Origin of the sequence: Salinicoccus carnicancri Crm (genome assembly GCF_000330705.1) — a bacterium.
Classification (GTDB): domain Bacteria; phylum Bacillota; class Bacilli; order Staphylococcales; family Salinicoccaceae; genus Salinicoccus; species Salinicoccus carnicancri.
Window position 1 is genome coordinate 115,344 of record NZ_ANAM01000003.1, and the last position, 57,671, is coordinate 173,014.

The 57,671-nt window shown below is 47.8% G+C and carries 50 protein-coding genes and 1 tRNA gene (2 of these 51 cut by a window edge); 35 read left to right on the top strand and 16 right to left on the bottom strand.

From position 1 onward, the window contains the following. The 15 genes from C792_RS0103995 to C792_RS0104075 form a co-directional block, all read left to right on the top strand. Positions 1-1,141, top strand: the 3' portion of a protein-coding gene (locus C792_RS0103995) for a DegT/DnrJ/EryC1/StrS family aminotransferase (protein ID WP_017548157.1). The gene continues 2 nt to the left of window position 1, outside the view; only the last 1,141 of its 1,143 coding nucleotides appear in the window; the start codon is cut by the window's left edge — 1 of its three bases falls inside, at position 1; it ends in the stop codon at positions 1,139-1,141. Positions 1,142-1,394: 253 nt separating this feature from the next. Beyond that, positions 1,395-2,069 (top strand): YveK family protein, encoded by a 675-nt coding sequence (locus C792_RS0104000; RefSeq protein WP_017548158.1) that lies wholly within the window; start codon positions 1,395-1,397, stop codon positions 2,067-2,069. Positions 2,070-2,084: 15 nt separating this feature from the next. Next, positions 2,085-2,798: a CpsD/CapB family tyrosine-protein kinase gene (locus tag C792_RS0104005; RefSeq protein ID WP_017548159.1), complete on the top strand. Its 714-nt coding sequence runs from the start codon at positions 2,085-2,087 to the stop codon at positions 2,796-2,798. 402 nt (positions 2,799-3,200) lie between these two features. After that, positions 3,201-5,048: a polysaccharide biosynthesis protein gene (locus C792_RS0104010; protein ID WP_017548160.1), complete on the top strand. Its 1,848-nt coding sequence runs from the start codon at positions 3,201-3,203 to the stop codon at positions 5,046-5,048. Between the two features lie 177 nt (positions 5,049-5,225). After that, on the top strand, positions 5,226-6,341 hold the full coding sequence (locus C792_RS0104015) for a sugar-transfer associated ATP-grasp domain-containing protein (RefSeq protein WP_017548161.1): 1,116 nt from the start codon (positions 5,226-5,228) through the stop codon (positions 6,339-6,341). A gap of 29 nt (positions 6,342-6,370) precedes the next feature. Further along, a complete protein-coding gene (locus tag C792_RS0104020) occupies positions 6,371-7,405 on the top strand; it encodes an NAD-dependent epimerase (RefSeq protein WP_017548162.1) in 1,035 nt (344 codons plus the stop codon). Between the two features lie 41 nt (positions 7,406-7,446). Further along, complete coding sequence (locus tag C792_RS0104025) at positions 7,447-8,721, top strand: nucleotide sugar dehydrogenase (RefSeq protein ID WP_026090213.1); 1,275 nt, start codon at positions 7,447-7,449, stop codon at positions 8,719-8,721. 11 nt (positions 8,722-8,732) lie between these two features. After that, the gene (locus C792_RS0104030; protein WP_017548164.1) at positions 8,733-9,929 is read left to right on the top strand and encodes a lipopolysaccharide biosynthesis protein; all 1,197 of its coding nucleotides are present in this window, start codon (positions 8,733-8,735) and stop codon (positions 9,927-9,929) included. Positions 9,930-9,951: 22 nt separating this feature from the next. Beyond that, entirely contained in the window at positions 9,952-11,223 is a 1,272-nt protein-coding gene (locus C792_RS0104035; RefSeq protein ID WP_017548165.1) for a hypothetical protein, read from the top strand. Between the two features lie 61 nt (positions 11,224-11,284). Then, on the top strand, positions 11,285-12,466 hold the full coding sequence (locus C792_RS0104040; protein ID WP_017548166.1) for a glycosyltransferase family 4 protein: 1,182 nt from the start codon (positions 11,285-11,287) through the stop codon (positions 12,464-12,466). Then, complete coding sequence (locus C792_RS0104045) at positions 12,432-13,814, top strand: phenylacetate--CoA ligase family protein (RefSeq protein WP_017548167.1); 1,383 nt, start codon at positions 12,432-12,434, stop codon at positions 13,812-13,814. The genes C792_RS0104040 and C792_RS0104045 overlap by 35 nt, the downstream gene beginning before the upstream one ends. A 112-nt stretch (positions 13,815-13,926) precedes the next feature. Further along, positions 13,927-15,279: a phenylacetate--CoA ligase family protein gene (locus C792_RS0104050; protein ID WP_017548168.1), complete on the top strand. Its 1,353-nt coding sequence runs from the start codon at positions 13,927-13,929 to the stop codon at positions 15,277-15,279. 23 nt (positions 15,280-15,302) lie between these two features. Next, complete coding sequence (locus tag C792_RS0104055; RefSeq protein ID WP_017548169.1) at positions 15,303-15,902, top strand: sugar transferase; 600 nt, start codon at positions 15,303-15,305, stop codon at positions 15,900-15,902. Positions 15,903-16,218: 316 nt separating this feature from the next. Next, positions 16,219-17,229, top strand: a complete 1,011-nt coding sequence (locus C792_RS0104065; protein ID WP_017548171.1) for a GNAT family N-acetyltransferase — start codon at positions 16,219-16,221, stop codon at positions 17,227-17,229. Between the two features lie 85 nt (positions 17,230-17,314). Then, positions 17,315-17,881: a YdcF family protein gene (locus C792_RS0104075; RefSeq protein ID WP_017548173.1), complete on the top strand. Its 567-nt coding sequence runs from the start codon at positions 17,315-17,317 to the stop codon at positions 17,879-17,881. A 63-nt stretch (positions 17,882-17,944) separates the two neighbouring features. On the opposite strand, the gene C792_RS0104080 is transcribed toward C792_RS0104075, so the two are convergent. Beyond that, on the bottom strand, positions 17,945-19,366 hold the full coding sequence (locus C792_RS0104080; protein WP_017548174.1) for a YfcC family protein: 1,422 nt from the start codon (positions 19,364-19,366) through the stop codon (positions 17,945-17,947). Between the two features lie 24 nt (positions 19,367-19,390). Beyond that, positions 19,391-20,569, bottom strand: coding sequence for a M24 family metallopeptidase (locus tag C792_RS0104085; protein WP_017548175.1), 1,179 nt, complete (start codon positions 20,567-20,569; stop codon positions 19,391-19,393). Positions 20,570-20,677: 108 nt separating this feature from the next. Here C792_RS0104085 and C792_RS0104090 point away from each other — a divergent pair, with 108 nt between their 5' ends. From C792_RS0104090 to C792_RS0104120, 7 genes are all read left to right on the top strand, one after another. Beyond that, positions 20,678-21,574, top strand: a complete 897-nt coding sequence (locus C792_RS0104090; RefSeq protein ID WP_017548176.1) for a LysR substrate-binding domain-containing protein — start codon at positions 20,678-20,680, stop codon at positions 21,572-21,574. Between the two features lie 414 nt (positions 21,575-21,988). Next, positions 21,989-22,693, top strand: coding sequence for a GntR family transcriptional regulator (locus C792_RS0104095; RefSeq protein WP_017548177.1), 705 nt, complete (start codon positions 21,989-21,991; stop codon positions 22,691-22,693). After that, positions 22,677-23,177 (top strand): TRAP transporter small permease, encoded by a 501-nt coding sequence (locus tag C792_RS0104100; protein ID WP_017548178.1) that lies wholly within the window; start codon positions 22,677-22,679, stop codon positions 23,175-23,177. Before C792_RS0104095 ends, C792_RS0104100 begins: the two co-directional genes overlap by 17 nt. Beyond that, complete coding sequence (locus tag C792_RS0104105; RefSeq protein WP_017548179.1) at positions 23,178-24,455, top strand: TRAP transporter large permease; 1,278 nt, start codon at positions 23,178-23,180, stop codon at positions 24,453-24,455. It begins immediately after the preceding gene. A 20-nt stretch (positions 24,456-24,475) separates the two neighbouring features. Further along, complete coding sequence (locus C792_RS0104110; protein ID WP_017548180.1) at positions 24,476-25,255, top strand: creatininase family protein; 780 nt, start codon at positions 24,476-24,478, stop codon at positions 25,253-25,255. Positions 25,256-25,258: 3 nt separating this feature from the next. Continuing rightward, entirely contained in the window at positions 25,259-26,272 is a 1,014-nt protein-coding gene (locus C792_RS0104115) for a TRAP transporter substrate-binding protein (protein WP_017548181.1), read from the top strand. After that, positions 26,265-27,422 (top strand): M20 metallopeptidase family protein, encoded by a 1,158-nt coding sequence (locus C792_RS0104120; RefSeq protein ID WP_017548182.1) that lies wholly within the window; start codon positions 26,265-26,267, stop codon positions 27,420-27,422. The genes C792_RS0104115 and C792_RS0104120 overlap by 8 nt, the downstream gene beginning before the upstream one ends. 707 nt (positions 27,423-28,129) lie before the next feature. Here the strand turns inward: C792_RS0104120 and C792_RS0104130 are convergent. Next, positions 28,130-29,050 carry a sulfotransferase domain-containing protein gene (locus C792_RS0104130; protein WP_017548184.1) on the bottom strand — a complete coding sequence of 307 codons (921 nt, stop codon included), beginning with the start codon at positions 29,048-29,050 and terminating at the stop codon, positions 28,130-28,132. A gap of 165 nt (positions 29,051-29,215) precedes the next feature. Between C792_RS0104130 and cysD the strand changes: the two genes are divergently transcribed. Genes cysD through C792_RS0104145 form a run of 3 tightly spaced genes read left to right on the top strand, consistent with a single transcriptional unit; the run spans position 29,216 to position 32,298 of the window. Continuing rightward, positions 29,216-30,115, top strand: coding sequence for a sulfate adenylyltransferase subunit CysD (gene cysD, locus C792_RS0104135; RefSeq protein ID WP_017548185.1), 900 nt, complete (start codon positions 29,216-29,218; stop codon positions 30,113-30,115). A 1-nt stretch (position 30,116) separates the two neighbouring features. Continuing rightward, positions 30,117-31,943, top strand: coding sequence for an adenylyl-sulfate kinase (cysC, locus tag C792_RS14255; RefSeq protein ID WP_017548186.1), 1,827 nt, complete (start codon positions 30,117-30,119; stop codon positions 31,941-31,943). A gap of 34 nt (positions 31,944-31,977) precedes the next feature. After that, complete coding sequence (locus tag C792_RS0104145) at positions 31,978-32,298, top strand: MazG nucleotide pyrophosphohydrolase domain-containing protein (RefSeq protein WP_017548187.1); 321 nt, start codon at positions 31,978-31,980, stop codon at positions 32,296-32,298. 214 nt (positions 32,299-32,512) lie between these two features. Here C792_RS0104145 and C792_RS0104150 read toward each other — a convergent pair whose 3' ends face one another. Beyond that, positions 32,513-33,277 carry a GntR family transcriptional regulator gene (locus tag C792_RS0104150; RefSeq protein WP_245537515.1) on the bottom strand — a complete coding sequence of 255 codons (765 nt, stop codon included), beginning with the start codon at positions 33,275-33,277 and terminating at the stop codon, positions 32,513-32,515. A 99-nt stretch (positions 33,278-33,376) separates the two neighbouring features. On the opposite strand from C792_RS0104150, the gene C792_RS0104155 reads away from it, so the two are divergent. Genes C792_RS0104155 through C792_RS0104165 form a run of 3 tightly spaced genes read left to right on the top strand, consistent with a single transcriptional unit; the run spans position 33,377 to position 36,870 of the window. Beyond that, on the top strand, positions 33,377-34,702 hold the full coding sequence (locus C792_RS0104155) for a 6-phospho-alpha-glucosidase (RefSeq protein WP_017548189.1): 1,326 nt from the start codon (positions 33,377-33,379) through the stop codon (positions 34,700-34,702). Positions 34,703-34,722: 20 nt separating this feature from the next. Beyond that, positions 34,723-35,463 (top strand): chitin disaccharide deacetylase, encoded by a 741-nt coding sequence (gene chbG, locus C792_RS0104160; protein WP_017548190.1) that lies wholly within the window; start codon positions 34,723-34,725, stop codon positions 35,461-35,463. 3 nt (positions 35,464-35,466) lie between these two features. Continuing rightward, positions 35,467-36,870, top strand: a complete 1,404-nt coding sequence (locus C792_RS0104165) for a PTS transporter subunit EIIC (RefSeq protein ID WP_017548191.1) — start codon at positions 35,467-35,469, stop codon at positions 36,868-36,870. A gap of 81 nt (positions 36,871-36,951) precedes the next feature. On the opposite strand, the gene alsE is transcribed toward C792_RS0104165, so the two are convergent. From alsE to C792_RS0104195, 6 genes are all read right to left on the bottom strand, one after another. Then, entirely contained in the window at positions 36,952-37,647 is a 696-nt protein-coding gene (alsE, locus tag C792_RS0104170) for a D-allulose 6-phosphate 3-epimerase (RefSeq protein WP_017548192.1), read from the bottom strand. 68 nt (positions 37,648-37,715) lie between these two features. After that, positions 37,716-38,816 (bottom strand): PTS fructose transporter subunit IIC, encoded by a 1,101-nt coding sequence (locus C792_RS0104175; RefSeq protein WP_017548193.1) that lies wholly within the window; start codon positions 38,814-38,816, stop codon positions 37,716-37,718. A 23-nt stretch (positions 38,817-38,839) separates the two neighbouring features. Next, positions 38,840-39,292 (bottom strand): PTS sugar transporter subunit IIA, encoded by a 453-nt coding sequence (locus tag C792_RS0104180; RefSeq protein WP_017548194.1) that lies wholly within the window; start codon positions 39,290-39,292, stop codon positions 38,840-38,842. A 25-nt stretch (positions 39,293-39,317) separates the two neighbouring features. Continuing rightward, positions 39,318-39,635 carry a PTS fructose transporter subunit IIB gene (locus tag C792_RS0104185; RefSeq protein ID WP_017548195.1) on the bottom strand — a complete coding sequence of 106 codons (318 nt, stop codon included), beginning with the start codon at positions 39,633-39,635 and terminating at the stop codon, positions 39,318-39,320. Continuing rightward, positions 39,632-40,084, bottom strand: a complete 453-nt coding sequence (locus tag C792_RS0104190; RefSeq protein ID WP_017548196.1) for a PTS sugar transporter subunit IIA — start codon at positions 40,082-40,084, stop codon at positions 39,632-39,634. The genes C792_RS0104185 and C792_RS0104190 overlap by 4 nt, the downstream gene beginning before the upstream one ends. After that, positions 40,074-41,567, bottom strand: coding sequence for a BglG family transcription antiterminator (locus tag C792_RS0104195; RefSeq protein WP_017548197.1), 1,494 nt, complete (start codon positions 41,565-41,567; stop codon positions 40,074-40,076). Before C792_RS0104195 ends, C792_RS0104190 begins: the two co-directional genes overlap by 11 nt. Before the next feature lie 413 nt (positions 41,568-41,980). Here C792_RS0104195 and C792_RS0104200 point away from each other — a divergent pair, with 413 nt between their 5' ends. Then, positions 41,981-42,493 (top strand): hypothetical protein, encoded by a 513-nt coding sequence (locus C792_RS0104200; protein ID WP_026090215.1) that lies wholly within the window; start codon positions 41,981-41,983, stop codon positions 42,491-42,493. A 115-nt stretch (positions 42,494-42,608) separates the two neighbouring features. Then, positions 42,609-43,994, top strand: a complete 1,386-nt coding sequence (locus tag C792_RS0104205; protein WP_017548199.1) for a sigma-54 interaction domain-containing protein — start codon at positions 42,609-42,611, stop codon at positions 43,992-43,994. Positions 43,995-44,032: 38 nt separating this feature from the next. Here the strand turns inward: C792_RS0104205 and C792_RS0104210 are convergent, their stop codons facing one another. Beyond that, positions 44,033-45,433 carry a YjiH family protein gene (locus C792_RS0104210; protein ID WP_017548200.1) on the bottom strand — a complete coding sequence of 467 codons (1,401 nt, stop codon included), beginning with the start codon at positions 45,431-45,433 and terminating at the stop codon, positions 44,033-44,035. 397 nt (positions 45,434-45,830) lie between these two features. On the opposite strand from C792_RS0104210, the gene speB reads away from it, so the two are divergent. Continuing rightward, a complete protein-coding gene (speB, locus tag C792_RS0104215) occupies positions 45,831-46,832 on the top strand; it encodes an agmatinase (RefSeq protein ID WP_017548201.1) in 1,002 nt (333 codons plus the stop codon). A gap of 79 nt (positions 46,833-46,911) precedes the next feature. Here speB and C792_RS0104220 read toward each other — a convergent pair whose 3' ends face one another. Continuing rightward, entirely contained in the window at positions 46,912-50,130 is a 3,219-nt protein-coding gene (locus tag C792_RS0104220; RefSeq protein WP_245537518.1) for a DEAD/DEAH box helicase, read from the bottom strand. Positions 50,131-50,348: 218 nt separating this feature from the next. Here C792_RS0104220 and C792_RS0104225 point away from each other — a divergent pair, with 218 nt between their 5' ends. Continuing rightward, on the top strand, positions 50,349-52,283 hold the full coding sequence (locus C792_RS0104225; RefSeq protein ID WP_017548203.1) for an aconitate hydratase: 1,935 nt from the start codon (positions 50,349-50,351) through the stop codon (positions 52,281-52,283). 44 nt (positions 52,284-52,327) lie between these two features. Here the strand turns inward: C792_RS0104225 and C792_RS14630 are convergent, their stop codons facing one another. Continuing rightward, entirely contained in the window at positions 52,328-53,149 is an 822-nt protein-coding gene (locus tag C792_RS14630; RefSeq protein WP_017548204.1) for a toll/interleukin-1 receptor domain-containing protein, read from the bottom strand. Between the two features lie 159 nt (positions 53,150-53,308). Between C792_RS14630 and C792_RS0104235 the strand changes: the two genes are divergently transcribed. Together C792_RS0104235 and C792_RS0104240 are read left to right on the top strand one after the other, a co-directional pair. After that, positions 53,309-53,779, top strand: a complete 471-nt coding sequence (locus C792_RS0104235) for a peptide-methionine (S)-S-oxide reductase (protein ID WP_017548205.1) — start codon at positions 53,309-53,311, stop codon at positions 53,777-53,779. Positions 53,780-53,898: 119 nt separating this feature from the next. Then, positions 53,899-53,969: transfer RNA gene (locus C792_RS0104240), tRNA-Thr, on the top strand. Between the two features lie 45 nt (positions 53,970-54,014). Here the strand turns inward: C792_RS0104240 and C792_RS0104245 are convergent. Next, positions 54,015-54,788, bottom strand: a complete 774-nt coding sequence (locus C792_RS0104245; protein WP_017548206.1) for a YsnF/AvaK domain-containing protein — start codon at positions 54,786-54,788, stop codon at positions 54,015-54,017. Between the two features lie 227 nt (positions 54,789-55,015). Between C792_RS0104245 and C792_RS0104250 the strand changes: the two genes are divergently transcribed. Further along, complete coding sequence (locus C792_RS0104250; RefSeq protein ID WP_017548207.1) at positions 55,016-55,588, top strand: YdcF family protein; 573 nt, start codon at positions 55,016-55,018, stop codon at positions 55,586-55,588. A gap of 62 nt (positions 55,589-55,650) precedes the next feature. Here the strand turns inward: C792_RS0104250 and C792_RS14265 are convergent, their stop codons facing one another. Continuing rightward, entirely contained in the window at positions 55,651-57,030 is a 1,380-nt protein-coding gene (locus tag C792_RS14265; RefSeq protein ID WP_017548208.1) for a glycosyltransferase family 2 protein, read from the bottom strand. Positions 57,031-57,205: 175 nt separating this feature from the next. Further along, positions 57,206-57,671: the end of a hypothetical protein gene (locus C792_RS0104260; RefSeq protein ID WP_017548209.1), read on the bottom strand. 815 nt of this gene lie beyond the right edge of the window; the window shows 466 of its 1,281 coding nt (coding positions 816-1,281); its start codon lies off the right edge, out of view — the gene reads right to left on this strand; its stop codon occupies positions 57,206-57,208.

A 57,671-nucleotide genomic window follows, 5' to 3' on the forward strand; every position in this document is an offset into this window, starting at 1 on the left:
GGAAAATCAAAGAATCTTTTTGTCATCCCCTCACATGGGTGGAACTGAAGAGAAATATGTAAAAGAGGCATTTGATACTAACTGGATTGCTCCTTTGGGTAATAATGTGAATGAATTTGAGAATCAGGTGAAAGAGTTCACTGGTACTAAAGCTGCCTGTGCATTATCAAGTGGGACAGGCGGTATACATATTGCGTTGGATCTTTTAGGTGTCGGGCAGGCTGATTTCGTATTCTGTTCTTCTCTAACATTCATAGCCAGTGCGAATCCGATCCTTTACCTTGGTGCTGAACCAGTTTTCATAGATTCTGATCTGGATAGCTGGAATATGTCGCCCGTTGCTTTGAAAAAGGCATTTGAAGATTATACGTCCAAGGGCCAACTGCCGAAGGCTGTCGTTATTGTGAATCTCTACGGCCAATCTGCCAAAATGGATGAGCTGATGGCCATTTGTGATGAATACGGTGTAGCTGTGGTCGAAGATGCTGCAGAATCTCTTGGATCCAGATACAAAGGAAAGATGAGTGGCACTTTCGGCAAATTTGGAATTTATTCGTTTAATGGTAACAAGATCATCACTACATCCGGCGGTGGGATGATTGTCTCCGACGATGAAGAAATGATTCAAAAGGCTTTGAAGAAGGCAACTCAGTCCAGGGACCAGGCTGTTCATTACCAGCACAGTGAAGTTGGCTATAACTACCGTCTGAGCAATATCAGTGCCGGCATAGGAAGAGGTCAGATGGAAGTGCTTGCGCAGAGAGTGGAGCAGAAGCGCGCAATATTCGATCGATACGTTGAAGCCCTGGATGATATTGCCGGAATCGGATTTATGCCTGAGATGAAAGACACATTCCATAACCGTTGGTTATCTACGCTGACGGTTGATTCAGAAAAATTTGGAGTAACAGCAGCTGAAATCGTCGATCATCTTGCAAAGTTCAATATCGAAGCAAGGCCGGTGTGGAAACCGATGCACATGCAGCCGTTGTTTGCGGACTGTGATTACTACAGTGAAGATAGGGATAATTCCGGATATTTGTTTGAAACAGGTGTTTGTCTGCCGTCGGATACGAAAATGACAGAACAAGAACAGAGGTATGTGACCAAGAAAATAGAAGAGCTATGCAAAACCGTATAGTTACTCGAATATGAGTGTCGGAAATGAATCCTTTAGCAACACATCAGCCTTATTATGGGACTGATGTGTTTTTATTTGATGAGAAATTCCGATAATGGTAAAGTATATAATTCACATTAAAAATATTTGAATATTCAAAAATCTATTGCATATTTATGAACTCTTGTTATAATGATATAAACACAACTCAAATGTAATAATATACCTTAAATTACTAAAGTAACTATGATGGAAAATTGAAGGGGGCGCGGCCATGCGGGAGTCTGTCAATCTTGAGAAAGCATTGGAGATTTTAAAGAAGAACATGACTTCGATCATCGTTTGGGCTCTTGCGGTAGGTATTATCGCTGCTCTGATCACGTTTTTCCTCATTCCTCCACGCTATCAGGCACAGACTCAGATCCTGGTGAGTGAATCGGAAGAAACGGAGAACATGAACGACCGGGACATTGAAACGAGTCTGCAACTGATTGGAACATACAGTGACATACTTCAGAGTCCGATTGTTTTGGAAAATGTGATCAGCAACCTTGAATTGGACAGTTCTTTTTCAAGTCTTTCCGAACAGGTGGCTGTCACCAATCAGGAGCAGTCCCAGGTGCTGAGTGTTACGGTTACGGATGAGAGTATGGAAGAGGCTCAGCGTATTGTTGATGAGATTGTGCGTGTGTTCCAGGAGCAGGTGACGACTATCATGAATGTCGACAATGTTTCCATCCTTTCACCTTCGAATTTGGAAGCGGATACAAAACCTATTTCCCCGAATCCTCTGATAAACATTACAGTGGGGATTGCGGTTGGGCTGATACTGGGACTGGTTCTGGCCTTTTCGATGGATTACTTTGATAAGTCCGTAAGGGACGAAGAGGATGTGGAAAGATACCTTGATATGCCTGTGGTCGGGTCCATAGCAAGGATGGATGAATAAGGGGAGGTCATGGATATGAAGGGCAGGAAGATGAACACCGGAGCTAGCGGGCCGAGGAATACCATTGTTGCAACGAAGCCGCAGTCTCCTGTCAGCGAGCAGTTCCGGACGATCCGGACCAACATCATGTACTCGAGCGTCGATAAGCCGATACGGTCGGTACTTTTCACATCCGCTGTGGCAGGTGCGGGAAAATCGACAATCGCATCGAATGTGGCCATCGCCTATGCCCAGGCGGGTAAAAAGACACTGCTGTTGGACGGGGATCTGAGACGTCCGACGTGTCACTATACATTTAGATCAGGCAATCAGACGGGCCTTTCGACTGCGGCTGTGAAAGATATGCCTGTTGAGGAACTGGTGGAAGAGACGGAATTCGACATGCTCGATCTGATCACTTCAGGACCCATTCCGCCGAATCCGTCGGAACTGCTGTCGTCGAGGAAACTGTCGCAGTTCATAGAAACGCTCAAGTTCCAATATGAAATGATCATCATGGATTCACCGCCTTTATTATCAGTGACGGATGCGCAGATTCTGAGCAAAAGTGCGGACGGTGTCATACTTATAACGGATGTTGAGAACAACAACCGGAATCATCTGCTGGAGGCGAAGGATCTCCTGAACAAGGCAGATGCGAACATCATCGGTCTCGTCCTCAACAACCGGGATGCAAAATACCGGTCGAAAGACGATTACTATTACCATCAGGCGTCACATGACGGCTGATTAATATACAGGAAGAAGTTTCAACTTCCAAAATCATGTGCATACGAAGGGCTCAATCATGACAGCATGCAGGGATTGAGGGTGAACAGTGCATGTGGAATTATGCAGATCCATATAAAAAGAGAAGCATCTGTATGATTTTATAAAATTTCTCATTTCTATCACGACAGGGGTGCCGTGACGGGGGTGACAGAGGGGAGATGACGACCGAGAAAACAACCGGACCAGCTGCATACGCGTAAGGGTGTTTCAGGAAGTGTAAGTAAAACATGAATTTACTGGAAGTGTGCGGAGGGCGGCTCTGTCTGGAGAGGTCAAGGCGGAATCGTCCGGGAAAACCAGGAAGAAGCTTTACGGGTGCATTTAAAACCAAATAAGGGTCATCGGAAAGAAGAGGATAATATGGGTGCGAGGAAACGCTATTTTTTCTTTCTCTTAGTCGATTCATTAATCGTCACTTTCTCGGTGTTCATCGGCTACTACATTCTCATGCCGTTCTTTGCAGAGTATCCGCTCACTGTACTCGGGGTCACAGCGGCGGTGCTGCTCATCAACCATCATCTGTTTGCCTATATTTTCAACCTGTATCACCGGGCGTGGGAATATGCGAGTGTCAGGGAACTGATTTCAATTACGCAGGCTGTTTCGGCATCTATGCTCACGACCACCATACTGACCTATCTGCTGTTCAATATGACATTCATGCGTCTGATGCTCGTTACATGGATGATGCATATGATATTCATCGGCGGCTCACGGCTGTTCTGGAAGCTGCTCTACCATCAGCTGAACGGCAGGCGGTCGCACAGCCCGAAGATGATACGGACATTGATCTTCGGCGCAGGCAAAGGCGGTTCGATCCTGATCAAGCAGATGCTGGATAATCCGGCAATGGGGATGAACCCGGTAGTTGTCATCGATGACAATCCGGCCAAGCAGAACATGGAAATTGCAGGCGGAGTGAAAGTCGAGGGACAGCGCGAAGACGTGGAACGGATGGTCAACAAGTACGGCATCAAAAAGATTGTCATCGCGATTCCATCTTTGAGCAAGAAAGAACTTAAGAAGATCCATGCCGTCGCCAACATGGACGGAGTGGACGTTCTGATCATGCCGAATATCGAAGACATACTGTCCGGACGGCTGGAAGTCAATATGCTCAAACGGGTCGAAGTCGAGGATCTGCTCGGCCGTGAGCCGGTGGAACTCGATATTGAAGGCATTGAAGAACAGGTTGCTGACAAGACGATACTCGTCACCGGAGCCGGCGGCAGCATAGGTTCCGAAATCGTCCGGCAGATTGCGAAATTCCAGCCGAGGAAGATACTGCTGCTCGGACATGGGGAAAACAGCATCTACACGATTTTGGAAGAGGTGCTGGACAATAAGAATGACAACATCAGCTATGTGCCGATCATCGCCGATGTGCAGAACAGGAAGCGCATGTTCAAAGTATTCGAGAAGTACCGCCCGGATATCGTCTACCATGCAGCGGCGCATAAACATGTACCGATGATGGAGTACAATCCGCAGGAAGCAGTGAAGAATAACGTGATCGGTACAAAGAACACTGCAGAAGCTGCGTGTCACTTCAAAGCGAAGAAATTCGTCATGATATCAACGGACAAGGCGGTCAATCCACCGAATGTCATGGGCGCCACGAAACGGATGGCTGAAATGATCGTGCAGGCACTGGATAAGGGGTGCGAAGAGACGACACTCGTCGCAGTAAGATTCGGCAACGTTCTGGGAAGCCGGGGATCGGTTGTGCCCAAGTTCAAAAAACAGATACAGCTGGGCGGGCCGGTCACAGTAACAGATCCGAGGATGACAAGATACTTCATGACGATTCCGGAAGCCTCACGGCTTGTCATACAGGCGGGCACACTGGCAGAAGGCGGGGAAGTGTTCGTCCTTGATATGGGGGAACCGGTGAAGATCGTCGATCTGGCCAAAAATATGATCCGTCTGTGCGGATTCAGTGAGGAAGACATCGGCATAGAATTCGTCGGCATACGCCCCGGGGAAAAACTTTACGAAGAGTTGTTGAAAAAAGAGGAAATACACCCGGAACAAGTTTACGAAAAAATATACCGGGGCAGGGTATCTGAATCATCACTCAGCATCATCGAGTCTCATATCAGAACATTCCTGTCGATTGACGAGAACGAATTGAAAGAGAGCATACTCAGATTCATCGGTCAGGAAAATGTGAAACAGCCGGAACTGTTAAAAGAGAAAGTGGGCTGATCAAAGGCGTGCAGTGCTGTAGAACTCTTGGTCGGGTGCATTACAGCAACTGTTCATGAATATTGTCCAATTAAGGGAGTACGATACAAGCTGCAAATTGTGAAAGATATTTCCACGCAACAGAATGAGCGACTGTTTACAGGTCTGTGTGTCCTGGAATATCAAGGAGGAGATGGTGTGAGGTCTGACAGTTACAGAAAGACAGTGACAGCAGGGGTGTTGAAGGCTGTGAATTCCGTGTATCTGGTCAAGATACTGGCCGGTGAATACTACAATATCTTCCGCAAAAGGCATCTGTACAGGAATGTCAGGATCAGCGAAAGTGAGGAAGCGGAGATACAGGATATGTGGGCGAAACACTACGGCAGGCGGATTTCTACGCGTTGGCATCGTCTGTATCAGAGCTATTCGGGGAGGTTCAATGTGAAGTACTTTCCGGAGATGCTATTCACCACGAAACTTGAGAGGAAGCTGAACAACAGGGAAATCGGCCGGATGATCAGCGACAAGAGTTTTCTCGCGATGTACTACAGGGACATCGAGGGTGTCAGGCTGCCTGACACGTATCTCATCAACAACAGCGGGGTCTTCTATACGAGCGACAGGAAGATCATCTCGAAGGAAAAAGCGCATGCGGCGCTTGAAAACATCGGGGCGGCCGTCTTCAAGCCGACGCTCGATTCGAGCTCGGGGGATTCGGTGGCGCTGTATGATCTGCGGCATGGTGCCGACCGGCGCACGGGCCGTACCCTTGCTGAAGTGCTTGATTCCTACGGCGGGGATTTCATCGTACAGGAGAAGATCATTCCGAGTGGGAGCCTGAAGGCGCTTTACGACGGATCGGTCAATACTCTCAGGGTGATCACCTATCTTGTCGGGGACAGGGTGTTCCATGCCCCGATCACGCTCAGCATGGGCCGTGGCGGCAGCCATGTCGATAATATACAGGCCGGCGGCATATCGGTCGCTGTGTCAGACGACGGGGAGCTCGGCAGCGAGGGGCTGACGTTTTTCGGGGAAGCACACAGATTTCATCCGGATACAGGGACTTTATTTGCGAACCACACGCTTCCCAATATTGGCAAGTTGATCCGGGTGGCATGCGAGATGCATGAGAAGACACCGCATATGAGGATGGTTTCGTGGGATTTCACGCTGGATGAGAATGATGATATTGTTCTTCTGGAGTTCAACATCTTCGGACAGTCTGTCTGGTTTCCGCAGATGGTCAGTGGAAGGGCGGTATTCGGAGAACATACGGAACAGATGATCAGGATGATGCGGCAGGGCTGAATTTTCGGGGGAAGGGCAGGGTGCATTGGATGAAGAAGATACTTGTTACAGGAAGTGCCGGTTTCATCGGTTCCCATCTATCGGGAAGACTGCTGGATGCAGGGGACACGGTCACCGGCATCGATAATCTGAACGACTATTATGATGTGGGTCTGAAAAGGGACCGGCTGGAGAAGATGCTTCAGAACAGGGTGGAGAATCATGAAGTGGATATGGCGGATACGGACAGGGTCATGGCAATCTTCCGCGACGCCCGTCCGGATATCGTCATCAATCTGGCGGCCCAGGCGGGGGTCAGGTACAGCCTGGATAACCCGCATGCCTATATCACAAGCAACATCAACGGTTTCACCAACATACTGGAAGGGTGCAGGCATTACGGTGTGGAGCAGCTCATCTATGCGTCATCGAGTTCGGTATACGGGGCGAATACGGTCAAGCCTTTCTCGACAACGGACAACATCGACCATCCGCTCAGCCTGTATGCTGCGACCAAAAAGGCGAATGAGCTGATGGCACACACTTACAGCCACCTGTACGGGCTGCCGACGACGGGACTCAGATTCTTCACCGTTTACGGGCCGTGGGGCAGGCCGGACATGGCGCTGTTCAAATTTACAAAGGCGATACTTGCGGATATGCCGATCGATGTGTACAACAACGGCAATATGCTCAGGGATTTCACGTATGTGGATGATATCGTGGAGTCGATTGTGCGGCTCGTGAAAATTATGCCGCAGCCGGATCCCGCTTGGTCGGGGGACAGGCCCAATCCCGCAACGAGCAGTGCGCCGTACAGGATATACAACATCGGCAACAACGCACCGGTCAGGCTGATGGCGTTCATCGAGGCGATAGAGAACAGGCTTGGCAAGACGGCTCAAAAGAACTACATGCCGCTTCAGCCGGGGGATGTGCCGGAAACATATGCCGATGTCGGGGACCTGCATGCCGCCACCGGTTTCAGGCCGGCGACAGATATACAGGACGGGATCGACCGCTTCATCGACTGGTACATGGACTACTATCAGAAAGGGATAACCGCCCGCGAACGGGCCATATGAGTGCCGGGCGTACCGGCATATCCATGAAATGGGTGATGCACATGAACAGGAAAGTTGGAGTTGTCGGCCTCGGTTACGTCGGGCTTCCTGTTGCGGTCGCTTTCGGCAGGATCGGCAGGGTCATCGCATTTGATATCAATGACCGCCGCATTGAAGAGCTGAAGGGCGGCCATGACCGGACCAATGAAGTGGATGGGACGGATCTGGGGCAGTCGGACATCGAATTCACTACTGACAGGGAGGCGCTGCGCGCAGCGGATTTCATCATCGTTTCGGTGCCGACGCCGATCAATGAACACAACCAGCCGGACCTCGCGCCGCTGACGGGGGCGAGTGAGACTGTCGGCTCTGTGCTCAGGGAAGGGGGGATCGTCGTCTTCGAATCGACGGTCTATCCGGGGGCTACAGAAGAGGTCTGCATACCGGTACTGGAGAAGTTTTCGGGGCTTGATGCGGGTGTTGATTTCCATGTCGGCTATTCACCGGAGCGCATCAACCCCGGGGACAGGGAGCATACGTTTGAAAAGATCACGAAAGTTGTCAGCGGGCAGACGCAGGAAGTGACGGACATCATCGCGGAAGTATACGGGGCGGTCGTCAAGGCCGGTGTGTACAAAGCGGAGAGCATACAGGTCGCAGAAGCTGCGAAGGTCATCGAAAACATACAGAGGGATGTCAATATCGCGCTGATGAACGAACTGGCTGTCATTTTCAACAAGGTGGGGATCAGTACACGGGACGTGCTGGCGGCAGCCGGGACGAAATGGAATTTCCTGAAGTTTTCACCGGGTCTCGTCGGCGGACACTGCATCGGCGTCGATCCGTATTACCTGACCCATAAGGCACAGGCGGTGGGGCACCATCCGGAAGTGATCCTTGCCGGCAGGCGCATCAATGACAACATATGCAGACATATCATTTCATCGATGGTAAAAACGATGCTCTGCAAGGGACTTGCGGTCCAGGGGGCCACCATCAACATGCTGGGACTGACATTCAAGGAGAATACCCCGGACCTCAGGAACACCAAAGTCATCAATCTCATCGAAGAACTCCGGGAGTTCGGCTTCGGCATTGCGGTGCATGATCCGGTGGCGGATCCCGGGGAAGCGGAACGTCTCTACGGAATCGCCCTGAAAGAGAAAGAGGGGCTTGTGGAGACGAACGTCATGATGTTTGCGGTGTGCCATGATGAATACCGGGAAAACAGGCGGGAATATCTGGAATATTTGAGTGATGACGGCCTGGTGATTGACATCAAGGGCATCATCGGCGAGGAAGACCTGAGGGCCAGACAGACAGTGTGGCGCCTCTAGGGGGACGGGATATGAAGAACAAGATACTGCATGTCGCTTCGACCCTGCTGTTTTCATTCAACCAGTGGATACAGGTCATTCTCATCACAAGACTGATCGGACTGTATGAAATGGGGCTGTTCTCCTATTTCCTGGCGATTGTGGCACCGCTTGTACTGTTCAGCAGGTTCTCGTTTTCCGATCTCGTACCGACACAGCGGAAGTACAGTTACGGATATACGATATTTGCAAGGTTCAGGGGCATTTTGAACTATGTCTTCCTGCTGTCAATGGCGGGATTTGCCCTCGTGATGGATTTCAAGCCGTACGAGATGGCCTGCCTGATGCTGTTCAGCCTGTTCAAATTTTACGAGACGAAAGAGGAGTTCATCTACACGGAGAATATCGCGGAGGCGAACATCCGCTTCCTGGCGCATTCGAAGATCATCAAGAGCGTCGTGACAATCGTCTGCTTCACACTAGCTGTGGTATTCACCCGTTCCCTGATGGCGGCGATCATCAGCCTTCTGGCGGCACAGGTGCTCGTCTATTATTCATATGACAGGCGGTTCACCTCCTATGACCATCATATGGCGAAGCTGTTCGGAAGGATGCATTTCAAGCACATCTTCTGGCTGGGGATCGGCCTGTCGCTCGTCGGCCTGCTGTCGTCGCTGAATGCGAACGTGCCGCGGTATTTCATCGAACATTACCACAGTGTCGAGGACCTCGGCATATACGCGACGATCATGTATTTTGCAGCGATCGCCTCTAACATCGTCATCACAGTCAACCAGAGCTACATCGCCGAACTGGCTCAGGCTGCGCGGCAGAGTTTCAGGAAATTCTATGGCGAATTCTTCAGAATGATGGGCATCTACCTGGCGGCGATCGTGCTCGGGAACGCCGTTTTGATACTGTACGGCAATGACATCCTCGTGTTCGTCTACGGGGAGGCATTTCACGGGCATCAGACGGACATGGTCCTGCTCGGGGTTTTCATCAGCCTGATCGTGTTCGAGAAATCATTCGAAATGGCACTCAATGTTTTCAACCTGTACAACATACAGGTGACGCTGCAGACGGTGAACCTGATACTCACAGTGGCCCTGTCCGCGCTGCTGATTGTACCTTACGGCATCAGGGGCGGTTTCATCGTCGCTGTCATCACCGCGGCAGCCATCGTCCTGTCGCAGGTTTCAACGCTTCTGCTCACAAGGAAATACTAAGTCCGAATTCTGGAGGTGGCCAATGCTGCTCATTTGGGGTGTTACTCTAATCTACCTGTTCCTCGGTTTTGTGATGAACCATTACTACATCCCGGACAGTACGTATCTGACAGTGACATTCATATGCATCACGTCCATCCTGCTGCTGTTGGTCCTCCTTGTGGACTGCCCGGAATTTTTCCTTGTCATATTCATGAGTTTCACCGTGCGGGTCATCCTGATGCTCGTTGATCTGTACGGGAGGGATATATTCGAAATCCCGCACAGCGGGGATGATACGGAGAACTTCTACCGGACGGGCATCATGGTATCCGAGAACCTGTCCATGCTGGGCGAATCGGTCTACGGGGGAGTGTATTCCCATCTGCTCGGCATACTGTTCAACATTTACGGGGATGACAGGCTGTTTGCGCAATACCTCAACATCCTGATCGCGATGACGGCCATCCTGATCGTCATAAGGATATTCCGGATGCTGGATATTCCGCACCGCGTCCAGCTGATACTCGTGCTCGCAATGGGGTTCTTCCCGCATTCACTGATCTTCTCAGGGATTCTGCTCCGGGAATCGATCATTTCACTGATGGTGGTCATGTCGCTCTACTGCTTCATCAGATGGTTCAGGGATAAAGAGCGGGCCGGTGCAGTCCTGAGTGTCGTACTGGTGCTGCTCGGGGCATCGTTCCATTCGGCGATCATCGGCATGCTGCTCGGCTATCTGTTCGGATTCATATTCTACCGGCATGACGAGAGAGCATTCCGGTTCACCCTGGAATCGGTCGTGCCCTTCAGCATTTTCGCACTGATACTGACCTATATCCTGGTGTTCCCGAGCATCGTGTCCGGGCTGCCGATATTCAACAAGGTGGATCAGGTGCTGAACAACAACGACAACATCTATGAAGCGTTCACATCAGCGCGGGGGGACACGGCCTACCTGAGCGGGCTCGAGGTCGACAACCTCTTCCAGGTGATCCTGTTCGCACCGGTCAAGGTCGTCTATTTCATCGCATCACCGATGCCGTGGAGCATCAGGAATTTCAATGATCTGATCAGCTTCTTCCTGGACGGGGTGTTCTACCTGTTCTCCCTCACCATATTCATCAGGAACATCGACGTCATCAGGAAGCGTCCGATACTCGCCATACTGCTGATCAGCATCCTCGCCGGCTGGCTGATATTCGGACTCGGCATATCGAATGCCGGAACGGCGCTCCGGCACCGCTTCAAATTTTTCTACATGGTCATTGTGGCACTCGGCACCGCCTTCTCCGACAGGGACGGGCGGGTCTGATGTCCATTGGCAGATGCCTGGGGTGCATGCATTAAAATAACAGGGTTTGGAGTTGTCGCCTATGCAAAGGAAAATGATCCAGGGGGTCACTTCTTCACTGAGTGTCCTTTTCATCAGAGAGCAGGTGCAGTTCATAGAAAAGAATGGCTATGATATCACAGTGGTCTGCAACAAGGATTTTGAAACTTCATATGATGGCATGACGGTCGAGCACATACCCTTCGAGCGCGAAATCAGTCCGCTCCGGGACTTGAAGGTGCTGTACATTCTGTACAGGTACCTGAAGCGGGAGGATCCGGACATCATCAACTTCAGCACACCGAAAGCCGGACTGCTCGGCATGATTGCCGGCCGGCTCGCAGGTGTCACGACACGGATCTACATCCAGCGGGGGCTGCGTCTTGAGACGGCACGGGGGCTTAGGAGGATCATTCTCCATGCGGCTGAGAAGACGGCGTGCACGCTCAGCACCCATGTGATTGTCGTGTCCGACAGCCTGGAAAGTGAGATGATCGCGCGGAAGCTGCTTGCACGCGACAAGGTCGTCAGGATCGGCAAAGGGAGCAGCAACGGGATCGATACAAAGAAATACGATCCGGCTGCTGTCGATAAAGGCCGGCTGGAGGAACTGCGCGGAGAGACAGGGCTTAAACGCCGGGATTTCGTCATCGGTTACGTCGGCAGGCTGACACGGGATAAGGGCATCAATGAACTGGTCGGGGCATTCATCGCCCTCGATGATTCATACGCGAACCTGAAGCTTCTGCTGGTCGGTGAGTTCGAAGAGAGCGACCCTGTCGAGGCGGAGACTATCCGGCATATCCGGACGCATGATGGCATCATCCACCGCCCCTATACGAAAGAGGTGGAATGCTACTACAGCCTGATGGACCTGTTCGCACTGCCGACATACCGGGAGGGGTTCAGCAACGTCAGCATGGAGGCACAGGCCATGGGCGTACCGGTCGTCGTCTTCGACTCGACAGGTGCCCGCGACACGATCGAAGACGGGCGGACCGGCATCGTCACCGCCAGCAACGATGCGACAGGGCTCGCAGACGCCCTGGACACGCTGATCCTGGATGATGTGCGCCGGGAGCGGATGGCAGGGAACACCCGGCAATTCATCGTCGACAACTTTGACAGAAGATTGATGCAGGCAAAGCTTTTGGACTTCTATAACACGCTTTCGGAACAGGATGATCACAATGCTGAAAAAAATGATGAGTACATCGGCACATAATCTCTACTACAGGTCGCCGGTGTTCATGCAGCACGCGTTCACCAGTGCCTACGGTTTTAAAAAGCGGCGGGAGAGGTACAACGATCATTACCACGAAGCCTTCCGGAGATATGTCAGGGGGGACGCCGGCGGGAGGGGGCAGCTGATCCGTCTGATGCGCCACCTCAAGGAGAATATCGGTGCATACAGGGATATAGACGTGGATGAGGATGCCATAATGGAAAGTTTCCGGGCCCTGCCGATGACGGTGAAGGAAGACCTCCGTAACGCGCTCGACGACCGGTCGCATAAGGAAGGGAAGCTCCATGTTTCAAGGACAGGCGGGACGACGGGATACAACCTGGCGGTGTTCGAGTCCGAGGCGGACTGGGCGGTCCGCATGGCCTACCTGGATTATATAAAATACAGGCAGGGCATCGAACCGTTCTCTAAGCGCGCATCTTTCACCGGGCGGGAAATTACACCGGCAGACCACAGGAATATACTGTGGCGGTACAACCTGGCCATGAACCAGGCGCTTTACGCCGCAAATCAAATGACACCGGGGAATGTGAAGCATGTATATGGGAACATGAGGTCGTTCAGGCCGGCTTCGATCGACGGGCTGCCTTCCTCCATCCATATGGTGGCAAAACATATGCTGTCGAACGGGCTCCGGGCGGACTGGGATGTGAAGGCGGTTTTTCCGACGGCAGAAATACTGCTGCCGCATGCAAAGAAGGATATCGAAGACGCCTTCGATACCGTCGTCATCGACCAGTATGCAAGTTCCGAAGGGGCGCCGTTTCTGTATGGAAGCACCGATGACGGGTATACGATCGGTCATGCGACGGGGCTGTTCGAGTTCGAGCGGCGGGGGGAGAACCGGTATGAAATGATCGTTACGAGCTTCCTGAATTATGCCACGCCGCTTGTCCGCTACAGGATCGGTGACGAAGTCGAGATCCATTCGGACCGGGAGTATTTGAACTCATATGAAGATGATATCGACATCCGGCGGATTTACGGCCGCCGCATGGATTATCTCATCGGGCAGGACGGCAGGAAGGTCATGAACATCATACTGGCCTGGATTGTCGATGGCTTCGAAGAGAAGGTCGTCCAGTGCCAGATCATCCAGAAAGAGAAAGAGGAGTTTCTGGTGAATATGGTGGTCGAGGATGACTATGATGATTACGCGGATGAATTGGTGATCCGCGGGCGGCTGGAACGTCAGCTGGGTCCGGATAACCGCTATGTGTTCAATTATGTGGATTTCATCCCCAAGGAGAAGAACGGCAAGGTACGCTTCATCATCAATGAGCTTGAGCAGAAGGCAGGGGCCGGCAGCACGGTGCAGTTTGGATGATACTCAAATAGTTTGTGCAGGTTTTGAATGCTGTCATCTGTGCTCAGGGCAATTACGGCTGATGGCCGGCTGGGTCCGACTTTACATCAGTCCAGGAGATAAGGTGATCTGAATGCTGAAAGAACTGATAGGTGCCTCGACACACAATATCTACTATAAGTCACCGATATTTTTGCAGCACGCGTTTACGAGTGTTTACGGCTATAAACTGAAGCGGGAGCGGTACAACCATCTCTACCGGGAAGCCCTTGCACGCTACGTGGGCGGGGAATTCGACAAAAGGGAGAAACTGATCGATTTCATGCATCATCTGAAAAGGAACATCGGGGCATATGCCGGTATCGGGATTGATGAGACGGACATTCTCGGAAGTTTCCTGAAGCTGCCGATGACGACGAAAAATGACCTCAGGTATGAACTTGAAGCGCGCTCGTGCAGGCAAGGGCAGATCCGGTTTTCAGGGACGAGCGGCACGACGGGCGAGAGCCTTGCTGTATACGATTCGGAATATGACCGGGCAGCCAGGATGGCCTATCTCGATTATATAAAATTCCAAAACGGTGTACGGCCGTTTGCCAAACGTGCCTCTTTCACCGGCCAGGATCTGACGCCGCCCGATCATAAGAATATACTCTGGCGCTACAATCTGCCGATGAACCAGATGCTCTATGCCGCAAACCATATGACACAGGACAATATCGGCTATGTGTACGGTAATATGGCACGCTTCAAACCTGAGGCACTGGACGGCTTCCCGTCCGCCATCCACATGGTGGCGAAATATGTGCTGAACCAGCGCCTCAGGGTGAACTGGGAAGTGAAGGCGGTATTCCCGACTTCGGAGATCCTGCTGCCGCATGTAAAGGCGGATATAGAGAAAGCCTTCGGAGCAAGGGTCATCGACCAGTATGCCAGTGGTGAAGGTGCGCCTTTCATATATTCGGGGAGGGATGGTGTCTACAGACTGGGCCATGAAACCGGGCTCTTCGAGTTCAGGAGGATCGACCACCACCTGTATGAGATGATCGTGACCAGCTTCATCAACTATGCCACGCCGCTGGTGCGGTACCGGATCAACGATCAGGTTGAAATCGATTCCGATCAGGAGTATATGAATTCCTACGCGGATGATATAAAGATAAGCAGGATATTCGGCAGAAGGTCGGATTACCTGATCGGCAGCAGCGGCAACAGGGTGACGAGCGTCGGCATCGCCCGGGCGGTGGAGGGCATTGAGGATACGGTGGCTGCATTCCAGTTCATACAGAAAGACCTGGGGCAGTTCATCGTCAACCTGGTGGTGGAACCGGGCTATGGCGTGAGGGAAGAGCGGATCTTCAAGGAGCGGGTCGTGCGCCGGCTGGGTGCCGGCTGCCGGTACCAGTACAACTATATGGACCGGATACCGAAAGACAAGAACGGCAAGGCCCGCTTCATCATCAATGAAATGAGTGGTGTGAAGTGAGTGGATTACATGGAGGTGTCCAGATGAAAAGGGTATTCGATGTTTCGGCCGCCCTGGCCATGCTCGTCCTCCTGTCCCCCCTGATGGCGGCTGTCGCTGTCATGATAAAGATGAAGATGGGCAGTCCGGTGGTGTTCAGGCAGAGGCGTCCGGGGTACAAGGGGGTGCCGTTTAACCTCCATAAATTCAGGACGATGACAGACGGCCGGGATGAGGATGGTGAACTGCTGCCCGATGCCGACCGGCTCACGGACCTTGGCATCATGCTCCGCAAATACAGCCTGGATGAACTCCCGCAGCTGATCAATGTCCTGAGGGGCGAGCTCAGCCTTGTCGGCCCCAGGCCTCTATTGACCCAGTACATGACACTTTACAGCAGGCGCCAGATGAAGCGCCATGACGTGCGTCCGGGCATCACGGGATGGGCGCAGGTCAACGGACGCAACAGTCTGCCGTGGGAAGAGAAATTCGAGATGGATGTTTGGTACGTGGAAAACCGGTCATGGTGGCTCGATATGAAGATACTTGCCATGACAGCGGGGAAAGTGCTGAAAAGCGAGGGCATCAGCCAGGAAGGAGAGAGTACGGCCCGGGCATTCACCGGGAACAGTGGGAACGATTGAAGTGGACTCCGCCGCCGGCTTTGTCGGGAAGCAGGCGGCGCATATGGAAAATCCAATTAAGGGAAGGGGTGGCTGGATGTGTCTCAGCGGAGGATCCAAAGGATATCACCTCACAGTAAAGAGAGAATGCATGCAGATCTTTTTGGAATGACGTCCTGTTTTGATAGAGAGAATGATTCCCGTTATGATGCGGCTTGTGAAGCACATAAACCAGTCAGAAATATGTTCATAGAGCAGATCCAGAGGATTCCTTCCCGAAGTGCACGGGTGCCTGAGGGGAAATTGAGAGTCTTTGGAATCCAACGGAGGACTTGCTATGAACAAAGATATCTATTTTACCAGGGAATATGCAGAGGCGAACGAACTGATCGAAGGCGGGAAATCGATATTCTATGAATTGCGGAGCAGACATGGCCACATCACTCTCACGGCGATAAAAAGAGAGATAGGGACACTGGTGGACGGCGAGCGCTACTATGATCTGACCACGCCGTATGGCTACGGCGGTCCAATCGTCCACGAGTGCACGAATCCGCGTCAGCTGATGGCGGAATTCCGGGAATGCTTCACGAGGTTTGCGCGGGACAGCAATATCGTGTCGGAATTTGTGAGGTTCAATCCGCTATTCCAGAACCAGGAGCCGTTCAGGGGGCTGTATGATATCAGTCATATCAGGAACACGGTGGGGACGGACCTCGGATGTTCGGAAGATATCTTCCAGACGGAATTCTGCAGTACCGCAAGGCGGAAGGTCAGGAAACTGCTCAGGAATGAAAAGGTTTCATGTGAGCTGAAGCGGGGGTTTGACGACATAGAGGAATTTATCGACATATACAATGAAACGATGTCACGGCTCCATGCATCGGGGTTCTATTATTTCGACAGGGAGTACTTTTACGAATTGAAGCGGCAGTTCGGGCATCAGCTGTTCACGACAAGCGTCTATTACGAAGATGAAATCATCGCCATGGGACTCTACTTCATCTCGGGCGACATCATCCACGATCATCTGAACGGCACCAGGAGCAGCTACCTGAACCTGTCTCCGGCCTACCTGCTGAAATATACAGCGATGGACTGGGCGAAGGACAATGGATTCTCCATCATCCATTACGGCGGCGGGGTGTCCAATTCAGAAGACGACTCGGTGCTCAAATTCAAGAGGCGGTTTTCCAATGCAACGGAATTCAAGTTCCACATCGGCAGGAAGATATGGAACCGCGAAGTGTACGACAGACTGTGCCGGATGAATGGTGTGGACCGGGAGACGGAATTCTTCCCGGCATACCGGGCGGACGGCGGACAAAAGAAAAAAGTGGCGGTATAATGTTTATTCCGGAGGTTCCTGTGATGCTTGCCTCCGGAATGAATTTTATGGTGATACATATAAAAGTGAAGGAGTGTCCGGGCCCATGAAAACGAGAATCCTCATTATCGCAATATGCCTCCTGCTGCTGATGCTGGTCATTCTGCTGATCGACAGCTTCAACCACAACTACTCGGATAACCCCGTACAAAGCGACGTCATCGTCATGCTCGGCGGCGATGGCGGGCGCATGGAGAAGACCGCCGACCTGTATAAAGCGGGGTACGCCGACCACGTGCTGATCACACCCGTGGTGGAGACCGAAACACTGTCCCAGAGCACAGCACTCGCCGTAGAATACGGCATCCCCGAAAGCGCCCTGATCAAGGACTACGAAGCAGACAGCACATACACCAATGCCACAATCACCATGGACATCATGGAAGCGCAGGGCTTCCATTCAGCGCTTGTCGTCACCAGTGACTACCATGTGAAGCGGTCGAAATACATCTTTGAGAAATTGAATGACGACCGGTTCGAGTTCAGGTACATCGCCGCATTGTCCACAGACGGTGAACGCTGGTACGAAGGCCCCGGGGCAGCCTACATATGGCGGAGCGAGCTCATCAAGCTGTGGGGCTACAGATTCGGGCTGTACCGGTGGGTCGGGTAGGAAAAATGTCCCCGGTACAAATGGACCGAGGGACATAGTAATGAAGATACTGATGATATTTGTTTAGAAGGGCCCTAAATTAATATTTACCGCAATGATCAGAGCTATACCTCCAATCATGATCCAAATGCCAAGCAAAGGCAGCATGAACTTTAGCCATTTTACCCAGGATACACCAGCAACTGCTATACTGGCCATGAGAATACCTGAGGTGGGAGCAATAGTATTCGTAAAGCCATCTCCCATGTTATATGCCAATACAGCTGTCTGTCTTGTAATGCCAATAATATCAGCTAAGGGTGCCATTATAGGCATTACAATAGCTGCCTGACCACTACCAGATGTAATGATCAGATTAAAAAGCAGATTGAAAAAGTATAAGCCTAAAGCACCGATTATTGTAGGCAATGGTTGAACGATTGTAGAAATCGTATTGACTACTGTATCGAGTATCATACCATTTTCCAGGATCACTACAATAGAACGGGCAAGTCCAACAATCAATGCTGCATATACCATTCCTTGGGCACCTTTTACAAATTCCTGTACGAATTTATTACTATTCATGCGAGAGATTATTGCAGTGCCGATACCTATGATTATGAAAAGAGCTGTCATTTCATTCAGCCCCCAACCTTGCCGAAAAACACCGATTGTATAAATTGTCATGCATATTGCAAAAAATAGTAATATGATTTTTCTTAATGATGTAAATTTGAGTTTCTCAATTTGCTCACTATCGTCACTATTATCAACGTTTGCAAATCTCTCATCCCCCATGATACTTTTAGAAGGATTCTTCTCAATTTTTCTAATGTAAAGGATGATATAAATAATACTGCTTGTTAAAATCATGAGGTAGATAATAAAGCGGTACCATAAAGCACTGAAGACTGGCAGTCCCGCAATCTCCTGACCGAAACCTGTAGTTATGGGATCAAGACCAGCCACAGTGTAGCCAGAGTAAGCACCTAAATATACAATTGCGACTCCAACAATGGCATCAAGTTTGAATGCTTTTGCAACGATGACCCCTACAGGAATAAAAGCTATGACAGCCGTGTGTAGGACCCCTAAAAATCCAGCTATGGAAAACACAGTAGCCATTGAAATGACAAGCACTAATTTTTTGCTTCTGGTTTTATTAATAAGGCTCATTATTCCTGCATCAACTGCACCTGTAGCATTAATAACGGCAAAAGAGCCTCCAATGATAAGGACTAGGAAGATAATACTGGCAGCAGCCATCATACCTTCCTGGATAGATAGAAAAAATCCCATGAAGCCAATAGGATCCGATTCAATATTGGTGAAGCTGTCAGGAATGACGGTTGGTACTAGTCCCTCTTCTTTTCTCTCAAAAGATCCAGCAGGGACCAAATAGGTTGCTATGGCTGCCAATATCAACATTATAAATAATATGATATATGAATCAGGCATTTTAGACTTTGACTTTCCAGCTATCTCCTTAGACATTTTTGACATTGTATCCTCCCCTTGTGTTTGATGTTAAATGATAAGTGACTCAAAATCCCTTGGGTAATAAGTGATCATTTCCATCCCGGATTCAGTAACAACAATCGTATCCGAATGTCTGAAGGCGCCTAGTCCATCTATATATAGCCCTGGTTCAACTGAGAAGACCATGCCTGGTTCCAATACTGTATGATCTCCGAGGTCAAAAAATGGCGCTTCATGATTAAGTAACCCCATATTGTGGCCTGTATGATGTCTGGAGAGTTCTTCCAATCCGTTGTCTTTAAAGTATGCTTGTACTTCTATCTCAATTTTTGATGCTTCGACTCCTGGTTTAATTGTCCTGAAAGCCACTTCCTGAGCTTCATACATATATCTGAAGTATTGTTCTTGCCTAGAATCTGCTTCTTCTATGAACATGGTCCGTTCTAATTCACTTTTGTACCCCCATACATCGCAGGCGGCTTGTGATACGACATTAAATCCTTTCTTTAATTCAGCATTCTGGTTTTGAGAATGGGGAAATGCGGAATGTGGGCCAATCTGTCCTCTATAGAATGCATGTGCAGGATTACCGTAAGGTTTATATCCTTCTCCTAAAGTTTTGAACATGGCCTGAGTAGCTTCCATGGTAGCATGGCCTTCTATTTCCATTTCTCTTGAACCGGCTTTGGAGTGCTCCACCAACAATTGATGAGCTAAATTTCCCCATCTCGCAGATTCTTTTATCAATTCAATTTCATTTTCAGATTTTATATACCTCTGTTTTTCAACCCAACCTTTAATATCGATGCTTTTTTTAAACTCCAACAAATCCGTGATGGCAGCACCATTGTATCCTTTAGGCGAACTGTATCCCTGCGCATCTAATCCTACTGTTGTATTGTTTAGTTTATATGTTTTTAAAATATTCCGGAGAACTATCATTGGATGGATTTCGCCGGGGTATTCAGGGTAACTATGCACATGATCTATCGTGGCATAGGTTATCGCATGTGAATGCTCCAATGAAGGTACAAATAAATGTGTTTCATTTTGAGGGTCTATAAAAAAGGCAATAGGACGTTCAGAAGGTCTGAACATAAAATTCGTTAAATAAAAGATGTCAGTAGTGCTGAATAATATGCAACCCTCTATGCCATTGCTAGACAATCTGCTTTTAAATACAGATTGTCTTTCAATTATTTCTTTGTGCGGAATCTGTAATATCATAAAATCAACCTTTCTAAATATTCTATAAACTATACTAACGTGGGATTATTATTATGTATAATATATTATTGAAAGGTAATGATACTTTTAAAATATGAAGGTGAATTTATGGAGCTAAGACATTTAAAATATTTCCAAACTGTTTCATCTAATCTACACTTCAGCGAAGCAGCGAAAGAACTAAATATATCTCAACCACCTCTAAGTAAGCAAATTAAACAATTGGAAGAGGAGCTGGGAGTCAGGCTGTTCAATAGGACAAATCGAAGAGTGGAATTGACCGAGGCAGGTGTTTATTTTTCTCACAGTTGTAAGTTCGTAATGAATTTACTGGAGAAAGAAATAGAAATAACCAGAAAAATTCATGAAGGGCAACTGGGGACAATAACTTTAGGGTTTAGTGGGTCTGTAGTATACAGTATTTTGCCAACTGTAATAAAAGAATTGAAAAAAAATCAGCCAAATCTAAACCTTGTAGTAGAACAGCACACAAGTAGTGAGCAAGAGAAATATATATTGAATGGAAATATTCATGTAGGGATGCTGGTGCCGCCAGTAAAGAATGAAAAAATCGAGACACTATTAATCAAAGAAGAAGGATTTCTGGTTGTCGTACCTAAAGGACATTTTATAGAACAGTATCAAGAGCCGATAGACCTTGAAAATGTGAAAGATCTCAATTTCATAATGACACCGGAAAGTTCTGGGAAAGGTTACTATGATTCAATAATTACATTGTGCAAAAGTGCCGGCTTTTACCCAAACATTGTTCAGAATGCCCAAGAACAGCAAACTATTATTACACTCGTCGCCTCTGAATTAGGGGTTGCAATAGTGCCAGAATCTACTGCGAGTATTATTAATGAGGATGTGGTATTCAAAAGAATAAAGCAACAGCATAAAAAGACAACTGCTTTAGCTTGGCATAAAGACAGTCAGTCTCCCAGTGTGAAAATTTTTACAGAATTGGTCCGAGATTTGATCCAAAGTGGAAAACTGAGATGAAGTTTCCTGAAAGAAGTGGGTGAAATGCATCTCATAAGCAGGCAATATAGTAATTAAAGAAGAACTAGGATACATAAACGGCAAAACATTGTCGTCAGAAATCATGAGGATGTAGTTATCACATTGAAATCATTGACAATGAAATTGCTAATTGCAATTGCAATAAAAATGGTATCGATGCATTCTTATCTACACCGTATGGTGAACCTCTATAATAAATCGGCTAACTGATTTATTATAGAGGATTTTAATTTGGTGCAATATAAATTTAGTACCTGCTAAATTGCTAATCTTCATAAATGATATGCGTAATGCTAACGGGTAAAAAAACAGAAAAAATTATTGACGATTCAGAAAACATTCTATATTATTATGTTAAATAAATTATTTATTATAACAAAAGGGATAGACGATATGAAATTAAACGAGCAAGTGTACAATGATTTACTAAATCAAATTCATAATGGATTTTATGAGATAGGAGAGAAAATTCCTACCGAGAAATTACTTATGGAAAAATACTCTATTAGTAGATCCCCAGTAAGAGATGCTTTAAAAAAGCTTCAAAATGAAGGGTATATTAATAGAATTCCTAAAAGTGGAAGTGTTGTTATTGCGAGTTCTAGGGTAAATAGAACAATTAATTACAAAGGAGGTTTTTCAAAATACTTTAGTGAAAATTGGGATGATATCAAGACAATTACCTTAGATGTAAGCGAAGTGAAAGAACCGGATATTTCGAAGAAGCTCAAGCTAGAAGAAGGCATATTGTTAAGAGTGACTAGAGTTAGGAAGTATAGAGAAGAACCAGTTTTCCTTTTGAAAACTTATTATCCTATTAATTTTCTTTCTGATATCTCAAAGGAAGAGTTTTATGAAGTTAATAATTTGAGAGAATGGTTTCAAAGTAAAACAAATATTAAGTTCAAGTATACTAATGAAACATTAGAGTCTATTGTTGCTGACAGATTGGTACAGAATCATCTTAATTTAGAAAATGGATCACCTGTTTTATTGATTAAGAGATTAACATACGATACAGAGCACATACCTTCAGAATTTGTAGAATACTATGTAAATACAAATATATGGAAGTATCATATTGATTATAATTTCTAGAGAATTGGGTGAGATGATGAAGCATTTATATAATATTCTTCTAAATATATGTTCAATATTTTTTGTAATCATTGTTACTGTTTCCATAGCACAAGTTTTTTTTAGATTTATATTAGATAGTCCTCTTGTGTGGAGTGAAGAACTGGCAAGATTCTTGATGTTATGGATGGTTTTTCTTGGAGCGAGTGTTGTTTCATATAGACAAGCACATTTAGGGGTAGATTTTCTGTTTGATTACCTGCCACCTAAAATAAATATTTTTTTGAAAGCGATTTCTACAACTGTGACGTTGGTATTCTTAATTGTTCTTGTAATTACTTCAATGGAATTACTTAGAGTAGCTGGTTATGCGACAAGTCCTGCTTTAAATATTCCACTTTCATACTGGAGAGTTTCTGTTGTAGCAGGTTCATCATTGATGATTCTGGCTTTGGTTGTAAATGTCATTGCTGAATTTATTAAGAGAAGAAAGGTGGAAGGATAGATGCTCGTAACTTTAATAATCCTTTTTATGATACTCCTTTTAATCATTGGTGTACCTGTAGCATTTGCGATAGGGGCGGCCTCTCTACTATATATATTTGTTTCAGGCTATGACCTTAGCATGGTTGCTCAAAGTATGGTTGGTGGAATTGATTCATTTACTTTGTTGGCTGTCCCGTTTTTTCTATTTTTGGGAGCCATCATGAATACTGGAGGTATTACTGAAAAAATTATTGATATTGCGAAAGCTTTAGTAGGACATCTTAAGGGGGGATTAGCACAGGTCAATATATTTGCAAGTTTAATCTTTTCTGGACTTTCTGGTTCGGCAACTGCAGATACGGTAGCCTTAGGATCAGTTTTAATTCCAGCCATGGAAAAAGAAGGTTATGATAAGAAATTTGCAGCTGCAATCACAGCGACATCTTCTATCGTGGGTCCCATTATTCCTCCAAGTATCACATTAATCATTTTTGGAATCGTTACGGGAACTGCTATAGGACCATTATTGATAGCAGGTATTATTCCAGGCCTTCTAGTATCAGTATCGCTGATGATTTACACCTATTTCATCTCAAAGAAGAGGGGTTATCCAAGCTACCCTAAAGCAAGTTTCAAAGAGCGAGGGCGTTCAATGTATAAAGGTTCTTTTGCTTTGCTTCTCCCGATAATCATTGTAGTGGGAATTGTTTCAGGAATTTTTACGGCAACAGAATCTGCTGCTATCGCAGTCTTATATGCTGTAATAGTATCACTATTCATCTACAGAACTGTGTCTCTAAAGGATTTGTGGAAAATAACTAAAGAGTCAACTTTTGAATCAGCTAAAATTCTGATTATAATTGCTGCAGCTTCAGTATTCGCCTGGGTGGTAACAAGGGCCAGGCTTTCTGATACTATTTCAAATTTCTTATTCAGTTTTACTAATAATCAGTATGTGATTGTATTGATTATTATAGTGTTCTTACTAATTATCGGGCTATTTATGCTTCCGAGTGAAGGAATACTTGTATTTGCGCCTATACTAACACCTGTCATGGTAGAAGTAGGTATGGACCCAATCCAGTTTGGTGTTTTGATGGTGCTCACTTTAACCATAGGTGGAGCTTCACCGCCCGTAGGAATAATGCTCTATATAGTTACTGACATTGCCAGAGTAAAGTATATGACATTGGTAAAGGAAGTAATGCCAATGTACATCCCACTGATTGTTACTGCAGTATTAGTTGGATTTTTCCCTGTACTTTCGCTAGTGCTAATCAACTTTTTCTATGGATAAATTAAAAAGGAGGAACATCAATGTCTAAAAACGCTTTACATTACATGACTTGGCCAGAAATTAAAGAGGAATTTAAAAAATCTAAAATAATACTCGTTCCTTTGGGTTCTATGGAACAGCATGGATTGCATTCCATTAATGGAGATTACTTAGCTGCGACACATGTAGCTGAAAAAGTAGCTGAAAAAAGTGGAAGCCTCTATACACCAACGCTCCCTTTTGGCAACTCGAGTTATTTTAAATCTTTTCCTGGAACAATTTCTTTAAGAGAAGAAACGGTCACAAGTGCTATATACGATATAATCGAGAATTTCTTGGATCATAATCAATATAAAATTGTATTTCTCAATGGACATGCTGGAAATAAGAGTGCAATCAACAATGCTGTAAGAACATTAAGTGAAAAACATGAAAAACTTGAAGTATACACTTTTAATCTTTGGCAAAGTTTGACTGAGATACAAAAAAAAGAAGTATATCCTTTGGAAAAAGATCCATCGGGACACGGAGCGGAACCACTATCTTCCATTATGAGATATCTGTACCCTAGATATGTTGATTCAAGCCATAAAAAATTTGAACAAAACAGAAAAGAGATAAACGGCAAGAGAATTCTTAATCTGAATCAACTCAATGTAGATGGAATCAATATTGATGCTTACATGAATATGGAAGATATCTCTGATGATGGTATTTATTCAGAGAGTTTTCAGCCAGATGAAAAAATTGGTGAACAAGTATTGGAATACATCATTAATAATGTATTAAATGCATTGAATAAATTATACGAGGAGAGATAAATTATGAAAAGATTAGCTCTATTCTTAGTTTTGTTGATAGGCGTTTTGTCAGCATGTAGTGATGGAAATGGAAATCAGAGTGATGGAAGTTCAGAGAATAGCGGCGGAGGAACAATATCTTTTAGCACCTGGGCTAATGAAGGTGAAGCAGCTTATGTAGGTATGGAAAGATTTAAAGAACTTGTAGAAGAAGAAACAGATGGTAATTATACAGTGGAACTGTTTGCGGGCAATCAACTAGGTACTACAGCTGAACAGATGGAGCAGGTAAAGATGGGGTCAATTGAAATGATGTCTAGTGGAGACCCGGGGATGATTGAGATAGAAATGCTATCCCTTCCATATTTGATGGACAGTAACGAGCATTGGACGCATGTACTAGAATCGGATATTGGTGATGAATGGAATGAAAAACTGAAAGAGGAACAAGGTGTTATAAATATCGGAACCCTACCTAGAGGGCCTAGAGTAATATCATCTAACACTGAGATAAATGAACCGGCTGATATGGAAGGTATGAAGTTTAGAACGCCTCAAAGAGATTATTATGTTGAAACATTTGAAGCTCTAGGTGCTAGCCCGACTCCAGTTGACTTTGGTGAATTATATAGTGCGCTTGAAACCGGTATTGTAGATGGACAGGAGAATCCATTGGAAACAATAGTTGCTGGTGGTTTCATGGAAGTTCAATCAAATATTTCACTAACAAATCACATGTTTAAACCAGCGTTTATTACAATTAACAATGAATTTTTTGAATCACTAACAGAGGAAGAACAGGAGATATTTAGGGATGCTTCCAAGGAAGCCAATCAAGTAGCCGCTGAACAGTTAAAAGATGAAGAAGAACAGATGATTAATGATTTAGAAAATGATGATATAACAATCACTGAACCAAATATTGATGCATTTAGAGACGCAACACAAAGTGTTAGAGATAACCTTGGTTCGGAAACATGGGGAGAAGAAAGGTACGATCGCATTGTAGAAATGGGGCAGGCGAATCTGAATGAATAATATAAAAACAATGATAAATAATGAAATTAAAGACATAATACAATTCCGACGTGAGATGCATGAAAATCCAGAGCTGAGCTTTCAAGAATTTGATATTACCCAAAAGTTGAAAACAGCATTAAAAAACAGTGTTATTGACCTATATGAATTAAGCGAAAATACTGGATTAGTTGGTGTGATTGAAAAAAATACTGATTATAAAACGCTAGCAATCAGAGCGGACATCGATGCACTCCCTATACAGGAAAGTACAAACTTAGATTATGCTTCAAAAAAAGAAGGAATAATGCATGCTTGTGGCCATGATATTCATACAAGTATTCTTTACGGTTATTGCAAGCTTATTTCGAAATTTTATGATGAATTGAAGTATAACATTGTCATCATATTTCAGCCTGCGGAAGAAACGATGCAAGGTGCTAAATATATACTGCAAGAACTTCAGCAATTAGAGATTAAAATCGACGAAATAATTGCATATCACACATGGCCTTATTTGATCGAAGGGAAAGTGGGATACAGGAAAGGTGATATGATGGCTGGGGCGATAAACTTCCATGTTGATATCAAAGCTAGTGGAGGTCATGCAGCCCATCCCCATACTACAGCAGACCCAATCTTTCTATCTTCTGACGCTATTGGCTTTATCCAATCAATTGTCTCCAGGTATAACAATCCGGTGAATCCACTGGTAATAACAGTGGGTAAAATTAATGGGGGACAAAAAACAAATGTTATTAGTGATGTTTGCAACTTTAGTGGTACTATAAGAAGTTTTTCAAAGGAATCATTAGCTTTAGCAAAAAAGCTAATCAAACAATACATCGAAAACATGACAGAAATGTCGGATGCGCAGTGCAATATTATATTTGATAATTATTGTCCACCTGTAATTAACAGTTTTAATACTGTGGAAAAATTTATAAAATCAAATCCAGAAGAATTATTAGAAGAGCTATCACAACCATCAATGGGATCAGAGGATTTTGCATTCTATTTAGAAAATATCGAAGGAGCATTATTCAGGGTTGGCACAAATACTGAAGAAGATGAAAGGAGTAAATTGTCACTCCACAACTCTCAAATAGTGTTTTCTGAAAAATCTATATGTGCAGGCATTGAAGCATTATTGAATTATACAGTTAAATAGAAATGTATATGATGTCTCAATTAATTGTAATATCGTTTGTTTTAATGGTTTTTATAATGATTTGGGGAACATATACACTCCTTTTCACTGAATGAGAATTTTTTAGTCAGGCTATCCGACCAAGCATACGCTGGAGCGGTAGTTCTGTCCTAGTCAGTCATAGATCATTCTTTTCAAAATTATTAACCGGTTAGTACAGCTCTCGGTAAATTAATTACTCTCTGAGTATTGAAATCATTCACGTTGGCTTAAGGTCGCTGAGCGGTTTTTGGATGACAGTTTTAGAGAGAGGTGTGATAAAGGAGTGGATAGAGTGAAAGATTGGAGTCTACGCCAACTTTAAAAACTATCAGTAAATTAGCCAGAGCACTGGATTCGAAGTTACAATTATCATAATTCTATGTTCATGATCAAATAGAGGAGCCTCACCTCAATTGTTTTAAACCGGGTGTCCATGATGATACACTGGGGACACTACATTGAAAATGAGGTATGAGGATGAAGAAATTAATCATCAGACTGGTCAAGGACACTTTGAAAGATCCGGTCAAGAGGGAAAAGGTATTGAACTATATAAGGCCGATCGTCTCTGACTATAAAAGTAGAAAGAGATGATCTGAAATCAAATGGGGCAGATAGATCAAAAGGACTGTGCGACGGGTCGCACAGTCCTTTCTGTTTCCAGCATAGAGCGTCTGTAATTTCCGCTACTGCATGAAATACTCTCTCGGCAGATCGAGCTCATACTGGGTTGCCAGTTCGTAATTGCTCTGTGTGTATTGTTTCTTCAGTGAGATCTGCAGGTTGCTCGGCAGCTGGTATTTCCTGTGATGCAGGCCGTAGCTCAGCTTGTTCTGCAGTAAATACCGTGTCGGCAGATAGTTCCGGTGGGGAAGGCTGATCAGCGCCATCGGTCCTTCTGGATGGATGGGTGTCTTGAAGAGCTGGTTCATCCTGCGCCCGAGGGCGACTTGCATGGTACCGAAGCTTTTGTTGGCCTTGCGGACGCTTTTGACTTCTTTGTACTCCGGAATTTCGGCTTCACCCATAAACTCCAGCAGCTTCTGCAGTTCTTCTGCGGGGGCTTTTTTGAAGTCCTCGAAGATCATGATGTACATGTGGTCCCTGCCGAAGGTGTCTTCAATCTCTTTCAGATAGTTCTGGTAGTGGAAGTTCTCGAGCACGCCGTTGCTGCGGCAGTATTCGATGTACTCCCCGGCCCCCATGACGCCGCCCTGGTGGACATGCTGCACGTACAGTGAAGTGATGAGGTCGACCTGTTCGCGGAGGCCGACGATGATGTGGACATCATACTGGTCCTTTGGGAAGACCCTTCCCAGGTCTTTCAGTATGGCACTCTGACCTTTCACTTTCCTGGGTGCGAACGGGCTGCCTGAGAGGCCTTCATATGAGATGAGCAGCGGCCGGTCGTTCTCGAAGCTGTCGAACTCGTCCCGGATGAGGTCGACCTGATACCCGGACAGCCTCGAGAGGCGCAGTTTCCTGAGGTCCTCCATGATGTAGTCGGGATGTATGAAGTTCACATTTTCAAGGTTGGGGAATATCGATCCCTGCATAAAGGTCGTGGCGGTCTTGTGGTAACCGACATGCAAATAGATGGTCCGCATTGGGCTCTCCTCCGTCCTTCGGTTTTTACAGTTCTTCTCTATGAGTATACCAGAGCGGGGCGCCCGGTAAAACGGGTGCTTCCGTTGGTACTGTACAGTCATGTAGGTTATCATGAAAGGGATACACTTAACATTACAGTACCCACTTGTGAAGGAGTTGTAACCATGGCAAACTTGACGCACCTCGACCAGCTCGAGTCTGAAGCGATCTATATCATCCGGGAAGTGGCTGCGGAATGTGAGAACCCGGTCATGCTGTATTCCATCGGCAAGGACAGCTCGGTCATGCTGCACCTGGCGCTGAAGGCGTTCTATCCGGAAAAGCCGCCGTTCCCGTTCCTGCATGTCAATACAACGTGGAAGTTCAGGGAGATGATCGACTTCCGTGACCGGCGGGCGCGTGAGCTCGGCATCAGAATGATAGAACACATCAACCAGGAGGGGGTCGAGGCGGGCATCAACCCGTTCGACCACGGCTCTGCCTACACCGACATCATGAAGACGCAGTCGCTGAAACAGGCGCTTGACGCGCACGGGTTTGATGCGGCGTTCGGCGGGGGACGGCGTGACGAGGAGAAGTCGCGTGCAAAGGAGCGCGTATTTTCATTCCGCAATAAAAACCACGCCTGGGACCCGAAGAACCAGAAGCCTGAAATGTGGAAGCTGTACAACACACGGATCAGCAGGGGGGAAAGCATGCGTGTCTTCCCGCTGTCCAACTGGACGGAGAAGGACATCTGGCAGTACATCCGCAGGGAGCAGATCGATATCGTGCCGCTGTACTTTGCCAAAGAGCGTCCGGTGATCGAGCGGGACGGCAACATCATCATGGTGGATGATGACCGCATGCGGATCGGCCGGGATGAAGAGATCGTGAACAAAAAGGTGCGATTCAGGACACTCGGGTGCTATCCGCTGACCGGCGGCATCGAATCCGACGCGGATACGCTGGACGAAATCATCGATGAGACGCTCGGTGCGGTATCTTCCGAACGGACGAGCCGCGTCATCGACCAGGAATCCACCGGCAGCATGGAACGCCGCAAGAGAGAGGGGTACTTCTAGTATGAAAGATCTGTTGAAATTCATAACATGCGGAAGCGTCGATGACGGCAAATCGACCCTGATCGGCCACATGCTGTATGATGCGAAACTGATATTCGCCGACCAGGAGAAGGCGCTCGAACTCGACAGCCGGGTCGGCAGCCGGGAAGGGGAGATCGACTACTCACTGCTGCTCGACGGGCTGATGGCCGAGCGGGAACAGGGCATCACGATCGATGTCGCCTACCGCTACTTCAATACCAGGCAGCGCTCCTTCATCGTGGCGGATACGCCGGGGCACGAAGAGTATACCCGCAACATGGCGGTCGGGGCCTCGTTTGCCGACCTCGCCGTCATCCTCGTCGATGCGACGAAGGGGGTCATCACCCAGACGAAGCGGCATGCCCGCATCTGTGCCCTGATGGGCATCCGGCATATCGTTCTGGCGGTCAACAAGATGGATCTTGTGGGATATGACAAGGAGCGCTTCGAGGAGATCCGGAAAGACTTCATCCAGACGTCGTACGGGTTCGGGCTCGAGAGCGTTCAGGCCATCCCGGTATCCGCAACCGTCGGGGATAACGTAACCGGAAAATCCGAGAACACACTGTGGTACGATGGGCCGGCACTGCTGCCGTATCTTGAAACGGTTGAAACGGCGCGGGGCGAAAAAGATGAAGCGTTCGTTCTGCCGGTGCAGCGGGTGAGCCGTCCGAATCATACGTTCCGCGGGTTTCAGGGACAGGTGGAAGCGGGCAGCATCCGCGTCGGTGACAGCGTCACAGCACTGCCGAGCCGGGAGACGGCGAAAGTCAAGAGTCTGCTCATCGGCGACAGGGAGGCTGAAGCGGTGTCACGCGGCCAGGCGGCCACCATACAGCTGGACAGGGAAGTCGATGTATCCAGGGGATGTGTACTGACTGCATCCGACAGCATCGAAGTGACCGACATGCTGACGGCGACACTCCTCTGGATGGATGACGGACCGCTTGTCGAAGGCCGGAATTATCTGGTCAAAGTGGGGACGAAGACGCTGCCTGGCACCATCATGTCCATCAAGCACAAGATCGATATCAACAGCGGGGATGAAGTGTCCGCCGGCAGGGCGTATAAGAATGAGCTCGTCGCCTGCGACATCTCACTGTCCGAAGACCTCATATTCGATACATTCGAGAATAGTGAAGCACTCGGCGGCATGATCCTGATGGACCGCGTGTCGAATGCGACATCAGCCGCCGGGATCATCAACCATTCACTGCGCCGGGCGACGAACGTCATCTGGGAGGAGACGGCGGTGACGAAGGAACACCGGGCCAACATGAAAGCCCAGAAGCCGCTGACACTGTGGTTCACCGGCCTGTCCGGCTCGGGCAAATCCACGCTCGCCAATGCCGTCGAACAGCGCCTGGCCGCAATGGGTCGGCACACCATGCTGCTCGACGGGGATAATGTGAGGCACGGACTCAACAGGAATCTCGGATTCAGGGAAGAGGACCGTGTAGAGAACATCAGGCGCATCGCCGAAGTCGCCAAACTGATGAACGAAGCCGGTCTCGTCACACTGACATCATTCATCTCGCCGTATGAAAGCGACCGCCGAAGCGCGCGGGAAAGCATCGGCCGGGAATACTTGGAAATATATGTCAGTACACCGCTCGAAGAATGCGAACGACGCGATGTCAAAGGGCTGTACAAGAAAGCGAGGAGCGGGGACATACCGAACTTCACCGGCATCTCGAGCCCCTACGAGGCACCTGAAAACCCGGAGATCGAGATAGACACCACCGACATGCCACTTGATGAAGCGGTCGATAAAGTGATGAAGCAGATCATGATCTATATGGACTGATGGAAGATTTGAGAGAAAAGAAGGAAGTGATGGGATGCAGACTCTGGAATTTCAGGAATGGGTCAGGAAATATTATGAATCACGCGGCTGGTCGGACCTTGACATCTTCGTGCGGATCGGTTTTCTTGCCGAGGAGACCGGGGAAGTGGCCCGGGCCATACGGGCCATTGAAATCGGCAGGGACAGGCCCGATGAATGCGATGGAGCATACGATCAGAACCGTGAAGAACTGGTCGGCGAACTCGGAGATGTCCTCGGCAATGTCGCCGTGATTGCAAACAAATATGATATCACACTGGAAGAAGTCTTCAACGCGCACAAAGAAAAATTATCAGAGAGATACAGTGTGAAATGATCGGCCAAAAAAGCCACCCTCCACATCGAGATGGAGGGTGGCTTGCCTAATATTTATGGGAGAATATTTAGACAATTTAAATTTTAATGCAAGTTTCATGTAATGTAAAGGTGATAAGGAGAATTTTTTGAAACATCATCTGATTGCGCTGTTGTGAATGAGCCTGTATGCAGACTCCCGGAGGAGATTGCATACGGGCTTTTTCATCCTCCGTTCACTTCTCCGACACGAACTTGAATGTATACTTCACAGGATGGTAGTAGACCGTGGAGTACTCGAAACGGGTGCCGTCGCTCAGGGTGGAGTAGGCTTCGAGGCACAGCATCGGCGCCGATTCTTCAAGGTGCAGAAGATCCATCAGCTCACCGGTCGGCAGGATGGGTCTCAGGTCGGCATGCCTCCTGCTGATCGTGTAGCCCTTCTGTCCGATGTACTCGTATTTTGACTCCTTCATGACATTCACGGACAGATCGGGGAAGAGGTCATAAGGCAGATACGACTCTTCGAGGATCAACGGCTGCCCGTCGGCGATCCGCAGCCGTTTGACAAAATAGACTTTCTGGCCGTCACGGAGTTTCAGGGAGTCTCTGACAGCATCATCCGGTGAGGTCAGCTGGAACTCGAGTATCTCATTGGACGGGTTGTTGTGCAGCCCGCTCATCTCCTCGGTGAACCCCTGCAGCTTGTATATGTCATGTTCGATCTTCTTTTCGCTGACATATGTCCCGCTTCCATGCACACTATATACGAGCCCCTCTTCCGCCAGCAGTTTGACGGCGCGCCTGACGGTCACCCGGCTGACGTCATACATCTGTGCCAGCTTCGTCTCCGTCGGGATGGCCTCCCCGCCCTCTGTGCCGTTTGAGACGATATCCTCCCTGATTCTGTTCGCAACCTGTTTATATAAAGGTGTCGAAGACTTCCACATACTCTGTTCAACCTCTCTCTCGTTACCGTCCATTCTATCATCTGTGATCAATATTTAATACCACTTTTAAAATTTGTATTAAAGTTGTATTGTAATAATAAAAATCTTGTGTTAAATTGATACTAAATAATATTGGAAGGGGTTTCATGGATGGAGAAGAAGAATCTTGTCATAGTCGGCGGCGGCAGCACGTATACCCTCGGCATCATCATGAGTCTGATTGAAGAGAAGGAGACGCTGCCGATCCGTAAATTGACGTTCTATGACACGGATCACGCACGGCAGGAGAAAATTGCGAAAGCGACGGAAGTGATATTGCGCGAGAGATATCCGGAGCTGGAAGACTTCAAATATACGACGGACAGGGAGACGGCGTTCACGGACATCGATGTGGCCTTCCTGCAGATCCGCACCGGGGGCCTCAAAATGCGCGAGCAGGACGAGCGGATCCCGCTCAGACACGGCATACTCGGCCAGGAGACATGCGGACCGGGCGGCATGGCATACGGCATGCGCTCGATACCGGATATGATCGAACTGATCCGGGACATAAGGACGTACGCGGAAGATGCATGGATCATGAACTATACGAATCCGGCGGCCATTGTGGCCGAGGCGCTGAAGCGGGAATTCCCGGAAGACAGGCGGCTGCTCAACATATGCGACATGCCGATTGCCATCATGAAGAGCTATGCGGATATGCTGGATAAGGATGTATGGGACCTTGTGCCCGGATATTTCGGCCTCAACCATTTCGGATGGTTCACGAAAATCGAGGACAGACTCGGGCAGGACTACACTGGGACGATCAAAGACAAAATAGTCAATGAGGGGTTCATTCCCACGGACAGTGAAATCGCAAACGATGCTTCATGGCAGGCGACGTTTGCCACGGCGCGCAAAATGCTGATGGATTTCCCGGAATATTTGCCGAATACGTATCTGCAGTACTATTTCTACCCGGAGGATATGGCGCGAAAAGAGGACCCGGACAATACGCGGGCGCGCCAGGTGATAGGCGGGCGCGAGAAGCGGGTGCACGATGCGTGTGACAGGATCACCGGTTCGCAGTCTCTCGGGGATGTGGAGCTCTCAGGCGACATTCACGGGGCCTATATGATCCGTGCGGCGGCGTCGCTCATCCATCATCTGAATCATATCTACATCTTGATGGTGAAGAACGACGGCATCATTTCGAACATCCCGGATGATGCGATGGTGGAAGTGCCGGCGATGCTGACGGGGGATGGTCCGAAGCCGTTTGCGGTCGGTGAGATCCCGGCGTTCTACAAGGGGCTGATCGAGAACCAGTATGCATACGAGAAGCTGGTGGTGGATGCGTACTACGAACAGAGTTATATGAAGATGCTCCAGGCACTGACACTGAACCGCACGGTGACGGATGTGAACAAGGCGAAGGCGGTACTTGCCGACCTGATCGAGGCCAATCGAGGCTACTGGCCGGAACTGAAATAGGAAAAGGGGATGGAACGGATATGAAACGGATCATAATCAATGCGGATGATTTCGGCTACTCACGCGCTGTCAACTACGGCATCATCGATGCGCATACAAAAGGGCTGCTGACATCGACGACACTGATGACGAATATGCCGGCAGCCGAGCATGCCTTCAGGCTGGGGCATGAGCATAAAAGTTTGGGCATCGGTGTACACCTGACACTCACATGCGGCCGGCCGCTGCTCGACACGCACCATACGCTGGTGGATGCAAACGGGGATTTCAAGAGCAATTCGAACTACCGGGGGAAATTCCACATCGACCCGGATGAACTGTATGCCGAATGGAAGGCGCAGATCGAGAAGTTCCTGGACTCGGGACTCGTACCGACGCACCTCGACAGCCATCATCATGTGAATAATCTGGCGCCGGTGCTGCCGGTGTTCAAAAGGCTGGCTGACGAGTACGGGCTGCCGGTGCGGAACAACTTTGAAGCGGCGGCACGTGAGTTTACGACAACGGACTTCTTCCAGTACGAGCCGGATATACTGCTGGCGGATACTGAAAAGATCCTTGGGACGTTCGGGGAAGCGGGGACGGTCGAGATCATGTGCCACCCGGCATATATCGACAAAGCGCTCCTTGCCGGCTCGACGTATGTCATGCCGCGGCTCGAGGAGCTGGATGCACTGACGGATGCGCGCATCATCAGAAAGATAGCGGAAGACTCGAGATTTCAGCTGATCACCTACGGTGACCTCAGCAAGGGGGTATAATCAATGAAAAAATTCATGCAGAATCTGGGTAAATCGATGCTGATTCCCATCGTCGCCATGCCGATTGCGGGGATCCTGTTCCGTCTGAGTGCAGAAGACCTGCTCGATATCACACTGTTCCAGGCGGCCGGCGTCATCTTCGAGAACATAGATGTGCTGCTCGCCATCGGTATCGCCATGGGGCTGGCAAAGACGAAGGACCGGGGCATTCCGGCACTCACAGGCTACCTCGCCATTACGGTGCTGAACCACGGACTCACACTGATGAACCCGGACCTCGACATGAGCGTGTTCGGCGGGGTCATGTCGGGACTCATTGCAGCAGCAGTGTACAACCGCTTCAAGGACACCGAACTGCCGGCGATGTTCTCATTCTTCGGCGGTGAAAAGTGGCCGATCACACTGATCATACTGATCATGATCCCGGTTGCGGGAATATTCGCATTCATCTGGCCGTATGCCCAGGCGGGCATCGATTCATTCGCGCAGATGCTGGTCGGCATGGGTGCATTCGGCATCTTCCTGTTCGGCTTCCTCAACCGCTTCCTGCTGCCGTTCGGCCTGCACCATGTGCTGAACACCTACATCTACTTCGGCCTCGGTAGTTTTGAGACACCTGACGGCGAAGTCGTCACCGGTGAGATCACACGCTTCCTGAACGGCGACCCGACCGCGGGCTACTTCCTCGGCGGATTCTTCATCGTCATGATCTTCGGCGTGCCGGCGATTGCGCTCGCCATCACACGCGCGGCATATAAACAGAAAAAGGAGAAGACGAAGGCACTGATGTCCTCCGGCGGACTCACATCCGTCATTGCCGGGCTCACCGAACCGATCGAGTTCACCTTCATCTTCACATCACCGCTGCTCTATTTCATCCATGCAGTCTATACCGGACTCGCCGGGGCGACACTCTATGTCCTCAGCATCCGGCACGGCTTCTCATGGGGCGGCAGTGTCATAGACTATGCACTGAACCTCGGCATCGCAGATAACGGGCTGTTCATCCTGCCGATCGGGCTCGCTTTCGGTCTCCTGTACTACTTCACGTTCTATATACTCATCACGAAAATGAACATCCCGGTCATCGGACGTGAAAAGGACGAGGAATTCGGGGCCGAATCCGACGAATCAGAGCAGGAACTCGAACTCAGCCACTCCAAATACGAGTACATGGCCAAGAAAGTCCTTGAGAACGTCGGCGGGCGCAGCAACGTCACAGACTATGAAAACTGCATGACCAGGCTGCGCCTCGTCGTCAGTGACATGGACCAGGTCAACGAAGAGAACATCAAGCAGACCGGCGCCCACGGCGTCGTCAAAGTCGACGACCATCACGTACAGATCATCATCGGCCCGCAGGCCAACTCCGTCATGACCGAGTTCAGGAAACAGATGGAGGAGTAGGAATTGTAATATGGAATTTGAGGTTAAAAGAAGCATCCAGTTCAGCTGGATGCTTCTTTATAATGTGATTTAATTTTTCTTTTAAGAATATGAAATGACCTTTCCGGTCATTTCTTCATAATCCCGGTTCATAATTTCCCATGATTTTTCAATATTTTCGTCCAGTCCAAACAATCCACTGCGACCAACGATGTATATATCAGGTCCTGCAGCATCAATTTTTTTAAATGATTTTCGATTGGATGAACCATCCATCTCTATAACATATCCGTAACCTTGTTTCTCACGCAGTTTTCTGAGATCGACAATTTTATCTAAAGTACTGTCTATAAAACGTTGCCCTGCAAATCCTGGATCAATTGTCATTATTGTAATTTTATCGACTATGTCAATATAGGGGAAAATTGCTTCAATCGGCGTTTCAGGATTTAATACGATACCTGCCCTCAAACCTGCATCATGTATCTGGTCAATCAATCGAAATGCCAGACCATCCAGCACTTCTGCATGCATACAGATCCATTCGCATCTCATATCAATCAGTTGTTCAACCCAAAAACTAGGGTTTGTAACCATGAGATGAGCAGAAATTGGCAGCTTGCTTATTTTTCTGACTTCATCAATGAACCAAGGTGATAAAGTAATATTAGGAACATAATGTCCATCCATTATATCAACATGATAAGAGTCTACTCTATTGTTCAAAAAAGTAATTTGTTCTTTGAATTTATCTAGATCCATAGTCATAAGGGACGGTGAAAATTCTACTTTGTTCATATTTTTAAATTCTCCTTACTTTTTATACTGGCAGCATTAAGTATTGGGTGCAGACTGCTAGTCAGAAATCAATAAACCTTTATATCATCCAGATTGATGTCTTCTTCTTCTATTTCTTCTTCTAGTTCGACCTGTTCCTCAGACTTATGCTTTTTAAGGAGTGCCAGAGTAAATCCTGTTACAATGATGTTCACTACGAGTGCTGCGACTCCAGTCCAAGGGTTCGACATAGTTGGTAACATCAATACGCCTCCAAATGGTACGGTTGCATCAGCACCCAGCCACATGGATACTGCACCACCTGCGGCGCCCCCTATGGCTGTTGCAGCTACACATCGAAGAATGTCATTCATGACGATGGGTATGACACCTTCTACGATATTTACGAATCCCATAGGGACAGCTGATTTTATAGCTTCTTTTTCAACAGGGGTGTATATGTTCTTTTTGAACATTTTTCCGAATAAATAAGCTAAACCAAAACCAATGGGAGTAGCTGTGTTCACCAATTGCAACGCAGTAATGGGACCATTGATCCCTTCAGCCTGCAATGTCAAAACAAAGGCGAAAACCGTTTTATTTATTGGACCTCCATAGTCAACACCACTTAACAGTCCCACGACACCACCAAATACCAGTAATGAAGAAGAACCAAGACTATTCAAAGCATTCGTTAATAAAGAAGTGAAAGCCGAAACAGGTATTCCAATTATATAAACCATGATAAGGCCACCGATGATGGAGGCGAAAAATGGGACAATCAATGTCGGCATCAATCCTTTGGCCCATTGAGGAACTTTTAAGTATTTAATGAGAGCAATAACAAGATAGCCTGATAAAAAGCCTCCCAGTATACCGCCTATGAATCCGGCGCCTATTGTATTTGCTGTTAAACCAATTATCATACCCGGTGCAATACCTGGTTTTTCAGCAATGGAGTAGGAAATGCCAGTAGCTATGACAACAGGCAGCAGGCCAAGGCCGACTCCCCCCATTGTTGCTAAGGCATCCCAGAATGAAAATTCACCTTGTATCAATTCTTCCTGGCTCGTACCACCAAACCCCATACCAATGGCTATCAGAAAACCCGCGCCACAGACAATGGGAATCAAATATGAAATTGCAGTTAAAAGATGTTCCTTAAGATTTAATTGCCTAAGTACACTCATTGTTCTCCCTCCCTGAAACATTTTTAATTTGCGAAAGCATCCTTCACATCTTCTGTTTTAACGGACTTCAGTAACTTATCAATGACTTCATCATTACCTAATTTCCTGGCAAACAAAGACAATAACTTCAGATGATTTTTAGCACCCTCATTGTCGTTTCCGACGGCAAAAAGAATTATCCCTCTGACACCTTTTCCATCCATTGTTTCCCAAGATATTTCACTATTGTTGATGCCTATGGCAACGCCGATTTCGTTAACAAAATCACTTTTTCCATGAGGTATTGCAATATAGTTCCCAATGCCTGTCTGTCCTACTTTCTCCCTGGCATAGACATCCGCGAGAAAAGACTCGACATTTGTTATATATTCATTTTCAAGGAGTAATTGTGATAACCCACACAGAGCATCATGTTTATCTTTAAAATTCATGTTTGTAACAATTGTATGGTCATTAAGGATTTCAGTTATTTCCATCTGTAACACCTCGTTGTTCTTAGTTTTATGATTGCTGTGTCACCACTTCTTCTGCTTTTTTAATCAATTTATTTGGAGATTTCATAGCTACTTCTGTTGAAACCTGGATAGTGCGTTTGCCCTCGAACCGTTCTTTTCCGGATACTTTCACATCAGTTGCAAGGATTATGATATCCGCTTCTTCAATTTGTTCTGACGAGAGTTCATTTTCAATGCCGATTGTCCCTTGCGTTTCTATAGAAATTTCATGACCTGCTTTTTTTCCTGCACTTTCAAGCTTTTCCTGCGCAATATAAGTATGGGCAATTCCTACAGTACATGCTGCAACTCCAACTATTTTCATATGTGTTCCTCCTGAAATTTTAGTAATGTTTCTTCGAAGTCATTTTTTCTATCTGAATTTAATAGCTCATCCAGGAAATCTTCACTTGCGAGGGACCTGGTGAACATCGATATTTCTTTCTTGGTGGCCAATTCCTCATCAGCCTTTAGAAGTATTACAATAATCAAATTAATGTCTTTTATACTGTCATTCCAGGCTATGGATTTTTGAGGTTTGATAAATAATATTTGGGTGCCTGACAGATAGTTACTTTCAAGGTGTGGCAATATGATGTGTTCATGTATTAAAGAACTGCCAACTTTTTCACGATTTTCAAGTTGTTCAAGAATCATTTCTTTGTTCCCGGCCGTATCTGATTTACATACGATATTTTCAATCAATTCATAAACTTGTTTTTTATCCTCAACCTCACTGTCAAAATATATTTGATACAAAGAACTATCTTTCATTGTTTATCGCCTCAATTTTCTTCTGAAGTCTTTTTTTATCATCGAGTGTGAACATTGCACTTACCAATAGCGAGGGGACGGGGATATCATCTTCGATATTGATGGTGCTCAGGATAAGATCAATACTTGAATATTTCTTTTTAATCATCTGCATGTCCCTCGATGGGATTACATCGACGATGTCCAATTCAGGGAAGCTCCTTGATGCTTTTACTTTTAAAAGTTCAGAAGTGCCAATGCCCGTTGTACACATGATTAGTGTCCGTATAGGTGGCTTGTGTTGATTGGTTTCAATCAACTTTGCAAAATATAGGGTGATAAAACCGTTCTCATCATCATTGATTGTTGGAAGATGGAAATATTCACTTATATACTCAGATACCTCTGTGACACCTGAAAATAAATCCTCATAGGTTATTTTTATCTGATCCAAAAGGTTGTTTCTGACCTGAATGTTATGATCCAGCCTGTTAAGCATCGGTTTGATATGATTCGCGAGATCCATAAAAATGGTGTGGTTATTTGTATTCATACCAATCTGCTTACTCATTTCATTGATGTAGACATTTGTAATATCAATGACTTTTGTGGATAGATTGGAAGTCATATCAAATGTTCCCTGCATTCTGGATGAAACGAGATATTGATATAAAAAATATACTTCAGTCTCCGGCAATCTGAAATTCAAGTAGATTTCCATGTTTCTGACAACAGACTCAGCCGCTTGATAAATCACCATGTCCTGTCGCAGTTTTGATTCCTGTTCACTTGTTATTTCTTCTGAGAGATTCATATTCGTTTTATTTCTGGAACGATTGATGAGTATATATAGATGTGAAAAGATATTGATGTTGTAAGGGTAGGGGATTGTTCTGTTTAGCTTTTTCTCAATATTTCTGATCTGATCGAATATGAACAAAACATCATGCTTGTTGAAATTCAGTTCTTGATTGGTCTTTAATTCATCAATATCTATGACATTAAATATTTCAATGATATCTTTGATGGCTTTTCTGATATTCATCTCCTCACCGATAATGGTCAGAGTTCGGTTTTTTCTTTCCAGCACCAGATTATATTGTCCGAGCGTTTCGCTCATAATTTGTTCGTCAGTGAAAATGACAGATTCACCAACGAAATAGTCATAAAATAAGTCTTCAATTTTTAAAGGGGCTGGGGAGGATAATAACAATTCTTCCATGATCCGCTTTCTTCTTTCAGTGGGGGTGAAAATATCTTTCCTGTAATTAAAAGCTGTTCTTTGATGTTTTATGAATTTTTCATAATCAAGTTTGTATCCCCTCCCTCTTTCAGATATGATTAATGGATTGTATTCACTCTCATCATTAATGGATTTAACCAGCCGGTATACTGTTTTTTGAGATGTTTGGAGTATTTCTGCTAAAGAACCTGCTGTAACATAATCCGGATTTTTTGAAAGATACAGAAGTAATTTCTGTTCACGATGTTCTTTTGTACACAACAGCAACCCTCCTCGTAATATTTATCCTAACTCAACTTATAAGAAAGCGCTTCCCTAAAAAATGTCCGTTTCAACGGACATTTTGCTAGTTATTTCTTATTATCATACACATTTGTGGTTAACAAATTTACTGAAAAACATTGATCTATTAAATTGTTTTAAAGCGTAGGGAAGATATAAGTTGCTTGAATGGCAAAATCGCATTTTATGAAAATGACTTAGATAGATGCTTTTCCGGCCTCCATGGCGCGTTTTATTATGCTTGGAATATATATGCAAATGTAATATAATCAAAGGTGATCAATTCAATCAAATTGGATGAACATCTCTTGAAGTATGGGATAATGCTGAACCCGTATGCAGTCTATCTCCCTGTGCGATTTGGCTGAAAATAAAACATAAGGTGAGAAACAATGATTAGTTATCGTACGTTGAATGAGTATCTGGGTGATATCGAGCTGCCGCTCACCATCGAGGAGATACTGGATTATGAACATGGACTGGACGGCAGTGATTTTGAGTTTGTGGACAGTGCCGGCCGTTTTCTGAAAGCATATGGAAGTTACAATACCTACCGTCATCAGAATGCCCACTGTATCGGCACATGTCTGACCAACCTGACACGTGTGGGCATCTATTTTCTGCTGGATAAGGAACTTGTTACAGTGAGCACCTCCAATCTGAGGCCGGTCGATGAAGATTCGGAATGGGAGATTACGCATTATCCGTTCAGGGAAATGACGGAGCTGGATATGCAGCGGATCGGGTATACAAACGAAGCCGACCATGAAGCGGGTACGCTGTACATCAAACTCCTCGATGATAAGGGGAACGAGAGGACGTATGTGCTCCGCAATCTCAATCCGGAGCACTTCCAGTGCTTCAGGGACTTCCACCAGAGAAGCATCGACGAAAAGCACGTCTGACTGTGTGTCTGCGCGTCTTCCTTTTGGAAGGCGCTTTTTTTATTGAGGTACAGGACAGGGTGAAAAATGGTATATTATAACTGATATTGATATTACATTGACGGGGGCGGGTGTCATGGAGGAAAAACTTTTTACATATGAAGAATTCCAGTCTCTGATCGATTCTTCATATGACGGGATCCATATCACTGATGCTCAGGGTGTGACGCTTTTCTACAATAAGGCCTGTGAAGAGATTGAAGGGATTGAAAAGGCGGATATCATCGGCAGGAATGTCCAGGAGTTCGTGGATTCGGGTGTCTATCCGGAATCCATCACACTCGAGGCGATTGCACAGGGCGAACGGGTGAACATGTTCCAGAATATCAATGATAAGCTGGTCATGGCGAGCGCCACACCTTTTTTCAGCGGCGACAGGATGAAGGGGATCATCGTCAATTCACGGGATATTACTTCATTGAATGCTCTGCAGACTGAACTTGAACATGCAAAGCATGTCAATGAGAGTTATCATCTTGAGCTCGAACAGTTGAAATATAAGGAAATGGACAGCGATCTGGTTGCAAGGGATCCTGCCATGGAAAAGATCATCAAGCTGGTGCTGCGTGTTGCCGCGGTCAAATCTTCGGTGCTGATACAGGGTGAATCTGGTGCGGGGAAGGGGATAATAGCGCATCTCATCCATAAATACGGCAGGGAGTCAGAACAGCCGTTCATGAAAATCGACTGCGGTGCCATCACGGAGTCCCTGCTTGAAACCGAACTTTTCGGCTATGAGAAAGGGGCGTTCATGGGGGCTGCTGAAGCGGGAAAGCGGGGGCTGCTTGAACTGGCGGACGGGGGCACTCTGTTCCTCGATGAAATTGGGGAGATATCCTTTTCGATGCAGAGTAAACTGCTCAGTGTCATCAATGACCGGGAAATCACGCGTGTCGGCGGGACCGGGAAGGTGCCGATCGATGTGAGGATCATTGCCGCCACCAATAAAAATCTTGAAAAAATGGTCAGGGAGAAAGAGTTCCGCGAAGACCTGTACTACCGGCTGAATGTGGTGCCGATCCGGGTTCCGCCGCTCCGTGAGCGGAAGGATGACATCTATCCGCTGATCATGCAGAATCTGGAGAATGTCAATGGGAAATATGGCCTGGACGTGGGAATCGATCCGAAAGCGGTCGATATACTTGTCGATTATCACTGGCCCGGTAATGTGAGGGAGCTTGAAAACATGGTTGAACGGCTCGCAGTCACAGCCACGGATGATGTGATAGACTTCGAACACATACCGTTTGAAGTTAAGCATGCCCGTCTGGAGAGCCTGGCATTTCTGAATACAGACAATGCCTGTTCCTTGAACGACATCATGGCAGGTTTTGAGAAGCAGGTCCTGCTGAATGCGCTGGATGAGGCGGGGAATGTCGCTGCAATGGCGAAGGCTTTGCAGATCGACCCGACTACCGTGAGACGGAAACTGCACAGGTACAACATAGATTTCGGGAGATGAAAGAGGTGGCGGATGCAGTTGCATCCGCCACCTCCCTGTCAGAACAGAAGATGCATGAATATTGCCGCGAGCGGCATTGCAATCAGTGTTCTCATTATGAAGATGACCACCAGTTCCCACAATTTGAGCGGCAGTCCCGTGGACAGCATCACTGCTCCGGTTTCAGCGAAAAAGATGATCTGGACCATGGATACCACGGTGACGAAATATCTTGCTCCCGGGTCAAGTGTTCCGACCATCTCTGCAATATAGAGCACCGGCAGGAACATTTCCGCGATACCAAGCGTGAGTGAAGGTGCAATGATTGCAGCATCCGGAACCTGGAGCAGCTGCATGACGGGCGCGATGATGGCACCGATGAACTCGAAGGTCGGAGTGTACTCTGCCAGTATCAGGAATGAAACCCCGATGGCGAAAAGCATCGACATCACTTTTGGAAGCACGACAAGGCCTTCCTTAAGGCTGCCCCTGATCTCTTTGAAAAAGTCGTTTGCGTCGGCAGCCTGGTTGATGGCCGAGCTGAAGGCGATGCCGAGCGTGGCCCTGGTGTAGGACTCGGATTCCCTGTCCGCCTCCTTTTGCGCAGTGCCATCAATGTATTCATTTCGTTTCAATGAAAGCGGCGGGATGCGGATCATGATGAAGGCGATGATGAATGCAATCAGGAACGAGGAGAAGTATACTTTCGAGAAGTGCTCCATCAGTCCTGCTGTATCGATGACCACTGCTGCAAATCCGATGCTGACCGCACTGAAGCTTGTGGTGATTACCGCCGCTTCTTTTTTCGTGTAGTATCTCATTTTATATAATCTGGTCGTGAAGAGGACTGCCACGGATGACGAAGTCAAAAAGGATGTGATGGCGTCGACGGCGCTTTTCCCCGGCACTTTGAACAGTGGACGCATGATCGGCTGGAGCAATTTGCCCACAAGGTCGATTGAACCGTAGTTCACAAAGAACGGGATGAATATGGCACCAAGCGGGATGACCCACATGACCGCAAGCGCGATGCCCGACATCAGCTCCCCGGTATCCGGTCCGACAATCGCCTCCGGACCGTTGAATGACGGAACGGAGACATGCAGCGTGTAGAGAGTCGAATATAATGCACCGAGGAAATAGATTGGGACATACAGTATCGAATCCCCCTGATAGAAACTGTGGAGCCTGCTGCCCTCCCTCGCGATGAACTTCCCTGCGATGCTCAGCAGCGCATTGACCAGGATGAGCAGATTGATTATCCAGACACCCGCAATACCGAAGAGTTCAATCAGGGAATTGTAAATATAGCCAAAAAGGATTTCAGTACTTCCGTTGATCTGGATTGGTATGAAGAAAATCAGTACGGCGATGCTTGTGAAGAATATGAAACGGCTTAATCCTATAAGATAGCGTCGTCTGCTGAGTGATACGGCTCTTTTTCCGACCTGTTCATTCATGGATTCTTCCCCCTTGTCACGATTCTTATTATTCGTTATTTTCAGAAATCTATACCCCTACCGCAATTATGCATAGTAGAGGGTTATTTTACAACCCTTTTATTACAAATAAAATAAAATAATATGAAATTTTAAAAGTGCAAATTTGCATCAAAATAATTCATTGAATTTAATAAAACAGCTTTATATCAACTATAATTGATTATAAATGCATTTATGCACTTAAATGCGATATTGCATCATAAACTTTTAATTTTATTTTTATAATATATATATTGAAATTATTTTGGGTTCTGGTATTGTCATATCAGGATGGGCATGATACGTTATATCTGAAAACGGAATTAAGAATAATCAGATAAATATCTGGAAGACAAAGTATCCGGGAGGAATCTATATGGTAAAGCCTGATGAAAAACAGTTTTTGAACCTGCCCTTCACAGGAATCAGCACATTCGGAAAGTATCCAATCTGTGATGATATTGGGAAATTGAATGAATTGAATGCGGATGTTGCGGTAATCGGCGTGCCGAACGATATGGGGACGCAGTGGAAATCGGGTGCCCGCATGGGCCCGAGGGCTGTGCGCGAGGGGTCGACTCTGTACAGCTTTGGACTGGAAGGGGCATACGACATAGAGAATGACATCACGTATCTCGGCCCCGACTGGAAAGTGCTGGACTGCGGAGACGTGGATATTGTCCATGGGGATATCATGCAGAGCCATGACAATACTGAAGAGACGGTGAGAAGAATCGTGTCGAAAGGGGTCATGCCGGTCATCATCGGCGGCGACCATTCAATCACTGCGCCGGTCGGCAAAGGGCTTGAGGCACTCGGGCCGTTCCATGTCATCCAGATAGATGCCCACCTGGACTGGGCGGATCACCGTTCAGGTATGCGCTACGGACATGGAAACTGCATCAGGCGCCTGTCCGAACTCGATCATGTCCAGGAGATATTCCAGTTCGGCATCAGGGGCATCAGCAGCAGCAAGAAAGAGGATGTCGACGCGGCAAGGGAGTACGGCAGTACGATCCTGTCACCGAAAAAGATGAGGGAGAGAGGTGTAGAGGGACTGCTCGACCTTATTCCCCGGGGTGAGAAGTACTACATCACGATCGACATTGATGGCATCGACCCGTCTGTTGCACCGGGGACGGGAACACCGTCACCGGGCGGTCTCTTGTATGATGAGGTGAATGAGTTGCTGAAGGCGATTGCACAGCATGGGGAAGTCATCGGATTCGACCTTGTTGAAGTTGCGCCGCAGTACGATCCGACGGGGATGACCGGACAGACGGCAGCCCGCATCATGCTGGATCTCCTAAGCTATGTGCTGAAAGAAAAGGAATTGGACGTTGCAAAGGGACTGGAACATTACCAGAACCAGTCATGATGCTGCATCGGAATCACGCAAATGTAAAAAACGCATGGCCGGGCTGAATCGTCAGCACGGCCATGCGTTTTCTGGTATATCACTTCAGCGACAGTATCTCCCGGATATCCTCTTCGGACAGGGCGGCGCCGGCGGATTCACCCGGCTGTATGATCTGGTCGATCATTTCCCTTTTCTGCTGCTGCAGCGTATTGATCTTCTCTTCGATGGTGCCTTTGGCGATGAGCCGCAGCACCTGGACGGATTTTTTCTGTCCCATCCTGTGGGCGCGGCCGACGGCCTGCTCTTCGACGGCCGGGTTCCACCACAGGTCATACAGTATGACTGTGTCGGCGCCTGTCAGGTTCAGACCGGTGCCGCCGGCTTTGAGTGAGATGAGGAAGATGTCTTCATCGCCTGAGTTGAATGATTCGACGAGGCGGACGCGTTCCTGTGACGGGGTGCTGCCGTCGAGGAAATAGGCGTCCCTGCCGTTTGCCCGGAGCTCTTCGCGGATGATCTTCAGCATGCTCGGGAACTGGGAGAATATGAGCATGCGCTGTTTGTTGAGAAGGGCGGTTTCGACGATTTCAAACAACGCCTCCATCTTGCCGGATGAGCCGTCATACCCGTCGATGAAAAGCGACGGATGGCAGCACAGCTGGCGCAGACGGGTCAGCCCTGCGAGTATTTTCATGCGTCCTTTGTTGAGCCCCTCCCCGGCCAGTGCATCGGCGGTCTCTATTTGGATCTTGTCCAGGTAGGCGAGGTACAGTTTCTTCTGCTCCTGCCTGAGCTCTGTGTAGTGGACGGTTTCGATCTTGTCCGGCAGTTCCGTCAGCACGTCCTCCTTGACCCGACGCATGATGAAGGGACGGACCATCCTTGAGATCGTCTCCGGCGGCGTTGCACGGAAGGCCTTCAGATCCGGCAGGAAGCCGGGCATGATGGCCTGGAACACGCTCCATAGTTCATCGACGGAATTTTCAACCGGTGTGCCGGACAGGGCGAACCGCCTGGGAGCTGAAATCGACCGGACAGCCTGTGCGATTTTCGTCCGGTAGTTTTTGATCGCCTGTGCCTCATCCAGTATCATCGCATGGAATGTCATCTGGTAGTGTTCCAGATCCTGGCGCAGCGTATGGTATGAAGTGATATAGACATCGGGCCGGTCATCACTTTCGAGTATCGCTTCCCGCTCGCCGGCACTGCCGGCCACGACGGTGACCTCGGCATTTGGAGCGAATGTGTCGAACTCGTTCTTCCAGTTGTAGATGAGGGAGGCCGGTGTCACGATGATGAACGGTTTTTCGGCGCCCTCCTCCATCTCGCTCATCACATAGGCGATTGCCTGCAGTGTCTTGCCGAGTCCCATATCATCAGCCAGGACACCGCCGATACCGTAACGGGATAAGGATTTGAGCCATTTGAAACCGGTCTCCTGATAGGTCCTGAGATCTGCATTCAGTTTTTCCGGAATCCGGGTGTCTCCTGTCTCCGGTTCCTTGACGGAAGAGACGAATTCGCGGAAGCTGCTGCTGAAATCGCTCTGCCCCGCGTCCAGGTCCATGAGCGCCCCCTCGACCTCGAGGCCGCGGTAGAGCGGCAGGGTCATGGAGCCGTCCGAGCTGCTGTAAGCACTGGTTTCGAATGATTCATGGAGGCTGGCAACATCACTCAGCGCTGAATCATCAAGCGGCATGAACGAACCGTTCGGGAGACGGACAAAGCGCCGTTTCTCCCGGACGGCTTTCAATACATCCGGAATCTCCTCCGGATTGATGCCGTCCATCGTGAAATCGATTTCCAGGAAATCATTTGATTCATTTGCATCGACAGAAACGGATGCCCTCGGTGGATCGGGGAGGACCATGCCCCGGAGTGACGGGGCCATATAGATCTCTGCAAGGTCCCCGAGGTCCGGCAGCGTGTCGTGCAGGAAATGGAACAGCCCGTCCTCCGTTGTGATATGGAGTGCCCCGTCCCACTGCTGCATGAAGGTGCTTTTCAGTATGTCCATGAAGTACTGTTCTTGCGGATGATCCCGGATCAGTATCTGTTCGCGGCTTCCATCGTCAGCCTGCTCATCGAGCGGGTTGATCGACACATCGCCGTACTGGTACCGGACGCCGATATCGACGGACGTATCCGACTGGTCGACGAACACTCTGATCGTGAGCGGCGTCTCTATCACCTGGTCTGAGATTTCCCCTTCGAGCGACACCTCGCCCAGCTGTCTGATGGCCGGCAGGGCACGGCTGATGAAATCACCGACCTGGTCTTCTGAAATGGTGATGCCGAAACGGTCGATCCTGCCTTTGGTGTTCTGGAGCATCGGTATCATTGCCTGCTGCTCTTTTGAGAGTTTATACAGTATGCCGTCCTCCGAGTACCAGCCGTACCGATGATAGAATTCACCGTCGGTGACGCCGTGCGTTTTCAGGCGGTATTCGTCACTGTCCGGCTGCTCCAGGGAGAATGATACAGGTGCCGGTGAATCCGACACTTCGAGTTTCCTGTAGGTGGCGCAGCCGTCATCATACTTGCAGTTTTGGTGTTTAAGGAGTGCGAGCAGATTGTCCAGCGCATAGTGCGGGATGGTGAGTTCCTTGGATTTCGGTCTCGGCATCCAGCTGCTGCTCCTTGTGTAGAATGCCTCGGTATTGTGGATGTCGATCAGACTGTTCAGCACTTCCATGTCCCATTCACTGAATGTGTGATATTCCGGGTGGAAGGTGAAATGTTTGCCGAATTCCACAGGTGTGCCTGTCCCCGCAGCCTCCAGGAACTCCCGGATGTCCTTGACGACATACAGCCGGTCTTCGCCGACCCTGAGCCGGATGTTGAAGACCTCGCGGCCCCCGTATGCGGAAGTGTCCTTCAATGACGCGAGTGTGTACTCGATGTGAAGCGGGTCTTTATCGTACTGAGGTGTTGGGTCGCCGCCGAGGATATCGATGAGTTCCTCCGCTTTTTTGAAGCGGGGGTTGTTCGAAGAGCGGTTGTTGAAAAAGCTGCGGGCAGGCGGGCGGGACTTTTCCATCTCCTGCCGGTGTCTGATGGCGAGGAGTGTTGCACAGATGTGCTTGCACTGGCCGTATGTCGGGTAGGCGGGACAGTCACAGAAGTCGGAAATCCCGTCTTCATGCAGGATGACCCGTGTGTTGTACGTCCGGCTGCCGGCAACTTTCGCCCGCCATATGTTCTTCTCCGGCACATACGTAACATCCTTCACGCTGCCTGCTTCAAAGTAGCGTTGCCCTCTTTTGTAAAAATTGTCCGAATAAAGGCTTTGTATCATCTGTTCAGTCAGCTGCACCAAATACAATCACTCCAATAGTTTTATATCCCGTTTTCAACGTGATTTTTATCGCACCCTCCAGTGTATCGCATTTCGGGAGATATGCATACAGACCCGGATACAGGAAATTTCATGGTAAAATCTTCAAATCCAGTTTGAAGCGGCCGTTAAAGTGAAATAGTAAGTATAACAGTGTCCCGGACAAGGGATGCATTTAATGGAAAGGGGACAGGAAGATGCAGTTGAATGTAGCTCAGAAATTGATCAAGGAACATTTGTTGTCAGGTGAGATGACGCCCGGCGAAGAAATCGGGCTCAAGATCGACCAGACGCTGACGCAGGATGCGACCGGCACGATGGTGATGCTCGAACTCGAGGCGATGGATCTGGACAGGGTGAAGACGGAAGTTTCGGCTCAGTACGTGGACCACAACCTGATCCAGGATGACTACCGTAATCCCGACGACCACATATTCCTAAGGAGTGCCGCCCGGAAGTTCGGCGTACACTACAGCCGGCCGGGCAACGGTGTGAGCCATCCTGTGCATATGCAGGAGCTGGCCATCCCCGGCAAGACGCTGCTTGGCTCCGACAGCCATACATGTGCAAACGGATGCATGGGCATGCTTGCGATGGGCGCCGGCGGCATCGATGTCGCGATGGCGATGGCAGGCGAGGCATACCACGTGGAGATGCCGCGTGTGATGGGCGTGAAACTGACCGGTGAGCTGCCTGAGTGGGTCAGTGCCAAAGACGTGATATTGGAAATGCTCAGACGCCACAGTGTGAAAGGCGGCGTGGGCAGGATCATCGAATACTACGGCCCCGGGCTGGATAATCTGTCTGCGATGGACCGCCACGTCATTGCCAACATGGGCGCTGAACTCGGTGCAACCGCCACGGTCTTCCCGTCGGATGATGAAGTGAAGCGGTTCATGGCGCAGGAAGGCCGGGGTGATGAATGGGTTGAACTGAAAGCGGACGAAGGTGCTGAGTACGACGACCATGATGAGATCAACCTGTCCGAACTGGTGCCGCTCATTGCGAAACCGACCAGCCCGGACAATGTTGTGCCCGTCACTGAAATCGAAGGGGAACCGATCTACCAGTCATACATCGGGTCTTCGGCCAACCCCGGCTACCGCGACTTTGCGATTGCAAGTCTGATCGTCCAGGGCAGATATATCGCCAACGGCATCTCGTTCGATATCAACCCGACATCAAGACAGCTGCTGCAGCAGCTCGTCGAAAACGGACATATCGCAAATCTCCTGGGCGCGGGCGGCCGCATGCACCAGGCAGGGTGCAACGGCTGTATCGGCATGGGACAGGCACCGGCCACGGGACAGAACAGCCTGCGGACGACGCCGAGGAACTTCCCGGGCCGCTCCGGAACGAAGGAGGACAGCGTATTCCTCTGCAGCCCTGAGATTGCTGCGGCTTCGGCACTCTACGGAGTGATCACGGATCCGAGGAAGCTGGATATGGACTATCCGGAAGTGGCGGAGCCGAAACCCATCAAAACACAGGAGATGCTCGAGGCGCCGCCTGAGGACAGCAGTGGCATCGAGCTCGAGAAAGGACCGAATATCTCCGAAATCCCCGACTTCGAGCCGATTGAGGATGATTTCGAACTGCCTGTGCTCCTCAAGATGGGGGACAATATTTCAACGGATGAAATACTGGCCGGCGGCTCAAGGGTTCTGCCGTACCGCAGTAACATACAGAAAATCAGCACATTCGCCTTCGAAGGCGTCGATTCGAACTACCACAACCAGGCGATGATAAGACTGGAGCAGGGCGGACATACCGTCGTCGCCGGACACAACTACGGACAGGGATCGAGCCGTGAGCACGCGGCGCTCGCACCGCGCTACCTGGGCCTCAAGGTCGTGCTGGTCAAGAGTTTCGCCAGGATCCACCTCCAGAATCTGATCAACTTCGGCATTCTGCCGGTTACTTTCGAGAATGATGACGACTACGAACTGATCGAAGAGGGGGACACCCTCCAGTTCAATAACGTCCGGCAGGCCATCCAGGGAGATGATCCGTTTGAAGTGACGCTCAAAAAATCCGGTGATACTGTATTGGTCAGCCACAGCCTCACCCGCCGCCACAAGGACATAATGCTCGCCGGCGGCATCATCAACTGGGTCAAACAAAGACAATAGGACAGGCGAAAAACAGCCAAAGCAGATTTCTGCTTTGGCTGTTTTTATGCGTTCACGCTGTTGTGCTTGATGAGGCTGACAAGCGCGCCGATCATCTCTTCGACATCATGCTGGTCCGTGTTCAGTGCAAACTTGTCGCTCAGTGTCAGACTGAAGGCATCGATCTCGTCTTTTGAGATGTTATGCCAGATCGGCAGCAGGATGTTCTCCCCTGAACCGGCCACCCGCTGCAGTATGCCGTCCAGTTCATAGTTCGTCCAGTGGCTGTTGATGTACGATGTGGACAATACCACGATGAAAAAGCGTGAGTTCGTCAGTCCGCGGTCGATTCTCTGCCGGATGCTCTGGCCCCAGCCGATTTCATCGCTGTCATACCAGAGCCGGATGCCTTCATCCTTGAGACCTTCGGTCAGCTTTGTAACGAAATCATCCTTGTCGTCCGTGGCATGCGAGATGAACACATCGAACGGCTTCTGTTTCGAGTGGTCGATCTTCCGCTGGATCTCCGCCTCTTTGTCCGTATAGAATGATTCAATCTCATCGATATCCTCCCGCATATGCTTGTAGTGGAGTGTCATGAGACGGTCCCGCTTGTCGTTCAGCATCCTTTCCTTTTTCGCCAGGCTCTTTGAAAGATACGCCTTTTCCTCCTGCGACCTGTTCAGTTTCCGGTTCGCATTGTCAAAATCACGGATTGCACTGTTCAGTGAAGCACTCGTCTTGCTGTTGTTCAGTTTCTTCGTAGATTTCGATATATTGTTCAAAGCATCCGCTTCATTCTGCGTCTCCTTCTGCATCTTCCGCCTCAGTGAATCGATCTCACTTTCCAGACGCTTTATCTGGCTCGTCACCAATGATATAGACATCCAATCCCCTCACTTTTATATGTGTTGTGGATTCAATTATAGAATACCGAACATATGTTCGCAATGAAAAAGGACAGATCAAATTAATTTGATTGAAGTGATCATTGAAACAGGGTACTCTGGATAGTACCAGAGTATTTTCAGGAAGAGGGTTGCGGCATGGAAACTGTATATATTGCCGGCGGATGTCTGTGGGGCGTTGAGGCGTTCATCAAGACACTGCCGGGTGTAATATCGACCGAAGCGGGGCGTGCGAATGGTGCATCCAGCACTCTGGGGGGTGAATATGACGGCTATGCGGAATGTGTGAAGACAGAGTTTGATCCGTCGGTGGTCTCTATCAGGGAACTGATGGGATATCTGTTCGAAATCATCGATCCGTACAGTGTGAACCGGCAGGGTGAGGATGCCGGCGAGAAATACCGGACCGGCCTTTACAGTGAAGATGCTGGGCACTTGCGGGCGGCGGAGGCATTCATAGATGAAAGAAGCGACCGTGACCGTATCGCAGTCGAAGTGCTCCCGCTCAAGAATTATGTGAAAAGCGCAGCCGAACATCAGGACAGACTCGACAGATGTCCGGATGACTACTGCCATATCCCGGAAGCTCTGATGAAAAAGTATAAGTGAGCCCGTATGGTTTCAACTTTCACCATTTCTGCCCTGTTTTCTTGAAAAATAGGATTCCGTTTTGCATAATATATGTTATAATCAATTAGGTTGATAAATTAACCGTCCAACCTAATCTTGCCGACATAGTTTAATGGCAGAACACAGCCATGGTAAGGCTGCAATGCGAGTTCGATTCTCGCTGTCGGCTCTATATATGAAACGCTCCCGGGTCAAAGACCCGGGAGCGTTTCTGTCATTCTTTCTCCTGTTTCACTTCCGCCACTTTTATATCCTCATGGGCGACGACTTCCGAAATGTGTTTGGTTTTTGTCCGTCTGTCTTTTCTGATGATGACTTCCTCCGTGACGACTTTTTCCTTGATGACCTTAAGCCGGTCCCGAGTGATCGGTATGCGGATGACATCCTCATCATCGTCGGTGTCATCATTGTTGTAGTCCTCTAGCAGCGGCTCCGCTTCAAGCCGCCGCCGTTCAATATTCACATCGTCATATTCGACGGGGATGTCCATCTCCTCAAACTCCGAATCGGTGTATTTGCTGACGATGACCTCGCCCAGGTCCACATTTTCCTGACCCGCGGCAGGCCGTTCCTTCCGGAGCGGCTGGGTGTCCTGGGCAATATGATCTTCATCCCCATGGCCGTAAGTGCTTGCTGCATGCGGCTCCGTGCCTTTTATGGAGCGGAGCGTCTCGTCGTCATAGTCGATATAGAGCAGCATCTTGCCGTTCTCGAGCGATTTTTTGTAGACCTGCTGTTCGTAATCGCCGAGATGCAGCTCATCCATGATCTGCTCGTCTCTATCCTCGCCGGAAAACCATGCGACGACCCGGTCCCAGGCGTCGCCTTCCGACGATTTCTGCCTGATGTTGGGATAGTGGATCAGCATGTCACCGAGGTCGTATTCCGAAATGACGGCAAGGCGCTCTTCGCGCAAGTTCTTCCGTCTATAGTGATCGATCCTGTTCAGCAGCTGCTGTTCGTTTGAAAAAGACTCGATTGTGCCCATTATGTACGTCCCCCTGCTCATATGATTTATAAATATGGATGTGATTGATACGTTATTCCCATAACAACGCGCCGGTAAACGGCCCGCATAGGGAAAGATGCATTCAGCATTTCATTTCCCATCATCCGGGTTATCTGTTATCATGTATCCTTAAAATGAACGCAAATGGAATTCATGCAGCGTGGGAGACCGGGGAAGATGACCGGTCTTTTTAATTGGAGGCAAATATGAATCTGAAATTTATAATGACCCTCGGCAGCCTGCTCACAGTCTTTGCCGCCACGATCCTCGCCGACAGCTTCCTGCCGGTCGAAGCGGAGGAGCCCCGGGAGAGTGATGTCATCGTCGTCCTCGGCGGCGGTGACCAGGGCAGGGTGAAGCAGGCTGCTGAACTGTATGAGGAAGGATATGCGGATGAAGTGCTGATTACGGCGTCGGAAAAGGACGGCAGCACTTCCGGACTGAAGACTGTGGCAGAGCATTACGGCATCCCTGAAGAGGCACTGATCGTGGAAAATGACGCCACAAGTACGTATACCAATGCCGTCAGCACCATGGATTTCATGGAAGGGGAGGGCATCGATTCCGCCATGGTCGTCACCAGCGACTACCATGTGGACAGGGCGGAATTCATCTTCGATAAAGTGAACGATGCCGGTTACGACCTGAATTATATCGCCGCACCGAACCTTGAAGGCGAGAACTGGATCGAACGGGAGAACTCGCACGTCATCTGGTTCAGTGAAATGACGAAGAAGTGGGGCTACAGGATGGGTCTCTACAAGTGGATAGACCAGTAGGGAACTCGGAAAGTGAGCACTCTTCGGGCCGGTTTTGCAGATTAAAACAATTTATGGAATGTTCATGATGATGGTGTAGAATCCCCTGTCCCATCGATGATTTCTTCTTCATCGAGTTCTTTGATCTCATTTTGAATATGTGGCGTCTTGTACCAGGAATTCTGTTTTGGCCATGTAAACATGGCAAGGATCTGAATAATGAAGTCCGTTACTATGTAATACAGAAATACGCTAATATTTCGTATGAAGCGTCTGTTTTTTATTTTGGAGTAAGTTGCAAAGAGGGGTAGAAAGATAAAACTGTAGCTCAATAAAATAATATTCATTATGTTTGCAAAAATAAAATGTTTATTGATGAAATCTACAGAGGAAGTTAGAGTCGCATTTGTAAATACAGTGTAAAGTTCCCCCTCGAAGGCTAACAGCAAAGCAGACAATAACACAGCTAATGACATTAAAATGAAGTGTGTTGAGCGTGCCATGGTCATCAGAAAAAATACCTTGTCCAGATATCTGATATCCAGATGCCGGATACTTAGCCAGAGCAATGGTAGAAACTGTTTGAATGCGACGTAAAAATGCCCTTTTGCCCATCGGTGCCTCTGTTTCATTGAGACTCCCAATTTCTCGGGCTTCTCATCATATACAGCTGCGAATTCATTCCAAAGTATTCTTCCATTTTTCTTGACAATTTCTATTTCCATTTCGAGATCCTCGGTTAATGAACTGTAGTTAAACCCCCCGCTGCCAATCAAATAATCCGATCTTACGACGAAACCGGTACCTCCGATGGAATTGTTCAATTTCAGTCTGTAGCGGCTTACCTGGGAGAACCTATTATTTGTCCAGAATACCATACTGTACGCTAAACTCATGGCTTTATTGTGATTCTTACTGTCCAGGTAGGACTGTATTACCTGGGGTCTACCTTTTTCTATGAATTGCGAGTTCAGTTCTCTTAAAATTGAGTAATCTACAAAGTTGTCAGCATCCAGAATCATGACCAAGTCATAATTTTCCCGGACGTTATCAAATCCTATCTCCCTTAGCGCATATTGAAGTCCAGCCGGTTTACCTATGCCTTCTCTTGGAAATTTATCCAGGATAGTATCTATGACTTTAACATCTTCTTCAACAGCAATCTGAGTTGTTCTATCCTCAGACCTGTCTGACACTATGAAAATGTCGAATTTTCTCGGGTCATAAGCAATTTTTTTAAGTTCCTTAATAGTTGTTCGTATAACTTTTTCCTCATTATGTGCTGCAACCAATATTAAAAATCTGCTTTTATCAGGAAGTAGATTGTAATCACGTTTTGCTTTCTTGAATGCAAATAATGATAAGAGCAGGTTATATCCGTAAACTGTTATTAGATAAAAAGATAGGACGAGAAGGAATAAAATTAATGTGTCTATCAAAAAAATCAGAACATGTTCAGGCATATCCGCACCTCTTTTATAAAAGTGTTCATTTACAATAATTGTAATATTTTTAAATTATGATTACAATGGTTATTTTTTGGATTTTGTTTCAAGAGGTAATAGTTAGTATTTCATAAGAAAAGCGGCAGCCTCAGGAGGAGAGGCTGCCGCTTTCAGTAAAATGGCTGTTACTATATTATTGAGCCTGATAGTAACCTGTTTCAACGGATTTTTCAGGTGGTGCGAGTGCTGTGTTCGGCATCTCTTCAGGCATTTCGGACATGAACTGGTCCGGCATCTGCATTACAATCGCGCCTGAGAGGCCTTTGCCTGTCATGAACATATGGCTGTAGGCTTCTCTGAGCTCGGTATAGGCAGTCTCATAATCGCCTGAATGGTAGGCGTCAAATGTGCCGATGAGCTGTTCGACGTGCATCTGAAGTCCTTCGGACAGGCCTTCAGCCGGCAGGTTGCCTTCTGTTGCGGTTTCCATGAACTTGGAGAATTCTTCCTTGTACATTTCAAGGTTGTTCATCGCTTCTTCCTGTGCGGCTGTGTCTTCTTCAGCTGTGGCATTGACGTAGTCCACGAAGTAGCCGATGTGTTCGCTCCACATTGCCTTGAACTGCTGTCCGGCTTCCTCGCCGTAGACGTCTGTCACT

Excerpts from the sequence above, each read along its gene's own strand:
- C792_RS0104205 (WP_017548199.1), top strand. The coding sequence starts at position 42,609 with ATGGAGGAAAAACTTTTTACATATGAAGAATTCCAGTCTCTGATCGAT.
- C792_RS0104025 (WP_026090213.1), top strand. The coding sequence starts at position 7,447 with ATGAACAGGAAAGTTGGAGTTGTCGGCCTCGGTTACGTCGGGCTTCCT.
- C792_RS0104200 (WP_026090215.1), top strand. The coding sequence starts at position 41,981 with ATGATTAGTTATCGTACGTTGAATGAGTATCTGGGTGATATCGAGCTG.
- C792_RS0104180 (WP_017548194.1), bottom strand. The coding sequence starts at position 39,292 with ATGGAAATAACTGAAATCCTTAATGACCATACAATTGTTACAAACATG.
- C792_RS0104120 (WP_017548182.1), top strand. The coding sequence starts at position 26,265 with ATGAATAATATAAAAACAATGATAAATAATGAAATTAAAGACATAATA.
- C792_RS0104190 (WP_017548196.1), bottom strand. The coding sequence starts at position 40,084 with ATGAAAGATAGTTCTTTGTATCAAATATATTTTGACAGTGAGGTTGAG.
- C792_RS0104155 (WP_017548189.1), top strand. The coding sequence starts at position 33,377 with ATGGAGAAGAAGAATCTTGTCATAGTCGGCGGCGGCAGCACGTATACC.
- C792_RS0104080 (WP_017548174.1), bottom strand. The coding sequence starts at position 19,366 with ATGTCAAAAATGTCTAAGGAGATAGCTGGAAAGTCAAAGTCTAAAATG.
- C792_RS0104185 (WP_017548195.1), bottom strand. The coding sequence starts at position 39,635 with ATGAAAATAGTTGGAGTTGCAGCATGTACTGTAGGAATTGCCCATACT.
- C792_RS0104225 (WP_017548203.1), top strand. The coding sequence starts at position 50,349 with ATGCAGTTGAATGTAGCTCAGAAATTGATCAAGGAACATTTGTTGTCA.
- chbG (WP_017548190.1), top strand. The coding sequence starts at position 34,723 with ATGAAACGGATCATAATCAATGCGGATGATTTCGGCTACTCACGCGCT.
- C792_RS0104090 (WP_017548176.1), top strand. The coding sequence starts at position 20,678 with ATGGAGCTAAGACATTTAAAATATTTCCAAACTGTTTCATCTAATCTA.
- C792_RS0104115 (WP_017548181.1), top strand. The coding sequence starts at position 25,259 with ATGAAAAGATTAGCTCTATTCTTAGTTTTGTTGATAGGCGTTTTGTCA.
- C792_RS0104085 (WP_017548175.1), bottom strand. The coding sequence starts at position 20,569 with ATGATATTACAGATTCCGCACAAAGAAATAATTGAAAGACAATCTGTA.
- C792_RS0104050 (WP_017548168.1), top strand. The coding sequence starts at position 13,927 with ATGCTGAAAGAACTGATAGGTGCCTCGACACACAATATCTACTATAAG.
- C792_RS0104005 (WP_017548159.1), top strand. The coding sequence starts at position 2,085 with ATGAAGGGCAGGAAGATGAACACCGGAGCTAGCGGGCCGAGGAATACC.
- cysD (WP_017548185.1), top strand. The coding sequence starts at position 29,216 with ATGGCAAACTTGACGCACCTCGACCAGCTCGAGTCTGAAGCGATCTAT.
- C792_RS0104165 (WP_017548191.1), top strand. The coding sequence starts at position 35,467 with ATGAAAAAATTCATGCAGAATCTGGGTAAATCGATGCTGATTCCCATC.
- C792_RS0104030 (WP_017548164.1), top strand. The coding sequence starts at position 8,733 with ATGAAGAACAAGATACTGCATGTCGCTTCGACCCTGCTGTTTTCATTC.
- C792_RS0104110 (WP_017548180.1), top strand. The coding sequence starts at position 24,476 with ATGTCTAAAAACGCTTTACATTACATGACTTGGCCAGAAATTAAAGAG.
- C792_RS14630 (WP_017548204.1), bottom strand. The coding sequence starts at position 53,149 with ATGTCTATATCATTGGTGACGAGCCAGATAAAGCGTCTGGAAAGTGAG.
- cysC (WP_017548186.1), top strand. The coding sequence starts at position 30,117 with ATGAAAGATCTGTTGAAATTCATAACATGCGGAAGCGTCGATGACGGC.
- C792_RS0104045 (WP_017548167.1), top strand. The coding sequence starts at position 12,432 with ATGCTGAAAAAAATGATGAGTACATCGGCACATAATCTCTACTACAGG.
- C792_RS0104095 (WP_017548177.1), top strand. The coding sequence starts at position 21,989 with ATGAAATTAAACGAGCAAGTGTACAATGATTTACTAAATCAAATTCAT.
- C792_RS0104010 (WP_017548160.1), top strand. The coding sequence starts at position 3,201 with ATGGGTGCGAGGAAACGCTATTTTTTCTTTCTCTTAGTCGATTCATTA.
- C792_RS0104075 (WP_017548173.1), top strand. The coding sequence starts at position 17,315 with ATGAAAACGAGAATCCTCATTATCGCAATATGCCTCCTGCTGCTGATG.
- C792_RS0104055 (WP_017548169.1), top strand. The coding sequence starts at position 15,303 with ATGAAAAGGGTATTCGATGTTTCGGCCGCCCTGGCCATGCTCGTCCTC.
- C792_RS0104250 (WP_017548207.1), top strand. The coding sequence starts at position 55,016 with ATGAATCTGAAATTTATAATGACCCTCGGCAGCCTGCTCACAGTCTTT.
- alsE (WP_017548192.1), bottom strand. The coding sequence starts at position 37,647 with ATGAACAAAGTAGAATTTTCACCGTCCCTTATGACTATGGATCTAGAT.
- C792_RS0104020 (WP_017548162.1), top strand. The coding sequence starts at position 6,371 with ATGAAGAAGATACTTGTTACAGGAAGTGCCGGTTTCATCGGTTCCCAT.
- C792_RS14265 (WP_017548208.1), bottom strand. The coding sequence starts at position 57,030 with ATGCCTGAACATGTTCTGATTTTTTTGATAGACACATTAATTTTATTC.
- C792_RS0104245 (WP_017548206.1), bottom strand. The coding sequence starts at position 54,788 with ATGGGCACAATCGAGTCTTTTTCAAACGAACAGCAGCTGCTGAACAGG.
- speB (WP_017548201.1), top strand. The coding sequence starts at position 45,831 with ATGGTAAAGCCTGATGAAAAACAGTTTTTGAACCTGCCCTTCACAGGA.
- C792_RS0104235 (WP_017548205.1), top strand. The coding sequence starts at position 53,309 with ATGGAAACTGTATATATTGCCGGCGGATGTCTGTGGGGCGTTGAGGCG.
- C792_RS0104145 (WP_017548187.1), top strand. The coding sequence starts at position 31,978 with ATGCAGACTCTGGAATTTCAGGAATGGGTCAGGAAATATTATGAATCA.
- C792_RS0104035 (WP_017548165.1), top strand. The coding sequence starts at position 9,952 with ATGCTGCTCATTTGGGGTGTTACTCTAATCTACCTGTTCCTCGGTTTT.
- C792_RS0104105 (WP_017548179.1), top strand. The coding sequence starts at position 23,178 with ATGCTCGTAACTTTAATAATCCTTTTTATGATACTCCTTTTAATCATT.
- C792_RS0104175 (WP_017548193.1), bottom strand. The coding sequence starts at position 38,816 with ATGAGTGTACTTAGGCAATTAAATCTTAAGGAACATCTTTTAACTGCA.
- C792_RS0104130 (WP_017548184.1), bottom strand. The coding sequence starts at position 29,050 with ATGCGGACCATCTATTTGCATGTCGGTTACCACAAGACCGCCACGACC.
- C792_RS0104040 (WP_017548166.1), top strand. The coding sequence starts at position 11,285 with ATGCAAAGGAAAATGATCCAGGGGGTCACTTCTTCACTGAGTGTCCTT.
- C792_RS0104210 (WP_017548200.1), bottom strand. The coding sequence starts at position 45,433 with ATGAATGAACAGGTCGGAAAAAGAGCCGTATCACTCAGCAGACGACGC.
- C792_RS0104000 (WP_017548158.1), top strand. The coding sequence starts at position 1,395 with ATGCGGGAGTCTGTCAATCTTGAGAAAGCATTGGAGATTTTAAAGAAG.
- C792_RS0104065 (WP_017548171.1), top strand. The coding sequence starts at position 16,219 with ATGAACAAAGATATCTATTTTACCAGGGAATATGCAGAGGCGAACGAA.